This window comes from Serratia proteamaculans, assembly GCF_004684015.1.
Taxonomy (GTDB): domain Bacteria; phylum Pseudomonadota; class Gammaproteobacteria; order Enterobacterales; family Enterobacteriaceae; genus Serratia; species Serratia proteamaculans_F.
Genome location: NZ_SRIA01000021.1, coordinates 1 through 57,671, shown reverse-complemented (window position 1 = coordinate 57,671; position 57,671 = coordinate 1). Strand labels below are relative to the sequence as shown.

The 57,671-nt window shown below is 49.4% G+C and carries 52 protein-coding genes and 1 pseudogene (1 of these 53 running past the window's edge); 39 read left to right on the top strand and 14 right to left on the bottom strand.

The features are described 5' to 3' along the window. The 5 genes in view from E5C26_RS20425 to E5C26_RS20405 are tightly spaced (at most 50 nt apart) and all read left to right on the top strand, a layout consistent with a single transcriptional unit that may run on beyond the window. A protein-coding gene (locus E5C26_RS20425; RefSeq protein ID WP_135317935.1) for an alpha/beta fold hydrolase crosses the window boundary here: on the top strand, positions 1 to 58 show its final stretch. It extends 761 nt beyond the left edge of the window; only the last 58 of its 819 coding nucleotides appear in the window; the start codon falls outside the window, past its left edge; it ends in the stop codon at positions 56 to 58. Beyond that, positions 55 to 849 carry an SDR family oxidoreductase gene (locus tag E5C26_RS20420; RefSeq protein ID WP_135317934.1) on the top strand — a complete coding sequence of 265 codons (795 nt, stop codon included), beginning with the start codon at positions 55 to 57 and terminating at the stop codon, positions 847 to 849. Before E5C26_RS20425 ends, E5C26_RS20420 begins: the two co-directional genes overlap by 4 nt. A gap of 15 nt (positions 850 to 864) precedes the next feature. Further along, complete coding sequence (locus tag E5C26_RS20415) at positions 865 to 1,659, top strand: aspartate dehydrogenase (RefSeq protein WP_135317933.1); 795 nt, start codon at positions 865 to 867, stop codon at positions 1,657 to 1,659. Between the two features lie 15 nt (positions 1,660 to 1,674). Further along, complete coding sequence (locus tag E5C26_RS20410) at positions 1,675 to 3,144, top strand: aldehyde dehydrogenase (protein ID WP_135317932.1); 1,470 nt, start codon at positions 1,675 to 1,677, stop codon at positions 3,142 to 3,144. A 50-nt stretch (positions 3,145 to 3,194) separates the two neighbouring features. Continuing rightward, positions 3,195 to 4,835 (top strand): thiamine pyrophosphate-binding protein, encoded by a 1,641-nt coding sequence (locus E5C26_RS20405; protein WP_135317931.1) that lies wholly within the window; start codon positions 3,195 to 3,197, stop codon positions 4,833 to 4,835. Positions 4,836 to 5,514: 679 nt separating this feature from the next. Here the strand turns inward: E5C26_RS20405 and E5C26_RS20400 are convergent. Then, positions 5,515 to 6,267 carry a M48 family metallopeptidase gene (locus tag E5C26_RS20400; protein WP_135317930.1) on the bottom strand — a complete coding sequence of 251 codons (753 nt, stop codon included), beginning with the start codon at positions 6,265 to 6,267 and terminating at the stop codon, positions 5,515 to 5,517. 238 nt (positions 6,268 to 6,505) lie between these two features. Between E5C26_RS20400 and tkt the strand changes: the two genes are divergently transcribed. From tkt to E5C26_RS20380, 4 genes are all read left to right on the top strand, one after another. Continuing rightward, positions 6,506 to 8,500: a transketolase gene (gene tkt / locus E5C26_RS20395; RefSeq protein ID WP_135317929.1), complete on the top strand. Its 1,995-nt coding sequence runs from the start codon at positions 6,506 to 6,508 to the stop codon at positions 8,498 to 8,500. A gap of 168 nt (positions 8,501 to 8,668) precedes the next feature. Continuing rightward, positions 8,669 to 9,757 (top strand): ABC transporter substrate-binding protein, encoded by a 1,089-nt coding sequence (locus tag E5C26_RS20390; RefSeq protein ID WP_135317928.1) that lies wholly within the window; start codon positions 8,669 to 8,671, stop codon positions 9,755 to 9,757. A 78-nt stretch (positions 9,758 to 9,835) separates the two neighbouring features. Next, positions 9,836 to 11,605 (top strand): ABC transporter permease, encoded by a 1,770-nt coding sequence (locus E5C26_RS20385; RefSeq protein ID WP_135317927.1) that lies wholly within the window; start codon positions 9,836 to 9,838, stop codon positions 11,603 to 11,605. After that, positions 11,598 to 12,668, top strand: a complete 1,071-nt coding sequence (locus E5C26_RS20380) for an ABC transporter ATP-binding protein (RefSeq protein ID WP_135317926.1) — start codon at positions 11,598 to 11,600, stop codon at positions 12,666 to 12,668. Before E5C26_RS20385 ends, E5C26_RS20380 begins: the two co-directional genes overlap by 8 nt. 134 nt (positions 12,669 to 12,802) lie before the next feature. Here the strand turns inward: E5C26_RS20380 and E5C26_RS20375 are convergent, their stop codons facing one another. Together E5C26_RS20375 and E5C26_RS20370 are read right to left on the bottom strand one after the other, a co-directional pair. Beyond that, complete coding sequence (locus E5C26_RS20375; RefSeq protein ID WP_135317925.1) at positions 12,803 to 13,198, bottom strand: hypothetical protein; 396 nt, start codon at positions 13,196 to 13,198, stop codon at positions 12,803 to 12,805. A 9-nt stretch (positions 13,199 to 13,207) separates the two neighbouring features. After that, positions 13,208 to 14,998, bottom strand: a complete 1,791-nt coding sequence (locus E5C26_RS20370; RefSeq protein ID WP_135317924.1) for an inositol phosphate phosphatase SopB — start codon at positions 14,996 to 14,998, stop codon at positions 13,208 to 13,210. A gap of 496 nt (positions 14,999 to 15,494) precedes the next feature. On the opposite strand from E5C26_RS20370, the gene E5C26_RS20365 reads away from it, so the two are divergent. Both E5C26_RS20365 and E5C26_RS20360 read left to right on the top strand, forming a co-directional pair. Then, on the top strand, positions 15,495 to 16,442 hold the full coding sequence (locus tag E5C26_RS20365; protein WP_135317923.1) for a hypothetical protein: 948 nt from the start codon (positions 15,495 to 15,497) through the stop codon (positions 16,440 to 16,442). Positions 16,443 to 16,759: 317 nt separating this feature from the next. Next, positions 16,760 to 17,772: pseudogene (locus E5C26_RS20360) on the top strand (IS3 family transposase). 181 nt (positions 17,773 to 17,953) lie between these two features. Here E5C26_RS20360 and E5C26_RS20355 read toward each other — a convergent pair. The 3 genes from E5C26_RS20355 to E5C26_RS20345 form a co-directional block, all read right to left on the bottom strand. After that, complete coding sequence (locus E5C26_RS20355; RefSeq protein WP_135317922.1) at positions 17,954 to 18,601, bottom strand: T3SS effector cysteine hydrolase SpvD family protein; 648 nt, start codon at positions 18,599 to 18,601, stop codon at positions 17,954 to 17,956. Between the two features lie 344 nt (positions 18,602 to 18,945). Further along, positions 18,946 to 19,854 (bottom strand): hypothetical protein, encoded by a 909-nt coding sequence (locus E5C26_RS20350; RefSeq protein ID WP_135317921.1) that lies wholly within the window; start codon positions 19,852 to 19,854, stop codon positions 18,946 to 18,948. Between the two features lie 270 nt (positions 19,855 to 20,124). Further along, positions 20,125 to 21,003: a DUF4765 family protein gene (locus E5C26_RS20345; RefSeq protein ID WP_135317920.1), complete on the bottom strand. Its 879-nt coding sequence runs from the start codon at positions 21,001 to 21,003 to the stop codon at positions 20,125 to 20,127. 433 nt (positions 21,004 to 21,436) lie between these two features. Here E5C26_RS20345 and invF point away from each other — a divergent pair, with 433 nt between their 5' ends. The 18 genes from invF (at position 21,437) to E5C26_RS20255 (ending at position 39,524) form a co-directional block, all read left to right on the top strand. Next, positions 21,437 to 22,201: an AraC family transcriptional regulator InvF gene (invF, locus tag E5C26_RS20340; RefSeq protein ID WP_206194298.1), complete on the top strand. Its 765-nt coding sequence runs from the start codon at positions 21,437 to 21,439 to the stop codon at positions 22,199 to 22,201. Continuing rightward, positions 22,202 to 23,932 (top strand): type III secretion system outer membrane ring subunit SctC, encoded by a 1,731-nt coding sequence (gene sctC, locus E5C26_RS20335; RefSeq protein WP_135317919.1) that lies wholly within the window; start codon positions 22,202 to 22,204, stop codon positions 23,930 to 23,932. It begins immediately after the preceding gene. Continuing rightward, positions 23,922 to 25,067 (top strand): type III secretion system gatekeeper subunit SctW, encoded by a 1,146-nt coding sequence (gene sctW / locus E5C26_RS20330; protein WP_135317918.1) that lies wholly within the window; start codon positions 23,922 to 23,924, stop codon positions 25,065 to 25,067. The genes sctC and sctW overlap by 11 nt, the downstream gene beginning before the upstream one ends. Positions 25,068 to 25,069: 2 nt before the next feature. Continuing rightward, positions 25,070 to 27,142 (top strand): EscV/YscV/HrcV family type III secretion system export apparatus protein, encoded by a 2,073-nt coding sequence (locus E5C26_RS20325; RefSeq protein WP_135317917.1) that lies wholly within the window; start codon positions 25,070 to 25,072, stop codon positions 27,140 to 27,142. Positions 27,143 to 27,171: 29 nt separating this feature from the next. After that, positions 27,172 to 27,582, top strand: coding sequence for an SPI-1 type III secretion system chaperone SpaK (gene spaK, locus E5C26_RS20320; RefSeq protein WP_135317916.1), 411 nt, complete (start codon positions 27,172 to 27,174; stop codon positions 27,580 to 27,582). Then, a complete protein-coding gene (gene sctN / locus E5C26_RS20315) occupies positions 27,579 to 28,868 on the top strand; it encodes a type III secretion system ATPase SctN (protein WP_135317915.1) in 1,290 nt (429 codons plus the stop codon). Before spaK ends, sctN begins: the two co-directional genes overlap by 4 nt. Beyond that, complete coding sequence (locus E5C26_RS20310) at positions 28,852 to 29,307, top strand: hypothetical protein (protein ID WP_167796686.1); 456 nt, start codon at positions 28,852 to 28,854, stop codon at positions 29,305 to 29,307. The genes sctN and E5C26_RS20310 overlap by 17 nt, the downstream gene beginning before the upstream one ends. Further along, positions 29,295 to 30,254 (top strand): SpaN/EivJ family type III secretion system needle length determinant, encoded by a 960-nt coding sequence (locus E5C26_RS20305; RefSeq protein ID WP_135317913.1) that lies wholly within the window; start codon positions 29,295 to 29,297, stop codon positions 30,252 to 30,254. The genes E5C26_RS20310 and E5C26_RS20305 overlap by 13 nt, the downstream gene beginning before the upstream one ends. Continuing rightward, positions 30,254 to 31,162: a YscQ/HrcQ family type III secretion apparatus protein gene (locus tag E5C26_RS20300; protein WP_240776129.1), complete on the top strand. Its 909-nt coding sequence runs from the start codon at positions 30,254 to 30,256 to the stop codon at positions 31,160 to 31,162. Before E5C26_RS20305 ends, E5C26_RS20300 begins: the two co-directional genes overlap by 1 nt. After that, positions 31,152 to 31,826 (top strand): EscR/YscR/HrcR family type III secretion system export apparatus protein, encoded by a 675-nt coding sequence (locus E5C26_RS20295; protein WP_135317911.1) that lies wholly within the window; start codon positions 31,152 to 31,154, stop codon positions 31,824 to 31,826. Before E5C26_RS20300 ends, E5C26_RS20295 begins: the two co-directional genes overlap by 11 nt. 24 nt (positions 31,827 to 31,850) lie before the next feature. After that, on the top strand, positions 31,851 to 32,111 hold the full coding sequence (locus E5C26_RS20290; protein ID WP_135317910.1) for an EscS/YscS/HrcS family type III secretion system export apparatus protein: 261 nt from the start codon (positions 31,851 to 31,853) through the stop codon (positions 32,109 to 32,111). 3 nt (positions 32,112 to 32,114) lie between these two features. Continuing rightward, a complete protein-coding gene (gene sctT, locus E5C26_RS20285; RefSeq protein WP_135317909.1) occupies positions 32,115 to 32,891 on the top strand; it encodes a type III secretion system export apparatus subunit SctT in 777 nt (258 codons plus the stop codon). Between the two features lies 1 nt (position 32,892). Next, positions 32,893 to 33,966 carry an EscU/YscU/HrcU family type III secretion system export apparatus switch protein gene (locus E5C26_RS20280; protein ID WP_135317908.1) on the top strand — a complete coding sequence of 358 codons (1,074 nt, stop codon included), beginning with the start codon at positions 32,893 to 32,895 and terminating at the stop codon, positions 33,964 to 33,966. Between the two features lie 148 nt (positions 33,967 to 34,114). Beyond that, on the top strand, positions 34,115 to 34,612 hold the full coding sequence (gene sicA / locus E5C26_RS20275) for a type III secretion system translocator chaperone SicA (RefSeq protein WP_135317907.1): 498 nt from the start codon (positions 34,115 to 34,117) through the stop codon (positions 34,610 to 34,612). Positions 34,613 to 34,614: 2 nt separating this feature from the next. Continuing rightward, positions 34,615 to 36,378: a type III secretion system translocon subunit SctE gene (gene sctE / locus E5C26_RS20270; RefSeq protein WP_135317906.1), complete on the top strand. Its 1,764-nt coding sequence runs from the start codon at positions 34,615 to 34,617 to the stop codon at positions 36,376 to 36,378. 15 nt (positions 36,379 to 36,393) lie between these two features. Then, positions 36,394 to 37,545, top strand: a complete 1,152-nt coding sequence (locus E5C26_RS20265; protein ID WP_135317905.1) for an IpaC/SipC family type III secretion system effector — start codon at positions 36,394 to 36,396, stop codon at positions 37,543 to 37,545. Between the two features lie 127 nt (positions 37,546 to 37,672). After that, complete coding sequence (gene sctA / locus E5C26_RS20260) at positions 37,673 to 38,701, top strand: type III secretion system needle tip protein SctA (RefSeq protein ID WP_135317904.1); 1,029 nt, start codon at positions 37,673 to 37,675, stop codon at positions 38,699 to 38,701. Positions 38,702 to 38,867: 166 nt separating this feature from the next. Further along, complete coding sequence (locus E5C26_RS20255; protein ID WP_135317903.1) at positions 38,868 to 39,524, top strand: hypothetical protein; 657 nt, start codon at positions 38,868 to 38,870, stop codon at positions 39,522 to 39,524. A gap of 133 nt (positions 39,525 to 39,657) precedes the next feature. On the opposite strand, the gene E5C26_RS25005 is transcribed toward E5C26_RS20255, so the two are convergent. From E5C26_RS25005 to E5C26_RS20225, 6 genes are all read right to left on the bottom strand, one after another. Beyond that, positions 39,658 to 39,882, bottom strand: coding sequence for a helix-turn-helix domain-containing protein (locus E5C26_RS25005; protein WP_409513916.1), 225 nt, complete (start codon positions 39,880 to 39,882; stop codon positions 39,658 to 39,660). An 878-nt stretch (positions 39,883 to 40,760) separates the two neighbouring features. After that, the gene (locus tag E5C26_RS20245) at positions 40,761 to 41,105 is read right to left on the bottom strand and encodes a hypothetical protein (RefSeq protein WP_135317901.1); all 345 of its coding nucleotides are present in this window, start codon (positions 41,103 to 41,105) and stop codon (positions 40,761 to 40,763) included. 168 nt (positions 41,106 to 41,273) lie between these two features. After that, entirely contained in the window at positions 41,274 to 41,690 is a 417-nt protein-coding gene (locus E5C26_RS20240) for a hypothetical protein (protein ID WP_135317900.1), read from the bottom strand. A 326-nt stretch (positions 41,691 to 42,016) separates the two neighbouring features. Then, positions 42,017 to 42,502 carry a hypothetical protein gene (locus E5C26_RS20235; protein ID WP_135317899.1) on the bottom strand — a complete coding sequence of 162 codons (486 nt, stop codon included), beginning with the start codon at positions 42,500 to 42,502 and terminating at the stop codon, positions 42,017 to 42,019. Between the two features lie 182 nt (positions 42,503 to 42,684). Further along, a complete protein-coding gene (gene iagB, locus E5C26_RS20230) occupies positions 42,685 to 43,113 on the bottom strand; it encodes a type III secretion system invasion protein IagB (protein ID WP_135317898.1) in 429 nt (142 codons plus the stop codon). After that, on the bottom strand, positions 43,110 to 44,813 hold the full coding sequence (locus tag E5C26_RS20225; protein WP_206194297.1) for a HilA/EilA family virulence transcriptional regulator: 1,704 nt from the start codon (positions 44,811 to 44,813) through the stop codon (positions 43,110 to 43,112). The genes iagB and E5C26_RS20225 overlap by 4 nt, the downstream gene beginning before the upstream one ends. 653 nt (positions 44,814 to 45,466) lie before the next feature. Between E5C26_RS20225 and E5C26_RS20220 the strand changes: the two genes are divergently transcribed. Both E5C26_RS20220 and E5C26_RS20215 read left to right on the top strand, forming a co-directional pair. Continuing rightward, positions 45,467 to 46,069: a helix-turn-helix domain-containing protein gene (locus E5C26_RS20220; RefSeq protein ID WP_135317897.1), complete on the top strand. Its 603-nt coding sequence runs from the start codon at positions 45,467 to 45,469 to the stop codon at positions 46,067 to 46,069. Positions 46,070 to 46,245: 176 nt separating this feature from the next. Then, a complete protein-coding gene (locus E5C26_RS20215; protein WP_135317896.1) occupies positions 46,246 to 46,935 on the top strand; it encodes a hypothetical protein in 690 nt (229 codons plus the stop codon). Positions 46,936 to 47,059: 124 nt separating this feature from the next. Here the strand turns inward: E5C26_RS20215 and E5C26_RS20210 are convergent, their stop codons facing one another. Together E5C26_RS20210 and E5C26_RS20205 are read right to left on the bottom strand one after the other, a co-directional pair. Next, the gene (locus E5C26_RS20210; protein ID WP_135317895.1) at positions 47,060 to 49,423 is read right to left on the bottom strand and encodes a hypothetical protein; all 2,364 of its coding nucleotides are present in this window, start codon (positions 49,421 to 49,423) and stop codon (positions 47,060 to 47,062) included. A 299-nt stretch (positions 49,424 to 49,722) separates the two neighbouring features. Further along, positions 49,723 to 50,361, bottom strand: a complete 639-nt coding sequence (locus E5C26_RS20205; protein ID WP_135317894.1) for a hypothetical protein — start codon at positions 50,359 to 50,361, stop codon at positions 49,723 to 49,725. Between the two features lie 945 nt (positions 50,362 to 51,306). On the opposite strand from E5C26_RS20205, the gene E5C26_RS20200 reads away from it, so the two are divergent. The 8 genes from E5C26_RS20200 to E5C26_RS20165 form a co-directional block, all read left to right on the top strand. Beyond that, positions 51,307 to 52,473 (top strand): PrgH/EprH family type III secretion apparatus protein, encoded by a 1,167-nt coding sequence (locus tag E5C26_RS20200; protein ID WP_135317893.1) that lies wholly within the window; start codon positions 51,307 to 51,309, stop codon positions 52,471 to 52,473. Between the two features lie 20 nt (positions 52,474 to 52,493). After that, entirely contained in the window at positions 52,494 to 52,730 is a 237-nt protein-coding gene (locus E5C26_RS20195) for a type III secretion system needle complex protein (RefSeq protein ID WP_135317892.1), read from the top strand. 47 nt (positions 52,731 to 52,777) lie between these two features. Beyond that, positions 52,778 to 53,080, top strand: a complete 303-nt coding sequence (sctI, locus tag E5C26_RS20190; protein ID WP_135317891.1) for a type III secretion system inner rod subunit SctI — start codon at positions 52,778 to 52,780, stop codon at positions 53,078 to 53,080. Further along, a complete protein-coding gene (locus E5C26_RS20185; protein ID WP_135317890.1) occupies positions 53,077 to 53,805 on the top strand; it encodes an EscJ/YscJ/HrcJ family type III secretion inner membrane ring protein in 729 nt (242 codons plus the stop codon). Before sctI ends, E5C26_RS20185 begins: the two co-directional genes overlap by 4 nt. Further along, complete coding sequence (locus E5C26_RS20180; protein ID WP_135317889.1) at positions 53,798 to 54,373, top strand: type III secretion apparatus protein OrgA/MxiK; 576 nt, start codon at positions 53,798 to 53,800, stop codon at positions 54,371 to 54,373. The genes E5C26_RS20185 and E5C26_RS20180 overlap by 8 nt, the downstream gene beginning before the upstream one ends. Positions 54,374 to 54,422: 49 nt before the next feature. Beyond that, complete coding sequence (locus E5C26_RS20175; protein WP_167796685.1) at positions 54,423 to 55,034, top strand: oxygen-regulated invasion protein OrgB; 612 nt, start codon at positions 54,423 to 54,425, stop codon at positions 55,032 to 55,034. Then, complete coding sequence (locus tag E5C26_RS20170; protein ID WP_135317887.1) at positions 55,031 to 55,507, top strand: hypothetical protein; 477 nt, start codon at positions 55,031 to 55,033, stop codon at positions 55,505 to 55,507. The genes E5C26_RS20175 and E5C26_RS20170 overlap by 4 nt, the downstream gene beginning before the upstream one ends. Before the next feature lie 259 nt (positions 55,508 to 55,766). Beyond that, positions 55,767 to 57,671: inverse autotransporter beta domain-containing protein (locus E5C26_RS20165; RefSeq protein WP_135317886.1), on the top strand; the 1,905-nt coding region annotated here is incomplete at its 3' end.

Below are 57,671 nucleotides of genomic sequence, written 5' to 3'. Positions count from 1 at the left end.
TGCGCCGGTGCAATTCAACCGTTATTTGCAGGACTTTACGGGAGCAATCCAACCATGAATTTTCAGCTTGAGCAACGGGTCGCAGTGGTCACCGGCGGTTCGTCGGGCATCGGTTTTGAGACTCTGCGCCTGCTGTTGGCGGAAGGGGCGAAAGTGGCCTTTTGCGGACGCAACCCGGACAAACTGGCCGGAGCCGAAGCCAGCCTGCGTAATGAGTTCCCACAGGCGGAAATATTGGCGCAGTGCTGCGACGTGCTGGACGAGGCGCAGGTGACGCAGTTTGCCGCTCAGGTGACGGCGCACTTCGGCGGGGTAGATCTGTTGATCAACAACGCCGGTCAGGGATTTGTGGCGCATTTTGAACACACCCCGCGTGCGGCCTGGCTGCATGAGGCGGAGCTAAAACTGTTCGGCGTGATCAACCCGGTGCAGGCGTTCTTGCCGGCGCTGGAGCGCTCGGATATCGCTTCAATTACCTGCGTGAACTCACTGCTGGCTTTGCAGCCGGAAGAACACATGATCGCCACCTCGGCGGCGCGTGCCGCACTGCTCAACCTGACGCTGACGCTGTCGAAAGAGCTGGTGGACAAGGGCATTCGCGTCAACTCGATCCTGCTGGGCATGGTGGAGTCTGGCCAGTGGCGACGCCGTTTCGACGAGCGCAGCGATAAGGATCAAAGCTGGGAGCAGTGGACGGCGGCGATTGCCGAACGTCGCGGCATCCCAATGAAACGTCTAGGTAAGCCACAGGAGCCGGCGCGGGCGCTGTTGTTCCTGGCTTCCCCTCTGGCGTCCTTTACTACCGGTGCGGCGCTCGACGTCTCCGGTGGCTTTAACCGCCATCTTTAACGCAGGGGCTGAAAGATGAAGAAGATCATGATGATTGGCTACGGCGCAATGGCCAGAGAAGTGCTTTCCCGCCTGCCGGATGGGGTGAGCGTGGGCTGGATTGTGGCGCGTGCGGCTCATCATGCGGCGATTGCCAGCGCCTTTGGCGGCGATGTGCAGGCGTTAACCCACCCGGACCAATGCGCCGAACGGCCGGATCTGGTGCTGGAATGTGCCAGCCAGCAGGCGGTGGCGGAATTTGGTGAAGCGGTGGTGACGCGTGGCTGGCCGTTGGCGGTGATCTCCACCGGCGCTTTGGCGGATGCATCGTTGCAGCAACGGTTGCAGCAAGCCTGTCGCCAGCATCAGGGGCAATTGATTGTGCTGTCCGGTGCGGTAGCGGGCATGGACGGGCTGGCGTCGGCACGCGAGGGCGGGCTGGACAGCGTCACCTATCAGGCCTGTAAAAGCCCGGCGAGCTGGCGTGGCAGCATGGCAGAGCAATTGATTGATCTGGATGCGGTGAGCGAGGCGCAGGTGTTTTTTGAAGGCTCGGCGCGTGAGGCGGCGAGGCTGTTCCCGGCCAATGCCAACGTGGCTGCGACCATCGCGCTCAACGGCTTGGGGATGGACGCCACCCGGGTACGACTGCTGGTCGATCCCGCGACCCGGCGCAATACCCACCGGCTGCAGGTGTGCGGCAATTTCGGTGAGTTTCAGATTGAGCTGAGCGGTAACCCGCTGGCGAGTAATCCCAAAACATCAACCCTGGCGGCGCTGAGCGCGGTACAAGCCTGCCGCCGTCTGGTTGACGGTGGCTTTATTGCCTGAACGGCAGGAGCGAGCATGGAAAAGTTAAAGATTTTTGTAGCTGGGCGCTGGTGCGAAGGGCGTGGCGATGAGATGACCTCGGTGTTTCCGGCCGACGGCAGCGTCAATGCGCAGTTGCGTGCCGCCAGCGTTGAAGACGTCAATGATGCGGTTGTCGCGGCGGAACGCGCCTGGCGTGCTCCCGAGTGGCGTGGGCTGGTGCCGCATCAGCGTGCCAACATTCTGTACCGCGTCAGTAATCTGATTATGGCGCAGCAGGAAGAGTTGGCGCAGTTGCAGACCCGCGACAACGGTAAACCGCTGGCGGAGACCCGTGGGCTGGTGGCCAGTGCGGCGGCAACGGCTCGCTACTTTGCTGCCGCCTGCGAGGTGCTGGAGGGCGAACTGCCGACCCAGCGCAGCGCCGAGGTGATGACGCTAAGCCAGTATCAACCGCTGGGGGTGATCGCGGCGATTACGCCGTGGAACTCGCCGATTGCCAGTGAAATGCAAAAGGTGGCCCCGGCGCTGGCGGCGGGCAACGCGGTGATCCTCAAACCGGCCGAAGCCACGCCGCTGATGGCGCTAAAACTGGCGGAGCTGTTTGAACAGGCGGGACTGCCTGCCGGACTGCTCAGCGTACTGCCGGGCAAAGGCTCGGTGATTGGCGAAGCGCTGGCCCGCCATCCGTTAGTGAAAAAGATTTCCTTTACCGGCGGCACCAATACCGGTCGCCATTTGGCGCATATCGCCGCCGAGAAGCTGATCCCCACTTCGCTGGAACTGGGCGGCAAGTCACCGACCATCGTGCTGGAAGATGCGGATTTGGAACAGGCGGCGCGCGGCATCTGTTATGGCATTTTCAGCTCCGCCGGCCAGGCTTGCATCGCCGGTTCGCGGCTGTTTGTGCACCGTTCTTTGTACCAGCCCCTGCTGGTGCGCCTGAGTGAACTGGCGGCCGGATTGCGGGTGGGTAATCCCCTGACGCCGGGGGTGCATCTCGGCCCGCTGATTAACCAAAAACATCGCCAAAGCGTGGCGGATTACGTGGCGCTGGCGCAGCAGGAAGGCGGGCGGATAGTGATTGGCGGTGAAGCCCCGGCCGATCCGCAATTGGCCGTTGGCAGCTATTACCTGCCGACGATTATCGAAGGGCTGAGCAATAGCGCCCGCGCCTGTCAGGAGGAGATTTTTGGCCCGGTGCTGGTGGTGCTGCCGTTCGACGACGAGCAGCAGTTGATTGAACAGGCCAATGATTCGGTGTACGGGCTGGCGGCCGGCATCTGGAGCCGTGATTTCCCGCGGGCGATGGCGCTGGCGGAGCAATTGGAAACCGGCACGGTGTGGATCAACACCTACAAGACATTCTCCATTTCTACGCCTTTCGGCGGTTTTAAAGAAAGCGGTCTGGGCCGCGAAAAGGGCCTGCACGGCATCAAAGCCTACATGCAGCAAAAAAGCCTGTATCTGGCGCTTAGCCATCAGGCGAATCGCTGGAGCGATTAGTTTTGAGCGACGGTGCGTACCCCTACAACGAACATATAAGAAGGCTGATGATGAGCGAGAAAATAACGGTTGGCGAGGCGATAGCCCGGACTCTGGAACAGTACGAGGTGTCGGCGATGTACGGCATCATTTCGATTCATAATCTGCCAATTGCCGATGCGGTGGGGCAACGTGGCAACATTCGCTTTGTGCCGGCACGTGGTGAAGCCGGTGCCGTGACCATGGCTGATGCCCACGGCCGTTTCTCCGGTCTGGGCGTGGCCTTGACCAGCACAGGTGCCGGTGCCGGCAATGCGGTCGGCGCAATGATCGAGGCGATGAACGCCAACACGCCGCTGCTGCACATTACCGGTCAGGTGGAAAAAGCTTATCTGGATGCCGACGCCGGGTTTATTCATGAAACCCGCGATCAATTGGGTTTCCTGCGCGCCTGCTCCAAACGCGCGTATCGGGTTAACTCTGCGGACCAGGCGGTGGCCGTGATCCAGCGGGCCATTCTCGACGCGCAGACGGTGCCTTGCGGCCCGGTGGCGGTAGAGATCCCGATCGATATTCAAAGCAGCCTGGTCTCCAGTGCGGTGCTGAGCCAGCCGGTGATGCCTGCGCCGTTGCCGCCAGCCAGTGATGACGCGGTTGAACGGCTGTATCAGCGGCTGAAACAGGCCAAACGCCCACTATTATGGTTGGGCGGCGGTGCGCTGGCCTGCGGCGAGGCGGTGCGCAAACTGGCGGATGCCGGTGTGGCGGTGATCTCCAGCACCCACGGGCGCGGCATTCTGCCTGATAGCCATCCACGCAGCCTGCGTGCGTTCCATAATTCACCGAGCATTGAGGCGATCCTGACGCAGTGCGATCTGACGCTGGTGGCCGGTTCACGCCTGCGCAGCAATGAAACCCGCACCTGGACGCTGCCGCTGCCACGCCCATTGGTGCAGATTGATATTGATCCTGCGGCGGCCAACCGTAACTATCTGGCCGACGAACAAATTAATGGCGACTGTGCAGCTTTGCTTAACGCACTGGCTGCCCGGGTTAACCCAGGTGAGAAGGTCAATGCCGAGTGGGATAGCGAAATCGCCCGCGCGGTGCAGCAGGCGGAAAGCGCGCTGCGCCAACAGTCGGGGGAATATGCCAAATTAAACGACGCCATTGCCGCCGCGCTGCCGCAGGATGGGCTGCTGGTCCGTGATATCACCGTCTCTGGCAGCGTTTGGGGCAGCCGTTTGTTCCGCGCGATTTCGCCGCTGTGTAACATTCACTCGCTGGCCGGGGCGATTGGCATGGGATTGCCGATGGCGATTGGTACCGCGATCGCTAACCCGCAGCGCAAGGTGGTCGGGCTGGTGGGCGACGGCGGGTTGGCGTTAGGCTTGGGCGAGCTGGCGACCATGGCGCAGGAGCAGGCCAATATCACTTTGCTGATTATGAACGATGGTGGCTACGGCGTGATGCGCGGCATTCAGGATAAATACTTTGCCGGTCGTCAGTACTATAACGAACTGCACACCCCGTCCTTTACGCTGGTGGCCGAAGCTATGGGGCTGAAAGCCTGGAAGGTCGACAGCGCGGCGCAGTTCAGCGGCGTATTGGCGGAGGCGATTAACTATCCGGGACCGTCGGTGGTGGAAGTGGACATGAACAGCATCGGGCCGCTAACCTTCGCCGGGCCACCGCAAAAGACCCTGTACTGAGCCGTGACAGATTGAACGGCACCTTAATCTGTCGAGGTGTCGTTCAAAGGTTATCAATTTTTATTAAATATTCCCAGGGCGTCGACTATCACTGAAATGAATACTCGTAGCCCAATAATAGCAAGAACCAGTGTGAGCAAGTCTACATAGCTGGTCGCCGGTTGGAATATTTTTAATGATGATTTAATACCAATAAAGTAACAGCCTGGCATCCAGATAATGGAAATTAACGAGTATCTTGCTTTATTCATGCGTTGACGCCTTAATCACTGCCATTACTGAGTGAAAGCGATTTCTGTATGTATAAAATGCGACAGGTGGCGGCCTGGCTACTCACCACACACGACCACCAGAGATTTGATCGAGTAAAGATGTATCAATAGGTTTCATAAATAACTCCATTCCATAGTGTTGTTTTATGTCCGTAAGGGAGCTTAGTATTATATTTTTTCCAGAAAGACATCAATGCTGTATCGATGAGTTTTCGCTAAAGATCACAAAAAATCAATAGTTATTATGTGTTGTTGTAAGTTTTTTTATTTATATGATTCTATAAGTGGAGTTGAGTGGTTTTTTAATAATGGATTTAACAGGAATGCGTTTTTTATTTTCTGAAAACGGCACCTTAATCAGTGGGAAAGCCACTTTGGGGTGCCGTTGTTCTATAGAGCAATAAGGGTTACTTGCCTGCCGCGATGCGGTCGCGAATATGCTGCGCACGCGCTTCGGAGGCCGGGTGGTCGTCGAACATGCTGCTCTGACGGCCGGCTTCCATTTTAGCCAGTTTTTCAAAGCTGGTGACCAGGCCGTTCGGATCGATACCGCGTTTTTTCATCAGATCAAACGAGTAGTCATCCGCTTCGCTTTCCTGCTTCTGGGAGAACTGGGCATTCACCAGTTTTTCGCCCATGTCCGCCAACTGCGACTGCGACAGCGAACCTATGATGCCGCCGGTCGAGGCTGCGGCGGTGCGCAACGCCACGGTACCGTAGGCCACCTGCATGGCTTTACGCGTATGGCCCAGCGCGACGTGGCCCATTTCATGCCCCAGCACGCCTTCCACTTCATTGTCGGTCATCATGTCCATCAGACCGCTGTAAACGCGGATACAGCCGTTGGCCATCGCCCAGGCGTTTACGTCTTTAGTGACGTAAACCTTGTAGTTGGCCGGCGTGCCGTTGATATTATCACCCAGTGCCGCCGCGATTTTGTTCAGGCGTTTGGCATAGGTGCTGTCAGCCGGCGCGATTTGTGCCTTGCTGTCCATCTCTGCGCAGGATTTATCACTCAGGGTTTTTACGTCGTCATTACTCAACGTTGCCGCCTGAAACGCCTGTGCGCCAGACTGCATCAGGGTATCGGTGTTCAGGTTTTGACAGCCGCTTACCAAAGTGGCAATGCTTAATGCAATCAAAGAGGTACGGATTTTCATAAAGCTATCTTCCTGTGATAGTAACAAGGGGGTAGGGCCATTTTAATCTAAAGAAATCTTGCCGCCTGAGACTAGTGTACGCTGGCAATCAGGAAAATAGTGTTATTCCGAAAAACCGACCAATTGTGCTAATAAGTTGTGAACTCGCTCTCATTTGGCATTAGGGATTGCCGTTTTAATGCTGAGTCTGAGAAAATAGAAAACTTGACTGATTTTTTAATCCGACCTGGAGTAAAACATGTCCTCTCGTAAAGAGCTTGCCAACGCCATCCGCGCACTCAGCATGGACGCCGTACAAAAAGCAAATTCCGGCCACCCGGGTGCACCTATGGGCATGGCGGACATCGCCGAAGTCCTGTGGCGTGACTACCTGAACCACAACCCGACCAACCCGCACTGGGCTGACCGTGACCGCTTCGTCCTCTCCAACGGCCATGGCTCCATGCTGATTTACAGCCTGTTGCACCTCACCGGCTACGACCTGCCGATGAGCGAGCTGGAAAACTTCCGCCAGCTGCACTCCAAAACCCCGGGCCACCCGGAATACGGCTACACCCCAGGCGTCGAAACCACCACCGGCCCACTGGGTCAGGGCATCGCCAACGCCGTCGGTTTCGCCATTGCCGAACGCACCCTGGGCGCGCAGTTCAACCGCCCGGGTCATGACATCGTCGACCACCACACCTACGCCTTTATGGGCGACGGCTGCATGATGGAAGGTATCTCCCACGAAGTCTGCTCGCTGGCCGGTACCCTCAAGCTCGGCAAGCTGACCGCGTTCTACGATGACAACGGCATCTCCATCGACGGTCACGTCGAAGGCTGGTTCACCGACAACACCGCCGAGCGCTTTGAAGCCTATGGCTGGCACGTGGTGCGTCACGTTGATGGCCACAACCCGGACGCCATCAAGGCCGCCATTGAAGAAGCCCGCAAGGTCACCGACAAGCCGTCGCTGCTGATGTGCAAAACCGTGATTGGTTTCGGCTCCCCGAACAAGGCCGGGACCCACGACGTGCACGGTGCTGCGCTGGGCGCCGCCGAAGTGGCCGCCACCCGCGAAGCCCTGGGCTGGAAATACGCCGCCTTCGAAATCCCGCAGGACATCTATGCCCAGTGGGACGCCAAAGAAGCCGGCAAAGCCAAGGAAGCGGCCTGGAACGACAAGTTCGCTGCCTATGCCAAGGCCTTCCCGGAGCTGGCTGCCGAGTTCAAACGCCGTGTGAACGGTGAACTGCCGGCCAACTGGAAAGCCGAAGCCAAAGCCTTCGTGGAAAAACTGCAGGCCAACCCGGCCAACATCGCCAGCCGCAAGGCCTCACAGAACGCGCTGGAAACCTTCGGCAAGGTACTGCCGGAATTCCTCGGCGGCTCCGCTGACCTGGCACCGAGCAACCTGACCATGTGGTCCGGCTCCAAGCCGCTCAACGAAGACCTGGCGGGTAACTACATCCACTACGGCGTGCGCGAGTTCGGCATGACCGCCATCACCAACGGCATCGCGCTGCACGGCGGCTTCCTGCCGTACTCGGCGACCTTCCTGATGTTCGTGGAATACGCCCGTAATGCAGTGCGTATGGCAGCGCTGATGAAAATCCGCAACGTGTTTGTCTACACCCACGACTCCATCGGTCTGGGCGAAGACGGCCCGACGCACCAGCCGGTTGAGCAAATGGCCAGCCTGCGCGTGACCCCGAACATGAGCACCTGGCGCCCGTGTGACCAGGTGGAATCGGCGGTAGCCTGGCAGTACGGCATTGAGCGCAACGACGGCCCGACCACGCTGATTTTCTCGCGTCAGAACCTGACCCAGCAGCCGCGTACCGCAGAGCAGCTGGCCAACGTCTACCGTGGCGGTTATGTGCTGAAGGACTGCGCCGGTACGCCGGACGTCATTCTGATTGCCACCGGGTCGGAAGTGGGCATCACCGTGGAAGCGGCAGACCAGCTGACTGCGGCTGGCCGTAAGGTGCGCGTGGTCTCCATGCCGTCCACCGACGCGTTCGACAAGCAGGATGCGGCGTACCGTGAATCCGTGCTGCCGGCGGCCGTGACGGCGCGAGTGGCGGTGGAAGCAGGTATCGCGGACTACTGGTACAAGTACGTGGGCCTGAACGGCGCCATCGTCGGCATGACCACCTTTGGTGAATCTGCCCCGGCAGAGCAGCTGTTCAAAGAGTTTGGCTTCACCGTGGACAACGTGGTGGCCAAGGCGCAGGCACTGCTGAAATAAGCTGTATTGTGTTGCTTTACTCAAGCCCGGCAAATTGCCGGGCTTTTTACTGGACAAAAATCGCCCAACCTCACAAAACACGAAGATAAAAAATCAACGGCGTTGCTTAAGAACACTTATTAACTATATGTTAATTTTTAGTTTCTTAAATGTAACCAGGAGTTGATCATGTTGACAAAAATCGGCGCGTCGGTGGTGGCGATGGCGGTACTGGGTACAGTGCCTGCTTACGCTGAATTTCCAGCAGGTTATCCAGCCGACTATCAAAAAATTGTGGATGGCGCCAAGAAAGAGGGCAAGGTCGTGGTGTACTCCACCACCGATACCAAGGCGGCCGGCCCGTTGATCCAGGGGTTCGAAGCCATGTATCCGGGCGTAAAGGTCGAATACAACGACATGAACAGCACCGAGTTGTATAACCGCTATATCAGCGAGCAGGCGGCGGGAGGCACCAGCGGCGACGTAGTATGGAGCTCGTCGATGGATACCGCACTGAAGCTGGCAACCGACTATGCACAGGAATACGCTTCGCCGGAGCAGGGCCAGTTGCCCAAGTGGGCAGTATGGAAAGAGAAGGCCTACGGCACCACCTATGAACCGGTGGTGTTCATCTACAACAAACGCCTGATCCCGCAGGGCGATGTGCCGGACTCCCATGCCGCGCTGGCCAAACTGATTGCCAGCCAGACCGATAAATTCAAAAAGAAAGTCACCACCTATGACATTGAAAAGTCAGGCTTGGGCTTCATGTTGTCGGTGCAGGACTTCAAGGCCGATCCGAACTATTTCGCCACCCTGGCTGACGTCGCCAAAGGGGGACTGGCGGTGCAATCCTCAACCGGTACCATGATGGAAAGGGTGTCATCCGGGGAGAACCTGATTGGTTTCAACATTCTGGGTTCCTACGCCGAAGCTCGTGCCAAAACCGACCCTTCGCTGGGCATCTCTTATCCGAAGGATTACACCCTGGTACTGTCGCGGGTGTCCTTTATCAGCAAAGAAGCGGCTAACGCCAACGCGGCAAAACTGTGGCTTAACTATGTGTTGTCGGAAAAGGGTCAGAGCATTCTTGCCAATCAGGCCGACATTCCTTCGATTCGCAATGATATTGAAGGTAAAAACGACATTGACGGCCTGACCAAAATGCTTGGCAAAGCGCTCAAACCGATCCCGGTCGATGAAAGCCTGCTGGAGTATCTGCAGCCGGCCAAACGGCTGGATTACATCAAGCAATGGCGTACCGCCGCCGCGAAATAACCAAGGTTCCGGACGCGCGTCTGCCATTGTGGCGCGCGCCCTTTGGTCGTCGTCGTTTACAACCATCGGGATATCTTTATGAAAGCATGGCGCAGAAAGTGGCAGAGCCTGCCGCGCGGCTTGGTGGTGTTGATAACCGCACTGGTTATCTATGTGCCGCTGTCGTTTATCGTGATCCAAAGTTTCCTCTCCGCTCCCTTTTTCTCCCCCTCCAAGGTGTTCAGCCTGGAGGCGTTCCAGTTTATTTTCACCGATCCGGATTTTTACAAGGCGCTGAAAAGCGGGTTTATTCTGGCTTTCGGCCTGGTGGTGATCGCCATTCCACTGGGGGGCATTCTGGCCTTTTTGATGGTCAGAACCGACTTGCCCGGCCGGCGCTTTATTGAACCGCTGATCCTGGTGCCGATCTTTGTCTCGCCGATGGTCCTGGGTTTTGGCTACGTGGTGGCCGCCGGGCCGGTCGGCTTCTTCTCGCTGTGGGCGGAATCGCTGTTGGGCTTTGTGCCGTGGAATATCTATTCGATGGCCAGCATCGTGGTGATCGCCGGGCTGACGCATGTGCCGCACGCCTATCTTTATATTTCTTCGGCCTTGCGCAGCGTCGGTTCCGACGTGGAGGAAGCTGCGCGAACGGCGGGGGCCTCGCCTTTGCAGGTGATGACGGCCGTTAGCTTGCCGATGGTGCGGCCCTCGATTCTGTACGCCGGGGTGTTGCTGTTCTTCCTCGGGCTGGAAGTGTTCGGCCTGATGCTGGTGCTGGGCGATCCGGAAGGTAACCTGGTGCTGGCGACCTACCTGTATCAACTGACCAATAAGCTGGGTACGCCATCTTACCATTTGATGGCGGCGGTGGCGGTGGTGCTGATCTGCATCACCATTCCGTTGGTAATGTTGCAGCGTCGCCTGATGCGCACCGCTAACCGCTTCGTCACCGTCAAGGGCAAGGCGTCGCAGGCGCGGGCATTGCCGCTGGGTAAATGGCGCTGGGTCGCCGGTGCGGTGGTGGTGTTTTGGCTGACGGTGACCATCGGCGTACCGCTGGTGGGGGTGGTGCTGCGTGCCTTTATCTCCAACTGGGGCGTGGGCGTTTCAATCTGGGACGAACTGTCGCTCAATACCTTCCGCACCATCTGGCAGCAACCCAACCTGCTGCGGGCGATCGTCAACTCGATGGCGATTGGGGTGTTCGGCGGCGCGCTGGCGGTGGTTTGCTACCTGTTTATTGGCATCGCCATGCACCGCAAACCCGACGGGGCTACCCGTTTCCTCGATTACAGTGTGCTGGTGCCGCGAGCGGTGCCGGGTCTGCTGGCGGGGCTGGCGTTCCTGTGGGTGTTCCTGTTCCTGCCGATGTGGCTGGACAAGTCTTTAAAAGAGGGCTGGCTGTCGGCGCTGCCGGTGGCCGAGTGGCTGCGGGAAAACCTGATCGTCTGGCTGCGCTCCTTGCGCAGCACCATCTTCAGCGTCTGGCTGGCATACACCGTGGTGTGGATGGCCTATGGCCTGCGACTGATCTCTTCGACGCTGCTGCAAGTGGGGCCAGAGCTGGAAGAGGCAGCGCGTAGCGCTGGCGCGAGCCGGGGGCAAATTACCCGTCACGTCACCATTCCGCTGTCGCGTTATGGCCTGATTGGTTCCTGGCTGCTGATGTTCCTGATTTTCGAGCGCGAGTATTCCACCGGGGTCTATCTGTTGTCTCCGGGGACCGAAACCATAGGTTCGATGTTGGTTTCCCTGTGGGCGGCGGGCGCGATTGATATCGTAGCGGCCCTCTCGTTCATTAATATCCTGCTGGTGGTGTTGGGGCTGGGTATTGCCCTGCGCTTTGGAGTGAAATTACATGATTGAACTTTCGGTAGAGAACCTGCATTTAACCTACGGCGACAACCCGGTGTTGAAGGGCGTCTCGATGGATTTAAAGCGTGGCGAGGTGGTTTCGCTGTTGGGGCCGTCGGGCAGTGGTAAAACCACGCTGCTGCGGGCGGTGGCCGGGCTGGAAAAACCGACCCAGGGCCGTATTATCATCGGCAGCAATACGGTTTATGACGGCAGCGCGCGCAGCGAAATTCCGGCGGAGGAGCGCAACCTGGGGCTGGTGTTCCAGTCCTATGCCCTGTGGCCGCATAAAACCGTGTTTGAAAACGTCGCCTATCCGCTGAAGTTGCGCAAAGTCGCCTCGGCGGAAATCAACCAGCGGGTGCAGGGCGTGCTCGACCAGCTTGGGCTGGGGCATTTGGGCCAGCGTCATCCGCATCAATTGTCCGGTGGCCAGCAACAGCGCGTGGCGATTGGCCGGGCGCTGGTGTACAACCCGCCGGTGATCCTGCTCGATGAGCCGTTATCAAACCTCGATGCCAAGCTGCGCGAAGAGGCGCGGGTGTTCCTGCGTGAGTTGATCATCAAGCTGGGGCTTTCGGCGCTGATGGTGACTCACGATCAGAACGAGGCAATGGCCATCTCCGATCGCATCTTGTTGCTCAACAACGGAAAAATCGAGCAGCAGGGCACGCCGCAGGAAATGTACGGTTCGCCGTCGACCCTGTTTACCGCCGAGTTTATGGGCAGCAATAACCGGCTGCACGGCAAGGTTACCGAGCTGAGTGAGGGTAAAGCACGCATTGAAGGCAAAGACTGGGCGCTGTGGGGCATGGCGGGCGCGGGGGTAAAAGCCGGTGAAGAGGCCACTGCGGTGATCCGTGTGGAACGCGTGCGCCTGGTGGATGACCCACAGGGCAATCAGCTTGAGCTGCCGCTGCTGACCAGCATGTACCTCGGCGATCGTTGGGAGTATCTGTTCCGCACCGTTGCCGAAGATTTCGTGGTGCGCGCTTATGGCACCGAAGTTCGCGAGCAGACGTTGTGCCGTCTTTCACTGCTGGCCGAGCACCTGTGGATTTTTCCTAAGGCTTAACTGAAAAAACCGCGTCCCATAATGGGGCGCGGTGTACGCAACTACAAATCCAGTACCAGCCGTTTTTCAGGGAAAAACAATAAGTTAAAGATATTTTGGGTTGTGTGTTTATATGGCGTTACTGAGTGTCTCTATTACATCACTGCAAATGAACAAAACCATTCCTGATAGCTAATGAGTCTCTTTAGTTGTTCCAATACGGCAGATGCGTGACTATCCTCTACGCTCAATGTGACGGTGCAATTTACCTTTTCACTCGCTGCATTTATAGAGAACACTGCTTTATTATCTTCAGGTTGATATTTGTTGGCCATGAGCAATGCAATAAGACACTGTGTATCCTTGGGAATATCACCCAGTTCTGCATTGATTTCCATTATCTCCATATCGCCGTTTATTTCATGGCTTATAGTAACAATCAGGCCATCTTGAAACTCCATAACTAACTCATGGTCTTTTTCAAGATAAATATGTGTGTCATCAGCGTCAAGCTGTTCTAATAACTCTGTTATTAACGTTTCAAATGTCACGGTTTCCCCTTAAGCTTTCACTGCACCAGACAAACCTTCGAGTAATGCTGCTGCATGTGGCAGCAAGTTATTGCGGTTTGATTGCACAGAAAGGTCTTTCTTTATACCCATGAATTTATGTCTTCCTTCATTGACCTTGTAACCGGCCACACCAGTACAAGCTTTCTGAATCTCTAAGCTCCCTGACTCAAATATAATTTTTTCTAATACCTGGGAGCGTTCATCTGTCATTTTGGCAAATTGGTCAACAATTTCATTGTTACCACGTTGATGTTGCAACACCAACGTTTCTTTGATTTTTACATCAAGATAGCCCGTTCTATCTTTACCACTCATGCAGTTCCAGGCAGGGACGGCTCCCAATTCGTTACTGAGCAAACTCACAAGTACAGGTAGTGCGTAAGCGTTACCCTCGTCCTTATGATGCATGCCGAGATCAATGACTTTTTGAATTTGAGCGATATATGACTGCACCCGTGCGTATTTTCCTTCCTGACCTTGCTCTTTTATTTCTTTTGCTTTATTTAGTAGTTGGGTAAATAAGGGCGCATTATGTTTATCGGCCCATTTCCAGCCACTTACGTCAACTTTTGGAAGCTTATTCAAAATCTTTAATGCTATAGGTGCGCTAGACTTCAGCTTTGCTAAACCGTTTACACCAAAGCTAAATGGCAGCACGTCAAGTTTTAACGTAACCTCCTGGAGCTGGCCATTTTTATCTGGCACATTAATCTTATACTCTCCTTTATTTGATTTTTGTGTGGCTCTTTGCCAGGCCTCTTGCTGACCAATTTCATATTTTTTGTATTTGAGGCCCTTGGTTGGCGTTAGCAAGGAACTGGATACGATTGTTAAGGGGAAAGGCTTCTCTGTACCGTACGTTGCAATATGTTCCAGTATCGCTTCATGCTTGACATCGGCTGCCGCAGTGATCACCTCATAGGTTCGCCGATCGGCACCCTGGATTTGTTTCGTTGGGTCCTTTTCGCCAAACGGCATATTGACACCGTGACGAACGCCCTGGAATTCAACATCTGCACCCTTGAACTCGGTTGTCCATAGGTTCACGGCATGCCTTGTCTCCTGTGTAGCCATGCTGCTGACGCCGCATAAGCCATTTTGTCTATAATTATCGCTCAAAGCTGCCAGGCGGGATGCTGGTAGCATAGTACTTTCATAAGAGTTGGATTTACCAGCTTGCGATGGTAGCTCGATTTTTTTTTGGAGAGGTTCCCAAAGGGATTTTTTTTTACCAAGTTCAGCAGCAAAACCAATTCGTAATTCATTCTTAATAAGCGTTTCAATTTTATTGTTTTTGAACGCTTTGGCGCCGACGTTTTCCCGAATGGTATGGATGATGGTATTTGTTAGATGTTTTGAAAATTCCTTACAGTGTTTAATATCGAGTTTTGTAGCAATCCCGCCGTCACCTAATTTGCTGCCTAAGTTTTTAAATTCCGTTAATAACTTATCCTTAAGCGGGTCCAGGATTTTGGCAGAATAAGGCAGTTTTCCGATCATATTGATTGTATTTTCAAATACAGTGAATGACAGGTCCCTCAAGTTTTCTTTAGAGGCCTGTAGATGCTCTGGTTGCGTTAGCATAAGTGCTAATGACTGTTTTTCTATTGAGTCAGGGAGTGATGTACCCCTTTGCCCGCTATGGTCAATGGCCCGGGCGAATAGTCTTACCGGCCCCAGGCCGTGCTCCCCTTTGGCAATATTTTGTAGAGCGTTTATGCTTGACGCTGAGCCATAATGCGAACGAGTTGTGGTAAGAATGTTTTTAATTGGAGCCATTTTTTTATTTCCCTGTTGGTTGAAAACATCATATTTTACATCAACCAGAGAAAACAAACTTTCAGTAAACGCTTTTTTTCATAACGAGTGACATACTGAAGATCGGAATGAACTTCCCCTGGAAATATCAACAAATATGTGGAGCTAAAACGGGTGTGTTGAAACTTTTTGTAAAAAAACCATTAAAAAGTCGTTTTATTATATTCTTAGATAACATGACTAGTAGACAGTGTTTATCAGGGGCTCATTCAATTTTTACAGAGATCACCCCGCTAAATAGCTGCGCCTGATAGTGCTGCAGGTGAGGAGCATGCAGCACCCCGACGCGCGGTGAATCCGTCCATGGAGGCTCGTATCACGCGTCCATACGCTCAACGGTCGGCTACCTGCATGCTTCCCACCTGCCTCAAACTTAGGGTGTAGCGGTATTAAACGCAGTTATTTAGGACGTGTACCATATTGAAAACCAAAAAATGACGATTATAGGAAGGTGATAATGACTATTTTAAGAGGGCCAATTGGAGCAGCTGTCGTAAAAACCTCATCTCCGGTAACACCGAAAGACTCTGATTCTAATAATGGAAAAAACCTTAGAAAGTTATTTAATAATCTAACGCAAGTACAAAATAATAGTCAGTCACTTAAATCAAAAGCAAATGTGGACTGTTCAAAAAATAATGGTTTATTAGATGAGCTGGCTACCAAACTGGCCAAGCGAGCTGGTGATGCTGATATTGCAGAAAAAAAAACAATAGGGGGGGAGTTAAAACCGTGGCAGAAGGAACTTGTTGAGCAGAAGGAAACATATGCCCGTTCAGTGTATGACCGGCAGGCTGCTGAAACGAAAGAAGAGGCCAGAGTGACCGCTGCACTCAACGCAGAAGCAGCGGAGAAAGCGAAAAAAAAGGCTAACGAAGCAGAGAGGGCTAATAGAGCACCAGTTACCCTGAAGATGGATGCAAACGGCATTCCATTGCCACCTCCACCTCCCGGGATTCATGTGTCGCAAAAACTATTCGCCTCAATCAATGAATTTAAAAAAATAGCTGTCTGTGATCCGAGGAAAAGAGGAGCCGATGGAACAGATGGAACAACAAATAAACCCTTGATGGCTAATCTATTAGATGAACTTGCAATCAAACTGGCCAAGCGAGCTGATGTTGCAGGTATAGAGGGGGAAAAACCATTCGAGGGGGAGTTAAAACCATGGCAGAAGGAGCTTGCCGAACAGAAGGAAACATATGTCCGTTCAGCGTATGATCGGGAGGCTGCTGAAGCGAAAGAAGAGGCCAGAGTGACCGCTGCACTCAACGCAGAAGCAGCGGAGAAAACGAAAAAAAAGGCTAACGAAGCAGAGAGGGCTAATAGAGCACCAGTTATCCTTAAGATGGATGAAAACGGTATTCCTCTACCACCGCCGCCGCCAATGAGTCGGTTTAAGTAAAATACGACGGAGTCTGCCCGCAATTCTGCGTAACTATTCACTTGTCAAAGACGGTCGCTGGGAGTATTTGTTCCGTGCCCTTGCCGGGGATTTTTTGGTGCGGGCTTATGGCAGTGAGGTATGCGGACAGGAGCTGCCGGTAGAGTATCTGTGGTTTTTCCCTGGATTAAATCTCCCCAGGGGCGAATATATTAGCCCCGTTTAACCAAGCCGCGGCATTGAACTGCACCCCAAATGTTGGATAGTCATCTGACATTTTGGAGTGCCCCCGTACCCGTAGACAAATCTGCCATATAGTTTGAGCATAGGAGGAGTTTATGGGCACACCACGATTTACCCCCGAGTTTAAACAGGAGGCCGTGCGTCAAATTACTGAACGCGGCTACTCTGTTGCCGAAGTTGCTGAGAGGCTGGGTGTTTCCGTGCACAGTCTGTATAAGTGACTCCGCAGTATCAAACCCGATAACAACGAACGCCAGGTCAGCGATCTGCTCGAAGCCAGAACGGAGATCCTTAAACTGAAGGCCCAGTTGAAACGAGCTGAAGAGGAAAGGGATATTTTGAAAAAGGCAGAGCGGTACTTTGCAAGGGAGCCTGACTGAAGTACCGCTTCATTAACGATCACCGGGATACCTGGTCGATCGTAACTATGTGTCGGGTTCTCAAGGTTGCCCGTGCGGGATTTTATGTCTGGCTTCATTACCCTGTTTCTGCAGGAGAAAAGGATAACCATCGGCTGCTGGGATTAATCCGCGACTCTTACGCATTGAGCGGCGGAGTTTACGGTTACCGCAGGATCCACGGTGATCTGCGCGAAGTCGGTGAAGTGTGCAGCAAAAACCGTGTTGCCAAAATAATGAAGCAAAACAAGATACAAGCCGTGCATGGCTATAAGATCCCCTGTGGCCCCAGGGGGCGACCGTCATTGATCGCGCTTAACCGCGTGCAACGGGAGTTTACGGTCGTGAAGTTTATACATTACTGCGAAATCAAAACAGGCAGGTCAACAGCATCCCGATAACGACTTGACTCTTAGAAGGGCGTCCAGTGCTGGCAATACCAGATGGCAGCTTATCAGCATGAGTTACGGAGTCATGGGATAGAACAGAGCATGTCCCGCAAGGGAAACTGTCTGGACAATACAGTAATGGAAAACTTCTTCGGTCATCTGAAAGCGGAACTGTATTACTTACAACACTTTGATAATGTGGAGCAACTATCACAAGAGATAGTAAGCTACATTGATTATTACAATAATCGTCATATCAAGCAGAAACTAAAAGGCCTGAGTCCCGTGGAATACAGAACGCAGGCCTTGAGTGCGACATAAATTTAAACCGTCCAACTTTTTGGGGTGCAGTTCACATGCAACGCCCTTATAAATCTACGCGCGGAAAATACCCAATCACAAATTCAGCTCCAGACGTTTCAGACGCACTTCCCCGTGAGAATGACCATAATATCAATGGGCTGCCTGACCTTTTCGCAAAGCACTCATTGTTTCTATTTAGTTATTCATTATTTTCATGATAGGCCCTGATGTAAAATTGTGCTGGTAAAGGAAAGTGAGTATTTAATTGTTCAAAAGTAGGAAGCGTATTGGATGTTTTCCATGAGTCTATGAATTGCACATAGGGCCTATCCTCTTCACATATAATGACAGCATTAAAATCATGTCCGCACTCACCAATTAACGGGATGGTGTAGTTTGTTGCTGTAATTATAAAAGAGCTTTCCCTGTTAATATCATAGCGTCTTGAAATTTCATTTCTCACTTCATCAAGTGAGTTAAAGCAATGTGATAATTCAATTCCTTGACCGAAAATCACTCGATCAACAATGGTGGTTTCGAATCCAATAGTAGGTGACATTGTATTTTTTGAACTTAAGATATCCTGCCGGTGATGGATGTTGTAATGTAAGCAAGCTGATAATAACACACAATTCCCAGAATAATGAAGGTATGTGTTATTGACATGCGCTGCCATTTTTTTTAAATTTTTTTTGCTCAGGTTTTGTGGGTAAACTATATTCTCTTTATTTTCAATACAAAGAGCATCTTTAATCCTTATAACGTCGTTTAAATCATCATCTTTGACATTCCTTGAGTTTATAAGCGAAATTATATTTTGTGGTTGGGTGTGGCCAGTTGCTTTCATTATATTCCTATTTAAAAATTTCATTGTAAATGTTGAAGGGTGATTTTTCTTTCAGAAATCGACCTTTAGCCATGAATGGGTATTTAAACTGAATGTTTTTTGTTAGTTAAAACCAATAAATTAACAGGGTTTTAGGCTCCGTTATTCCTCAAGCCCCATATGCTGCGCCTCCAGCTAAAACAGTGAGTGATAGCTTACCACCCTCGCTGTTTGTAACAATGCCACTACAACTACACATTAAAACCGACAGGAAGATAGCGACATTTAAGCTGGAGTTTAGCCGTGACCCACAAAGAAAGCTTTTTCTGTGAATTTGATTAATTTTCCTGTCGTGTTAGTCGCTTCTAGGCTCTACCACGAGTCAAACCGAAGCCATGCTTCCCTATCTGGCCAAAATGAATTGACTTCTCCCCTGGCTGCCAGGTCACCTTGATACGGGCACCTTGCTTTTCATAAAAGGCGGCCAGCTGCTCTTGGCTGCTGACAATGCTCCATTCGCCGCGGTTGCAAATGGCCAATGAGGGCGGTGTCTCTCCCTTGGCCACCATGGCTCTGCATTCTTTTTCCGGTAGCACTGACGGTAAAGCGACAGCTGGCGCGAGTTTTTGACGAAGATCCGGCTCACGGGTGCTTACAAAAGCTGGGTAATTCGCCTGCGGGCCATGCTGCACCATTCTGTGCTCGGTATGGCTGCCTGCCTCCGAGCGGTGCGGTTGCACCGTAGCCACTGCCTCATTGATGGCTTTGCGGATAAAATTCTCCTCGGAAGATTCAACGCTTACTGCATGGCGCTGTCCGGTAAAGGAAATCATATCGTGCAAGTCATAATCACCGGTTACGACTGTCCTTTCCCAATTTGGCAGAGACTTCAAAGCGGCAAGGTTAGCATCTTGCGGGTTGGCAAAGTCAATCGGCGCATAGAAATTCCCCTTCCCATCCGATCGTGCCTGCGGCATGGTCGACTGCTGCCATTGCGCTGCGGCCGCCCTGGTGACAAACACGCCAATAGGTGTTGCGCCCTCCCAGTGTGCCGCTAAACCCTGCAAGCCGCTGTCCTTGACAGCTTGTAGCATGCCCGGCTGCACACGGCTGGATTTCAGTGTTTTTTCCAAGATGGAGTGGGGTTTGGTGGCCGCACCCTTGTCCAGCCACTCCAGCGCATCCGTCCCGGTGTCACGAAAGCTGACTGAGAAATTACCCTTACGGGCAGCTTCGGAGATTACGATCAGGTGTGACTTGGTGATAAAACCCATGTCAACAACCCGCTGTTCCCCCTCGCTCAATAACCTGGATTGACCCGCCTGACGGGCTGATTCCCGTACAGTTTCGAGTCTGTTCGTGTCGGCTGCCCCCCCCCTTGCCAGCTTGTATGCCGGTGCGGGGCTTGCCCTCTGCAAGACCCCCAGCCTTTGCTTGGTTGTGGTCGTCGGCAACGCCACTGGTGTTTGGCTCAGGTTTGGCAAAGAGATTGTGCTTAACATGGCTTTTCCTTTAAAGGCCGCGATGTGCTTTGCCAAATTGGTTTATGAAGCATTAGGAAGTGAAAGTTCTGGCTTGCCATATGTCCTGTCATAGACCTCCAAAATTTTTATCGGGGCACTCCTGTTAACCACCAAACCTGATTCACTATGGCTTCCTGGAGCAAGATAGCGTTGTTTTATTTTGACAACAACACCATAGCGACCTCTTGAGAAACCATCAAAAGTAGAAATATCAGTACTAAACTCCGGTATGAATCCGCCTTTGCTTACTTGTTTCTTTCTCTCGCTTTCAAGTGGTGATGGTGTATTGATGTCTGCTTTATCGCCTGCAGACTGATTGCTAAGCATGTTAACAACAGCTGCGCTACTGGTACCCCTATATAAGATATATTCTTTATCTGGAGTAAGCCCCTTAGATACTTCATCCAGGATAAGGCTATAATCAAGTGCTTTATATTGGCCTTCCAGTTTTTTTGGAAGAGGTCCGTCATCATCTATATCATTCATATAATCGTCATCGGTTACATCTAGCTGACTATAAGCTGGAAGCTTGTTAATTGTTTTATTTATTGATGAAGTAGGATGCGTGCTATGTTCCTTGAGTTTCCGGGGTGAGTTCAAAAATGTATGAGGTTTTTCTGGTGAGGTTTCTTTATTATTTCTCAAGTGATTTTTAGTAATGTTTAATACGTATGTCGGTTTTTTAATGACAGGGTTGGCTTTATTTTCCTGAGCAGCCTTGATGTTATTTGTTTTAGTTGCATCTCCAGGTCTTTTTATGAGGGTTACAGATGTATTTGTCACTCCGGAAAGTTTTTGTAGCAGTTTAATGTTTCGTGTGGACGGGTTTGTTTCGACTAATTTAATGGCTGCTTTCGTGTTGCGGAATACGTGAGCTTTTAAATGAGTGATTATAAACATAATGTATCTTCTCCTGTGTCAATTAGCATGAAGTGTTAAAATCACATAATTCTGGATTGTTTGATATAAAAAATCGCTGCGACCTAAATTTTTAATTCAAAGTTTAATATAGTGACTTAATACAATATTTCTAACCATGACCCGAACTTGTCCACGTGCATTCACCCACAACCGAAGATCAGTTCGACCTGCATTTATCCAGCCTTCGTTCAAATCCGAAAATTATCAACTTACAATAACTGCAATAGAACTCTGTGCATCAAACTGTTTCAATTAGTGTTTTTTTGCGGATTTATCTCGCATTTAACTAGCGAGTTTTAATCCAAATTCTCATCCCGGATGAAGTATTTACCATTTGATTAGATTTGCATCAGGATCTGCGAAGCCATAGCGAATTAAATGATGATCTATGGACATGGAACGGTGTTAGCAAATGGCAGATCACATTGTTTTGAAGGAAGAGGAGATCTTGAGTGAGAGCTGTAAGCGTACAGTACAAACTCAGGAAGTCTGGTTTTTGGATATAAGTGACGGTCATTCAGTTCATATGAACTTATCCTGGCGTGGCGGCAATGCCTCTTGGGAAGCCTCGGGTTGCTGCTTGCTACTCCTGGACCGTGTCGATGTTGAGGTAATAAAAGGTGAGCTTTCTTTTTGCGCATTGCGTCTGGAAGTGCTAAGTCAATTATTGGGCTTCCTCGATGAAGCCAGAGAACTGGAGACTTTTGACGCTAATGCATCTCCCTGGATGCCGCTGTCGTTGTTGGATAAAACCGTGCTGGAGAGTCGAAAGCGTTGCGAATACTGGTTTTTGCAGGAAATGCTTAACCCCTCATCAAATTTTAAAAATTTCTTTAACTTCTTACGCCAGCGTGAAAGTTACTGGCTGGTTCGTTTTTTGCTGGCCGAGACAAGTGCCTCCCGCACTCTACAAGAATTAGGTCTGCAATATGGCGTTTCATACTCTCATTTCAGGCGCTTGTGTTGTAATGCCTTGGGAGGGGGGGGGAAAGCTAAATTACGTGACTGGCGGATGGCTCGTTCATTACTGGATGCCATCGAAGGCCAGGAGAATTTGACTCAGGTCGCGATTAAACATGGTTATGCTTCATCATCTCATTTTTCTTATGAAATTAAAGAACTGCTCGGTGTATCGCCGAGAGGATTAATAAACACTATTCGAATGGCTAAAAACTAAATGAAAAGGAATATTTTATGCGCATGGCTGCTAACGCAGACTATGCTATTGGCTGGTTTTCCTGCCTGGGCGGCAGAGCCCATTATTAAAACTGGGAACGGCTACGTTGCTAAAAATGAGAGCCTGAGTAGTTTCTTTGTTGCCATGTCTGCTCAATTACAGAAACCCATTATTATTAGCAAACAGGTCACCCGTAAACAGATCAGTGGTGATTTTGACTTCTCTAATCCGCAGGAATTATTGGAACATATTTCTCAGCAATTAGGGCTTATTTGGTATCACGACGGTCAGGCGATTTACGTTTATGACGCCAGCGAAACCCGAAATGCGGTGATATCGCTGCGCACGATGTCGCTTAAGGAATTTAATGAGTTTCTGCAGCGCTCTGGCCTGTATGATAAACGCTATCCATTACGTGGTGATACCGGTCATGGTACGTTTTATATCTCTGGCCCACCTGTATTTGTCGATCTTGTCGTGAACACGGCTAACTTAATCGATAAGCCAAAAAACGGCATCGAACTGGGCCGACAAAAAATAGGTGTTTTACGCCTCAATAATACTTTTGTTAATGACCGTGTTTATGCGTTGCGGGAGCAGAAAATTATCATTCCTGGCGTGGCAACAGTCATTGAAAAGCTATTACAGAATGAGACTAAGCCTGTGCAACCGATGCCGGAAAGTATATCGTCTCGCCTTCCTGTTGCCAGTGAAGAGATCCCTTCGATGCCTGATTTTTCCAGTAATACCGGGGGTATTGCACCTAAATATACTCCAACGATGGATTTAGCGAATGCATTGCAGCAACAGGCCCCGGCCGGGGATATCAAGGTTATAGCTTACCCGGATACCAACAGTCTGTTGATCAAAGGAACGGCTGAGCAGGTTCGCTTCATTGAACAACTTGCTACTGCACTGGATATCGCAAAACGTCATGTCGAACTCTCTTTGTGGATCATTGACTTAAACAAAGAGGACCTGGGACAGCTAGGGGTAAGCTGGAGCGGAAGCGCCACTTTTGGCGCTTCACTCGGTACAACACTGAATCAGGTTGGGGGGGCCATCAGTATGCTGGATGGCAATAGCTTCATTGCGCATATCAAAGCATTGGAGCAGAAACGTCAGGCCACTGTGGTATCGCGTCCCGTGCTGCTGACACAGGAAAACGTGCCGGCAATTTTCGACAATAACCGCACGTTTTACGCAAAATTGATCGGTGAACGTAACGCCAGCTTAGAGCATGTTACCTACGGCACCATGGTGAGCGTGCTACCGCGTTTTTCAGCAGATGGTCAAATAGAGATGTCGCTGAACATTGAAGACGGTCGTGAGGACAAGGCTGCGAAATCTGGAACGGAATCGTCAGGGGCATTGCCTGAAGTTGGGCGTACTCATATCAGTACGGTTGCGCGTGTACCGCAGAACAAGAGTCTGCTGATTGGCGGATATACCCGTGATGTGAGTTCCGAGGACACGACGAAGATCCCGCTTCTCGGGAATATACCTATAATCGGGGGATTATTCCGCTATAGCAGCCAGAACAAGAGCAATATGGTGCGCGTGTTCTTGATCCAGCCTCGTGAGATTACCGAGCCGCTGGCTCAGGATGCTATCGATTTCACGTCAAGCCTGGCAAAAAAGGGGGGAATTGATCTAGACAGTGCACCATTACAGAAATGGGTTCGCAGTTATTTAGATCGTGACGTGCGCGAGTTTAACCATGGAAATTAGTTATCGTCCAAAGCCGTTGGGTGTGCTCTCGCCGAAGCAATTGGCTAAAGAGGATACGCGGCGTGCCGAAGGTCAAAGGAATACAAGTCAGCCTGAGGTGCAGGCAGAAGAGACTGATTTCCGTCCGAATCAACAACTGGAGTTCGCTAACAAGTCTGATGACTTTGCGTCTGTGTTGGCACAATTCAGGAATCGTCGCGATCTCGAAAAAAAGAGTGCCCAGCTTGCCGACAGTTTTGAACGCGTGCTGGACGAAGAAGTTTCACCGAAGGCTAAGCAGATCCTGCAAGTTGCCAGGTTGCAGAAAATCAGTCTGGCGGAATTATTGAATCAAGCGCGTAAACTATTCCCTGATGACAGCGATCTGATTTTGGTATTGCGTGAGTTGTTGCGGCGTAAGAAGTTGCCGGAGGTGGTTGCTAAGCGCCTGCAAGAGTTGATGCAACAGGTAGAGGAGCAAGCGGATCCTAAAACGCTTAAGGCAGGCATCAATTGTGCTCTCAAGGCCCGCTTGTTTGGCAAGGCACTGGCGCTGCGCCCTGGTTTATTACGGGCGAGCTATCGTCAGTTTTTGCAGAGTGAAGCATCAGAGATTGATATCTATGCCGACTGGATAGGCAGTTACGGTTTTCAACGTCGTGTTCTGGTACTGGATTTTATTGAAAATGCGCTGGTCACGGATTGCAACTCGCTGGATGCGAGCTGTTCTAGCCTGGAGTTTGGCTATTTACTTGCTCGGCTTGGCCAACTCAAGTTGCTGCGTTCAGCGGATGCGCTGTTTGTAAACCGGCTGCTGGCAAACACGGTAGTACAAACCTTCAATCCCCATGAGGAAGTTTGGTTACTGCTTATGCTGTCGCTACTACAGCAGCCTGATGAGCTGGATGCGTTATTGGCCGAAACTGTGGGAGGCAGTGCGTTGTTCCGTCGCCACTATGAACATTCATCGTTACTGCATGTGCTCTATCTAGCTTGTAAAGCGTTACCCACGGCCCTGTTTTTGGACGAAAGTGGACGAGACGTCGTGTTAGAAACGTTGCGTCATATGGCAACGATTGCTTATCAACACGAACAGGTCGAATTACGCCGGGAAGCTGAGAATGCCTCCTTTGACCGAATTTATCTGGATGAATAATAGTGTTAAATTCACTGCTTAATAATGTTCGCTCTCGCCCGGAACTTTTAATTCTGTTGTTAATGGTAATGATCATCACGATGCTGATCATTCCTTTGCCTACCTATTTGGTGGATTTTTTGATTGCCGTCAACATTGTGCTGGCGATGTTGGTGTTTCTGGGGTCTTTTTATATTGATCGTATTCTCAGTTTTTCTACATTCCCCGCGGTACTATTAATTACCACGTTGTTTCGTCTTGCTTTGTCGATCAGTACCAGTCGTCTTATTTTAATCGACGCAGATGCTGGTGAAATTATCGAGACTTTTGGTCAGTTTGTTATTGGCGACAGTCTGGCGGTGGGATTTGTTGTGTTTGCCATCGTCACTGTGGTTCAGTTTATTGTTATTACCAAAGGTTCAGAACGTGTTGCTGAGGTCGCGGCACGCTTTTCTCTTGATGGTATGCCTGGCAAACAGATGAGTATTGATGCCGATCTCAAAGCCGGCATTATTGACGCCGATAACGCTCGTGAGCGCCGAAGTATTTTAGAACGCGAGAGTCAACTCTACGGCTCGTTCGATGGGGCAATGAAATTTATTAAAGGTGACGCAATTGCCGGCATCATCGTTATTTTCGTTAACTTCATAGGTGGCATAGCCGTTGGTATGTCGCAGCATGGCATGGACCTGTCGACTGCACTCAGTACCTACACCATGCTCACCATCGGCGATGGCCTGGTCGCGCAAATTCCCGCATTGCTGATCGCCATCAGCGCCGGCTTTATTGTCACCCGGGTTAATGGGGATGGCGACAATATGGGCCGCAGCATTATGCAACAGCTACTGGGCAACCCATTTGTCTTAGTCGTGACCGCCGTGCTGGCCTTGTCTGTCGGTCTGCTGCCAGGATTTCCATTGCCCGTATTTCTGATCTTATCTGCGGCGTTAGGTGCACTGTTTTATGTCAAGCATCGGGCTGCTAAAGGTGCAAAAGCGGGTAGTGCAACGGCGGAGGGGACGAGTAATAAAACGAGCAATTTGCTGCAAGAGGAGGGGAGTAAAGAGTGTTCACTGGGGCTGATTAGCGATCTGGATAAAGTCACTCCGGAAACGCTGCCTCTGATTTTACTGGTGCCTAAATCACGACGAGCCTCACTCGAAAAGATAAAGTTGATTGAACGATTACGTAGTCAATTTTTTATCGACTACGGCGTGCGTTTACCCAACATGGTATTGCACGATAACGAAGAGCTTGCTGATAACAATGTCGTTTTTCTCATTAATGAGGTTCGTGCCGAGCAATTCGAACTGCATTTCGATCTGATGCGCGTGATCAATTATTCCGAAGAGATCATTGCTTTTGGTATAGAGCCGGTATTTTCTGAGCAGGGTTCTGGTCAATGTGCCTGGGTCCAGTCTGCCGATGCAGACAAGCTTGCGAAGCTGGGGCATCAATTACGTCCGGCGATGGATGAGCTTTACCACTGTATGACCGCGCTACTGGCACGCAACGTCAATGAGTACTTTGGCGTCCAGGAAACCAAACACATGTTGGATCAACTGGAGACGAAGTACCCAGACCTTCTTAAAGAGGTGCTACGACATGCCACGGTTCAACGTATTGCCGAAGTAATACAACGCTTGCTATCCGAACGTATTTCGGTGCGCAACATGAAATTACTGATGGAGTCCTTGGCACTGTGGGCACCACGAGAAAAAGACGTGATTAGCCTGGTCGAACATGTACGAACAGCAATGGCTCGCTATATCTGTCACAAATTTGCCAATGCAGGTGAACTGCGTGCGGTGCTGATTTCTGCCGAAGTCGAAGACCTTGTGCGCAAAGGGATACGGCAAACGTCAAGTGGTGCTTTTCTTAACCTTGAACCTGCCGTCTCTGACGAGTTGATGGATCTTTTCGCTCTCGGGCTTGGCGGTTTGGGTACGACAAACAAGGACATCGTACTGTTGACATCGATCGATGTGCGCCGTTTTGTCAAAAAATTGGTTGAAGCTCGTTTCCGTGACCTAGACGTTTTGTCATTCGGCGAAATTGCCGATGGCGTTTCAGTGAATGTTATTAAAACAATCTAATTAAACTATTTATATAAAGGATGACGATTATGTACACATTAGATATTTCGCAGCTGACCCACTCTGCTCTGGAAGAGAGCGGTTGTGATCCATCGGTCATTGCTAAACTGGATAATCATTCAACGATTGCTCTCGATTTAAATAACCTGCCTGCCATCCATATTAGCGTTGAGGATGATGACGATGTTTGGCTTTGGTCATTGCTTGGCGAAAACAGTGAAGAATTAGTAAAAGTACGAAGCACTGAATTATTACAAGAATTAATGCAGGGGTGCCATTTTGCCCGCAGTACCCAGTTCCAATTGGCAACGCAGGATAGCGAATTGGTGCTCAAAGTCCTGATTCACCCCAAATATTTAACTGACGGTGTGGTTTTTTCTGAAGCACTGAATGGCTTTTTTGAGCAACTGGAACGTTTCTGCGAGTCGCTGCTGAAATGAAAGCACCACGTTTACTGCGCCAGCTGGCTCACCTGCAGCGTATTTCAGGTCCAATTATCGAGGCCGCACTCCCCGATGTCGCTATTGGAGAGCTTTGCGATGTTCGCCGAAACTGGCGGGATCAGGAGGTGGTAGCACGTGCCCAGGTTGTTAGTTTACAGCGTGACCATGCCGTTCTGAGCCTGATCGGCAGCACTCGCGGTTTGACGCGAGAAGCGGTGTTGCAACCCACCGGGCACGCATTGTCTGCCTGGGTCGGCGAGTCTGTGCTGGGCGCAGTGCTGGATCCTACTGGCGTGGTTGTCGAACGTTTTTCGCCTGAGCCCGGAGTGCGTGGCGAGATGCGCGGGGTTGATGCATCGCCTCCTGCCTACACGTCCCGTATCGGCGTGCGTGAACCCCTCATTACCGGGGTTCGCGTTATTGATGGTTTGCTGACCTGCGGGGTTGGCCAACGCGTGGGGATCTTCGCCTCTGCCGGGTGCGGGAAAACCATGCTGATGCATATGTTGATCGAGCAGACGGAAGCGGACGTATTCGTCATCGGCCTGATTGGCGAGCGTGGTCGCGAGGTGACTGAGTTTGCCGAAACCTTGCGTACCTCGGACAAGCGTGAGCGATGTGTACTCGTGTTTGCAACCTCTGACTTTTCGTCTGTTGACCGCTGCAATGCAGCGTTGCTGGCGACCACGGTAGCGGAATATTTTCGCGATCGGGGTAAGCGCGTTGTGCTATTCGTCGATTCAATGACCCGCTACGCTCGCGCTTTGCGTGATGTGGCGCTGGCTTCCGGCGAAACACCCGCGCGGCGCGGTTATCCTGCATCGGTGTTTGACAACCTGCCACGCCTTCTTGAACGCCCCGGCGCCATTAATGGCGGGAGTATCACGGCTTTCTACACCGTGCTGCTGGAGAGCGACGATGAACCGGACCCGATGGCTGACGAGATGCGCTCTATTTTGGACGGCCATATCTACCTGAGCCGAAAACTTGCCGGGCAAGGGCACTATCCGGCCGTCGATGTACTGAAGAGCACCAGTCGCGTTTCCGGACAAGTGACTCATCCTGAACATCAACAACAGGCTGCCGCGGTACGTACATTGATAGGGCGTCTGGAGGAGTTGCAGGTCTTCGTCGATCTGGGGGAGTTCCGCCCGGGAGAGAGCGCAGACAACGATCGTGTCATGCATGCGCGAAATCCGCTACAGCAATGGCTGCGCCAGTCTCTACACGAATATTCTCCTGTCGACCAGACATTGCGAGGTATGTATGCGCTTGTTGACTAAAATTCGCGCCCTGCAACGACGCAGTGAAATATCGCAACGCCATTGTGAGGCTCAGTTGCTCCAGCTGGCGAGGAAAGATGAGGAGTTGTGCAGCGATAAGGATGCACTCAGTGCCAAAAAAGAGGGGCTATGTGCATTGCTGGAAACACAGCGTCTTAACGATGCCGTGCTGAACCGCGAACAGTTGCACATGGCGTTACGTAAGCAAGCGATTTTGCGGCACCAGTTGCACAACCTCGAATTGCAGTCCACGCAACTTGACGAACAACGGAAGGAGCTTGCTGAGTCGAGGATCCTCCGGCAGGGAGAGCGTTGCGTATGGCTGCGCAAAGATGACAAATATCAACGTTGGGCGGCGCGCGTGCGTAAACAGGACCAACTGTTGTATTTGCGTGAGGACGAGGCTGAACAAGAAGAGAGGACTTCATGGAATCAATAACTGCTACTGGCGGTAAGGCTGTGGCAACAAATCAGAGCAAGCCCACGACCCTGCTCGATGAGCGGATTCTTGAACTGGCGAATAATAAACCAGGGCCGCATAGCGAGGAAAAATCGCCACTGGACGCCAGCGATGTATTGCCATTAATGCCGATGCTGCCGCATCCATTACTCAAAGCCTTAGCCGTGTTGCGTTCGGGTGGGCGTGAGCAAATAAATGCCGCGGAGGAACAGCGTACGATGAAGCATGAAGCTGCCACCGATCCGCTGCACAAAACGTCAAAGCGTTCCGCCGGCGGGGATAAAACTCACGCTGAAATGCCCTTACCTTTGACCGGTAAGGCGGGCGTGGAAGCTCCTGTTATAAAGAGTAAAACCGGGGCAGAAGCGCCTGTTGCGGTGAGTAAGACAGGGGCAGAAGCGTCCTTGCTAAACCAGCTCTCTCCGCAGCAGAGGGTGATGCCGGATGTAGTGCAGGTAAACAATCCGCAACCTTCACTTGTCCGGGGCAGCAATCTGGAAAAAGCCTATGCTGAGCAGGTTGTTGTGAGAAAAACGGAGGTTTCCGAGCGAAAATGGCGTGAAGAGCTTGTAATGCCACCTCTGGCTGGATTGCAACCGGTATCGCATGCTCCGGTACAGCAGGCAGGTGATGTACCGGCGGTAATGTCCCCCCGTACTCCGGTACTCCCACAACCTGCAGAAGTCGTCAACCCGTTGCAGAGCGGTTTGACGTACCAGTTTTCTCGCTGGGGAGAGGGACATACGGTAACAGTGGTAAAGAATGAGGGACAAATTTTTACGTTCCGCCCATCTGATACCTTGGTTACTCAGCAGCTCAGCCAACAATGGCCTTCAGGTAACCCGGAAAAATGGCAGTTGTCGGACGATGGCCGTGAGAAGCATCAACAGCGGGATCGGCAGCAACATGAGGAAGATGAGACTTGATGCTGGCACTAAAACGAATCGATGAGTCAGCCCGAATGCTGGCCAGTGCTGGCGCAGCCTGGAGACATCAGGGCTGGGATGCAGCGCTGGAAACCCCTCCTCCAGGTGGTGTTTGGTTGCCGCTGGCGGATGCCGATCGCCATTGGCAGGGATGGCTGAGACTCCAGGACTGGCTGGAAAATGTGTCCCCGGATTTGGCAGGCTTGGCTATTTCTGCAGGGGTTGATGCCCAGGTTGTGCAGTGGCTTGCTGCTGTTGAGCAACCGGTGAAATTACCGATGCCGGAGTTGGCCTATCAAAGGTTATGGTTGGGCGAACCAGTAACGCGTAACGCTTTGCCACCGCGGCCGCTGTTGAGAGTGATGGGCGAGAGTGGTCCGCTGTGGCTTGAGCAGGTGCCAGAGGTTGATGCCGGTGAGTTGATCGCTCCGGCAGGTTTGAGCTGGCCACTGCGTTTCGTCATCGGTGAAAGCAGGATTGGACTTGCATTACTGAATCGGGTTAGTCGTGGCGATCTACTGCTGATTGGCGCCCGGGTATCAGAGGTGCGGTGCTATAGAAAAACGTTAGGCCCATTCCAACAATTAGATGAAGGAATTCACATGGAATATCAGTGTATTGACGAGTCTCAGGACTTGAGTGATGTGCAAGAGGTGGTTGAAGTTGTTCGGGATATGGGGCGTTTACCCGTTCAGCTTGAGTTTGTTCTCCACAACTATCGGCTGACACTTGCCGAATTGCAAAGCATGTGTCGCGGGCAATTATTGAGCTTACCGGCGGGAGCCGAACTTAATGTAGAGATCCGTGGTAATGGTGCCATTCTGGGTTATGGCGAGTTGGTACAGCTGGATGAGCAATTGGGCGTCGAAGTCAATCAGTGGTTAGGTGAGTGCCGGAATGACGAATGATATTTCGTTGATTGCACTGCTGGCCTTTTCTACGCTGCTGCCTTTCTTGATCGCGTCTGGTACCTGTTTTATCAAGTTTTCGATTGTTTTTGTGATGGTACGAAATGCGCTTGGGCTGCAGCAGGTGCCATCGAATATGACGCTCAATGGCATCGCGCTCCTGCTGTCGGTATTTGTCATGATACCGGTGGTACAGCAGGGGTATGACTACGTTGAGGAACAGCAGATCAGTTTTACCAGCGTGTCAGCAGTCACGCATTTTGTCGATAACGGTCTGGACGGTTACCGGGATTATTTACGCAAGTATTCCGATCCTGAGCTGGTGAGATTCTTCGAGAAAGCACAGCGTACCCAGGCCGAGGAGGGAGCGGGTAGCGAAAATATCCCGAAAGCTGATGAGGAAAATCGCCCCTCGATGCTGGCGTTGCTGCCTGCTTATGCGCTGAGCGAGATCAAAAGTGCATTCAAGATTGGCTTTTATCTCTATCTGCCTTTTGTGGTCGTTGATTTAGTGATTTCCAGCGTGTTATTGGCACTGGGCATGATGATGATGAGCCCGGTGACGCTCTCCGCTCCCATCAAACTCGTGTTGTTTGTCGCGTTGGATGGCTGGACGCTGTTATCCAAAGGGTTGGTATTGCAGTACCTGGATTTGGCGCAGTAATGTATGTGCAGGTAGGAGTTTGCTATGAATGACGTGGTTTTTGCGGGCAATAAGGCTCTGTATTTAGTGTTGTTAATGGTGTCATGGCCGATCATTGTTGCTACCGTCATCGGCCTGCTGGTGGGGTTGTTTCAGACAGTGACACAGCTACAGGAACAAACTCTGCCCTTTGGCATCAAGTTGCTTGGCGTCAGCCTGTGCCTTTTTTTGCTCTCTGGCTGGTATGGTGAAACTCTGCTCGGCTTCAGTCGGGAAGTGATGCGTCTGGCGTTGAGTGAGGGGTGAGCAATGTTGTCCGGGCTGTTCTTTGAAGTTCACGGCTGGCTGGCGGCGGCGGCTATAGGGTTTGCCAGGGTAGCACCGGTCTTTTTCATTCTGCCGTTTTTAAATAACAGCGTGCTGACTGGCGTGGTGCGCATACCCGTAATCATGTTCGTTGCTCTGGGATTGTGGCCACATCCTGTTGAGGCGTTGCCTGCTTTCCAATCTTTACCTTTTATGGCGTTGATGGCCCGCGAGACGATCACCGGTCTGTTGTTGGGTTGTTTGATGGCATGGCCATTTTGGGTTATGCATGCGGTGGGAAGCATCTTTGATAACCAGCGTGGCGCAACCCTCAGCAGCACTATCGATCCTGCCAACGGCATTGATACGTCAGAAATGGCGAATTTCCTTAACTTGTTTGCCGCCGCCGTTTATTTGCAAGGAGGGGGAATGGTTTTGATGCTGGATACGCTGCGTCAAAGCTACATGCTGTGTGACCCGCTTGGCACATGCATGCCCGCTTTACTTACGCTACTGAGCCTTATCAATAACGTCGTGAGTAAGGCGCTGGTGGTAGCCAGCCCGATTGTGGGGGCGCTGCTGCTGTCTGAAGTTGTGTTGGGATTGTTATCCCGTTTTGCGCCACAGATGAATGCCTTTGCGGTATCCCTGACGGTGAAGAGCGCGATCGCCTTTTTCATCATGCTGCTCTATTTCAGCCCGGTGCTGCCAGAGCGAGTGATGCAGCTGGCTTTTCCTGCCTCAGCATTACCTGAATGGTTACACGAGGTTATACGCTGATATGGCGAACAAAACCGAAAAACCCACACAAAAACGCCTGAAGGATTCGGCCAAGAAAGGACAGTTGTTTAAGAGCCAGGATCTGATTATCTCCTGCCTGATATTGTGCGGGATAGCTTACCTCGCATCTTATGTTTCCCTGGCACCGCTGATGGAGGTGTTCCGCCAGGTTATTAACGGTGGGTTTCAACATAACATGCAAGGTTATGCGCAAGCGGTGTTTTGGCTGGGAATTAAATTTTTCCTGCCAGTTTTCTTGCTCTGTGTGGTCGCTTCTGCATTACCTGCGCTGTTGCAGAGTGGCTTTGTGCTGGCTACCAAGGCTTTCAAACTGAATTTCTCTGCCCTAAACCCGGTGAATGGTTTTAAGAAAATTTTCAGTCTGCGAACGGCAAAAGACACGGTTAAAGCCTTGCTCTACCTGACGGTTTTTGTGGTAGCCATTATGGTGTTATGGCGTAAGCACAAAACCTTGTTGTTCTCGCAGCTCAATGGTGATTTATTTGCCATGGCGGCGGTCTGGCAAGAATTACTGCTGTCGCTGGTGCTTACCTGCCTGGGGTGCATTGTCGTCGTGTTACTCCTGGATGCCATCGCGGAGTACTTTTTGTTTATGAAAGATCAGAAGATGGATAAAGAGGAAGTTAAACGGGAGTACAAGGAGCAGGAAGGCAGCCATGAAATAAAGTCCCGTCGGCGGGAATTGCATATGGAGATCCTGTCCGAGCAGGTGAAATCTGATGTTGAAAACTCCCGACTTATTATTGCGAACCCCACCCATATTACTATTGGTATTTATTTCAAACCTGAATTACTCCCTATACCGCTGATTTCTGTGCGGGAGACTAATCAGCGTGCGCTGGCGATTCGATCTTACGCAGAAAAAGTGGGTGTCCCTGTGGTGACGGATGTGAAATTAGCCCGGCGTATTTTTGCCAGCCATCGCCGCTACGATTTTGTCAGTCTGGAAGAGGTGGATGATGTATTGCGCCTCCTTGTGTGGCTGGAACAAGTCGAAAATGCCGGTATCGCTGATAACGAACTGAATGACAGCCCCTCAGAGACCAGGCGCTAAAAAAACAATACGCTCATAAAAATGTGAGCGATTCCTGAATGTATAACGTCCCCCTTTGCGTTTAAATAGCCTGCATGGTGATGCGTAATTCAAATCACGATACAGGCTAACACTGTCGGGGTGATGACAATAACCTGGAGATATAGATATGGATCATAAAGACAATATTAACGACGAACATCAGGCCGAAATGATATGGGACGCCGTGTGTGACGGGGCAACCTTAAAGGATATACAAGGTATTCCGCAGGAGATGATGGAAGGTTTATATGCCCACGCTTACGACTTTTATAACAAGGGAAGGCTCGATGAAGCAGAAACTTTTTTTCGTTTCCTTGCCATTTATGACTTCTATAACCCGGACTACATCATGGGACTGGCAGCCGTTTGCCAACTCAAAAAACAGTTCCAGAAAGCGTGCGATTTGTATGCAGTGGCTTTTACATTGAGTAAGAACGACTACCGCCCCGTTTTTTTCACCGGCCAGTGTCAGTTATTTATGCGTAAGGTGGCCAATGCCAGACAGTGTTTTGAACTGGTCTGCGAACATAGTAGCGATGAAGCTCTCTGCGCTAAAGCACAAATCTATTTGGAGAGCTTACAGGAAGCAGAGGCCGGAGTATCCCGTCAACAACAAGAGGAATAAATATGGGTAGTGAAGCTGGTGCGATTGGCCGTAATGGATCTTTGCCTAATGTCAGGCTTGCCGAAGTGGTATCTGAGCATGTACGCAAAGATGACTCTTTTCTTAAAGCAGCCAATAAAGCGTTGACCGACGTATTGGCCGTCAAGACGAGCGAAAATAATGGCAAGGTGCCGGTTACCGGGAAAGATCTGGTGATGCCGACATTAAATCAGCCGGTGCAAAAGGCCAAAGATGAGTTGAATGGTGCAGGCAAGCTGACGTTGTTATTAAGCAGCCTGATGGGCTTGTTGGGTGATACCGCAGTTTCACAACTGGAAAGCCGGCTGGCGACCTGGCGCGCGATGATGGATTCGCAAAAGGCGATGGGAGAGAAGCTATCGATTGAACTGCAGGGCGCATTAAACGACGCGGAACAGGCTACGGATGCGTATGCCTCGGCGCTGAGCACGCTGGCCTCCCGTAAAGCCGCTCTCGACAATGCCAACAAGGCGCTGGCGCAAGCGCAAGCCAAACTGGATGGTTTGCCTCAGGACGACACCGGCTACACGCAGGCACTTGCTGTACGCGACCGTGCGGCAAACGAGAGCAAGCTCGCCAAAGATAAATACGGGCAGGCGGAGCTGCAGGCCAAAGAGTGCCACACCGGTGCTACAGAAAAGGCAGAGCGCGTCGACAAATTTCTGACCGAGGTCCAGGGCTTTAACGTCAAGGGAGAAATGGTACAGAAAAGTGAGCAGGATAATCTTTCCAACGTTGCCAAACTGACGCTGTTGATGGCGATGTTCGTCGAACTGATAGGCAAAAACAGTGAAGAAAGCCTGAAAAACGACCTCGAGCTATTTAAATCCATGCAAGAAAGTCGTCAGAAGGAGATGGAAAAAAAAGCGGCCGAGTTCCAGGAAGAAGTTCGTAAGGCGGAACAACTTAATCGCATTATGGGATGTATCGGCAAGATCCTCGGCGCTTTACTGACCATTGTTGGCGTTGTGGGTGCCATTTTCTCAGGCGGAGCCAGTCTGGCGTTGGCCGCAGTGGGTGTCGCATTGATGGTGATTGATCAGGTTGTAGCAGCGGCCACCGGCGTCTCATTTATGGAAAAAGCGCTACAGCCTCTGATGGATAAGATAATTAAGCCTTTGATGGAACTCGTTAGTAAAGCGATTGGCAACGCACTGAAGGCTTTCGGAGTGGATAAAGCAACGGCGGACAAGGTAGGGGCCATTGCCGGGGCTATTCTGGCCGCTGTAGCAATGGTTTATCTGGTGGTATTGGTCGCGATTGTGGGCAAAGGTGCCGCGGCAAAGCTGGGTAATGTAATGAGTAAATTCCTTGACGAGGCAATCAAGAAAATTGTCCCCAATGTGATAAGGGAGTTTGCTAAAGGTAGCAGCAAGGTATTGAGCCAAGGGATCAACCGCCTTACCAGTGCTGTGAGTGACGTTGGCAGCAAAGTCGGTTCGAATAACCCCGCGCTACTGGCCAACAATATTAACGCTGCGGTAACCGTCGGCAATCTGGTGAATACAGTCTCTCAGACGGGCGGCAACCTGGCTCAGGCAGCACTTATGAATCAGGCAAGTGATGCCATGGCTGAATTTACGCTTTCACAAACCGCCATTGAGCGCCTCCAGCAGTGGATGAAACAGGCGGTGGAGTCCTTTGCTGACAGACAGAAAGCTATCAACGAACTCATTGAACTCAGCGCTGCTGCCCACGGGCAAAATGCGGCGGCCGGTCGATTTATACAACAACAGATTCGAGCTTAAGGAAGGAGAGTAATTATGTCTACAGTTGGTACAGCATTTAATACAGCAGCCCTGAATAAAGGTATTTTAACCTCTGAAAAGTTGGAGCCAAAAGCATTAGCCGAAAGCGTGAGTGTCAGTATCGCTGATATCAAGCTGAGTGGCGCTCTACTGTCAGGCGAGTTGGCTGGCCTGGCACCTGCTCTGACCCCCTCGCGTAACGCGGGTAATCCGGCGGTGTCAGCGTTTTGGTCTGAGAAAATTGAAAATCCGGAATCTGTCCGTGAACTTAATGCACTGGCGCAAGAGGTTGAAGCGGGTGTGGATAAAACCTTACGTGGGAAATACGAAGAGCAGTTCGAGCAAGGAAAACCATTCGATATTAGTGGGCTGACACCTTCGTCAATCGGCCTTCTTATTGAATTAAATAAATTGCTTCTGGTACTGAATATCTCCACGACTAAACTCAGCGCTGACCTCAGCGTACGGAGTGCTGAGGCAATGAAAAAGGTTGCCGGGGCGATAACGTCTGAAGGGTTCAATAACTTCATGGCAACTGTGGGTCAATCTGCAATTACGCTCGGCCTCACGGTTGGTGGTGCAGGGTTGCAGTTTAAGTCATTCAATTTACAAAAAGGGGCGTTAAATAATAACCAGGTAAAAATTAACTCGCTGAATGAGAATAAACTCAGTCTTAATAAGGCGCTTAATGGTAGCAAAACGGTCCACATGAACGGGGCCAACGGTGAATTGTCGGCTCTGGGAGCCAGCAGCGGCCGCAATGTGCCAGTTCAGCCCAGCAATGGGCGACTGAGTGCCGAACATAAGAACAGCCTTTCGGAGCATGAGATCGACATCACCACGAAAATCAATGCTCAGGAGATTGCCCGTCAGAATACCTTAATACAAGCGGGTAAATTGAATGCTGCGGGTACGTCAATGACTACCCTGGCATTGACTACAGCAGGTGCTGTTAACGCCGGCATGCTGATTAAGTCAGCGGGAGAACGTGCGGAACAACAGTTGCAGCAGGTGGATAGCCGGGCTGCGGATGAGACATCAAAAGCCGATAGCAAAGTGGCTGGCGATATACTTGAACTCCGACAGATGATGCAGAGGCTTATGGCTGAAATCCAACAGTCCAAGTCCTCCGCTATGGGGGCGATTACCGGCAATATTCGCGCCTGATCAGCTTTTTACTCACCGGCGGGTCTATTGGCCCGCTATTCAACTGTTTTAGGTGACAACCCTTTCTACATTATCCATCATTTGCTGCGATTGAACAGAATTGCGCCGCAATGATTATGGATCAGGCATGACTATGACCAGTGTGCAAAATACGGACAATTTACCCTTTATTGTTTTTAAATCTCATCTGGAGCCACAGGAAAACCGTTCCTGTGAGAAAATCGAGTCCCCCGTTTCACCGGAACAGAGGATATCTGGCCCTGAAATGCAGATATTCAAAAGTGCTCAGGCTAAAGCGGATGCGCTGCGGCAAGCTTTGCAGCAAAATGCTAAGGCGCTAGATCTAGATGAAGTGCTTAGCGATGAACGCGAGCTTGCCACGCGACAATTTTCCAACAGTCTGCGCTCTCTGGAAAACTATCCTGGAATGCTGAAAGCAGAGCAGAAGAAGGAGGTGCAGGATGCGATTGCCCGAGCCTATGATAAGCTATTATTGAAGGGGAAACCAAACGTTATTGAAGACAAAGTGATATGGGAACAAGCTTCCGCGGCTATTGACCAGATCGGTGAAGAGTATCTCGGAGTTTATGAGAATGGAGTCAGTAAATATACTGATTTTTATAAAGCCTACAGTAATATAAATGCTCAAATGGGTACCTGGATCGATTCCAGCTCAGATGGCAAGAAAATTAAGTTTAATATAGAAAAACTTAATGACGCATTGAAGGGGCTAGAGCGTGACTTTTCGCCGCCGAATAAAAATGCGGTGCTATTTCCCAACAAGAAAAGTAATAACGTAACAGGTGCGACACAGAGCGAAGCCCAACAATGGGCTAAGGAGATGGGGTTGCCGGATAGCTGCGTTGAAAAGTCAGTGGATGGAAGTTACATTGTGGTTATCGATTTAACCCCTGTTAAAAATATGCAACGTGATTTAGGTAGCCTGGGGTCTGGCAATAATGTAAAACTGGATAACGCGAAGTTTCAGGCCTGGCAGACGGGTTTTAATGCGCAGGCAGAAGGGATGAAAAACACCATGCAAACGCTGACGCAGAAATACAGCAATGCTAACTCGCTGTATGACAACCTGGTAAAAGTGCTTAGCAGCACCATTAGCAGTTGTATAGAAACTGCAAAAACTTTCCTGCGCGGTTAAATAACAGGCGGCATCAATATTTAACAGGGGGTTGTTAATGACACCCAGAGCAGAAAAGGTGGTGAGGGCGTTATTTGTTTTTTTCAATTGGCCGATTCAAGCAAGATAATGAACGTTATATAAACGTTCATATGTGTTAAATTAAACCAAACTAGGAGATGCGAGCATGACAATTATATTTAATAGATTAACCCCAACCTTATTTGAAACTAAGGCAAGTAATGCCGAAGGAACTACAACGAAAATAAAAAAAATTTCCAAATATATAAAGTTCGTTGGGAATGTTCTTCGTTCTATTTCGAGTGGTTTTCCGAAGAAGAGTGGTGTTAAAGCATCGTCTCCATTTGCTAAAGGCAATAGCAGTATTGAGAAAAAATATATGGAAAAAGAACTGAGTCGGGCGGATATTATGAAAAAATCCGAAAGGGACCCAAAGTACTTTAAAATGACATATGAACAAACAATGGCTTCAGTGTTCGCTTCGCGAAAAGATGAGGTTTTGGAATCATTGCTTTCTAAAGGGAAGGATGTCATTTCCTATCGTAAAGAGATAGGAAATCTAGCAAAAGATTTCGGCCTTGATGTAAAAGAAGATAAAAACGGTGTGCTGATTCCTGCTGGTGAAGGGACTAGCGCACTGGCAAACTTAATTAAAAATAGTGCTTATAAGAAATTTGGAGTAAAACCAGATAAATTGCATAGCGATGCTATGGATGTGATTGAAAATGCGTTGGATCGGTTATGCCTAAAACAGAAAGTCCCGGTGAGGACGCTAAAGGAATTTAATGCTCAACTGAGAATGATTGCAACGAAATATCAGTAAATTTAGGTAATATTAATAACTAATCATAAACCCCTGAGATGAACGTCTGTTTTTTATTTATTACAGGGGTTAAGTTGATAATTCCTGAAGTGCCATGTCTCATGTTGGCCACTAAAAATCAACGTAAGGTTGCTTAAAATCCTCTGGGTATATTAGTCAAATTAAGTAGCTTCCCGCGTTCTGTTTTTATAAAACCTCCTTTGTTTAACTCTTTTATGATCTTGTGTATCGAGCTTCTGGATACTGGCGCTCTTTGCATAATGAAATTAAAGATTGAAATCTTCAACCTCTCCTCTTCCGGTAGTGCCCAGATGTCTTCTAAATGCGAACTGATAATACCATATACGTCATTATGCATAACGAGAAGGTTCTTGGTACAGTATGCCTCAATAATATGGGCAAAATTTGCAGATACGTGATACCACAAATTTTCTTTATTGATTGCATCGAGTGTTGGAGAAATTGACGATATGTGTATTACGCAATCGGTTTCACACCGAAAGTAGTTACGCGTATGATAAAGTGGTTTAAAGGCCCCTATCAATCCAAAAATTTCCGGTGCCTTACATCTGGACATCAGGATACCGTCTTTGCATCGCCTTATGGATAAATCGCCCTCAATTAACATAATGATTTTTGTGCTTGGTTCAATTTTTGTACCTTTTTTTAAATATTGAACCTTTGAGTTAGTTTCGTTGATTATCTTGTTTTGCAGTGTTGTTACAGCGGTGTGATTATTCATTGTGCATGTGTTTTTATTCGGATTAATTGTAAATTTTTGATATTTATCTATTAATTTAGGCGGCCAGGATCAAGGGCTGATAATAATCCAGTATGTAATAAAAAATATCAACAAAATAACTATGTAAAATTACTCAGTTAAACAAGAAAGCCTATAAATGGGTATGAAAAAGTACCTCTAAGTAAGTATATGTCTTGCCCGAAAAAGAGGAGGCTACTTGCCGATTTTCTATAGTAAGACGATGTCATTGATCTCCATAGCTGGCTGGCCGTGTACAACAGGAGGCCGTCTGACATGGTTCTGCTTTATAGTTTGAAGAGGCATATCGAAACGGTATATCTCTTCAAATATTAATCACAACTAATTAGCGCAACCCTGTATGCCATTGAGGCTCGTTGCGCCTGGGTTGCTTATGATTTAACCGGGTTAAAAACCATTCATTCGGAGTGCTATAGTGCTCCGAATGAATGGTTTGGACATTTAAAATGTCTGCTTTAATAAACTAACATTAATTTCTTTGTCAGCACACATTTGAGAGAATGCGTTATGAATTTTTTTACGAAAATGTCCGTCAGTCGACCACCCATTTCTCTGCCATCATCAGGGACTACAACCTTATTTATATTGGGCGCGTTTTGATAATTTGGATAATCACTTTTGAGTTCTGAAATATAGTGGTTAGTGTATGCTTCGGCTTGTTCATGGGTAAAGCCTTGTTTTAAATAACCTGCTATATAATCATGTTTCATATTGCTTATAGAACGATCTAACTCCATCTTTCTGGCTATTTCGAAATCCTTATCCTGCCCCTGCCCACCTCTCCATACTTTAAATTTCATAGCATTCAGAGAGCGCGATCTTGGGGTGAAATAGATGCTTTCTCGGCCTTGCTCTTTCCTTATGCCAAATCCAATCATTTTTATTATATGGAATACCAAGAATATCACTAACTATGGTTGCTGCTTGTACATGTGAGGTAATGCCGTTTTCATTATGTATAATGCTTTTTACTGACTGACCAAGAACCTTCGCAATACTGCTATAGTCAGTTCCCTGCCAAAAGCTCTGGTGTCATCCCTTTTAACAGGGATTAAGAATACCGTAGATTCTTCTCTGTTATATCTCATAATGGCAGCAAGTGCATTTCCTTCTTTCATATTAATGAATGTTTCAAAACTCGAACTATCAATAACTATCTTGTCTGATGGTGGCAAATGACCTAATCGTTCATCATGCGGGATTTCCGTCATTTTCAACTGTGTATTGTTTGAAAGGGCATTTTCTCTGATGTTGGGTAAAGATCTGTTACTAACATTTATAATCGATCTTGTTAAGGGAAGACTAACTCCGGCTTGCTCACTATTGGTGTTTTCTGATGGCGGTGTTTGCTGTGCTTGCGCAGTGGAAATTGTCATGTCTGGCATTAGAAACCCTCCTTAGGTGAAATGATATTTTAAACTATCTGATTAATAACAATGATTCTTTCATTTAATGCTCATTCCGTCACTCGGCGATGAACTCTTGTCGGCCCTCTATTTATGAGAACGTCGTATGCACAGTGCAGTAAAATGGGGGATAGGGGGGCATGGCCTGGGTGCTTTTGCAGGGATACTTACAGGCAAGGGCCAGAGACGGGCCTGTGAAGAGAGCATGCAGGGGACTGCTGAGTTCTGAGGATAGGAATTGCTATCGCTGATGGTCAGACGATAGCATAGAAAATGATCCAAGCAGATCGGGAAAGCGTTTTTTCCTACCGGCCTTCCGTTATTTTTAGGTGGGCTACGAGGAGAATTTGATACAAATCCAGTTCACTGTTTTTGGGATCGTTTAACGCTTTCTGAAAAGCAACCTCAAGCAGTTTTTCTTTTTGCGGTGAGCTCAAATACTCAGGGTATTGTATAAAAAATGCTTGTGCCTGTTTCTCGGTTTCTTTTTTGTATGTCTGTTTATATCTAAAGATATCAGTGCTGCTCCAGCCTTTCGAAAACATGCAAGTATCATAGGCTTCCGCTTGTATTTCCTTCGCTTTATTATTGGTTTTATAAGTTAAATTGGGCTGGGAGCCTGCTATAGGCTGATTACTGACTTCCTGTGAAAAGGCGGACTTTTTGCAATCTGCATCGTCAATTTCGATCCCTTTGTGTGGCTCTGAAAGGGCATGTTTTTGTAGGGGATACATTTTCTGAGAGCACCCACTCATAAGTAATGCTGCTACTAACAAGATAAATTTATTCATAACCTTTCCATTTTAATTATTGATAAAAAATAAATAGATACTTCATGTAATACGAAGAACCTGATGATACCGTCCTCGATGAGGGGAGCTGGATATTTCCTTTATGAATAATCGGTCGTGCAATTGCGGCCGATCTGTTGCCGGTAATACAGACAGACCTAATACTAAAAGAATTATTAAGGCTAATTTTCCTGCTTCAGTTTTCGATAACGATTGTGTATTTTTTTGGCATAACGCAGACGCATGTCACGGCGATCGGGTGCGGTACCTGCATTGTAAGCCCCCACGGCTTCCCAGCTATAGCCATAGCGTTTCATCATATCTGCCAGAATGGATGCACCGACCATAATGGATGTGCAGGGATCGTTAAGTTGCTCTCTGCTGATACCGAGCTTACTCAGACGGGGTAAATGCAGCGTGTTTATCTGCATCAGCCCCAGATCTTCGCTGCCGTTGTGATTACGTCCAACGGCATTCGGGTTTAACGCGGATTCCTGCTGAGCAATGGCATAAAGTAGTTCAGGAGAAATGTTGAACATTTTAGCGGCATAATTCCAGCAATCAGCACGGGCGGTACTGAGGGTAAATAGCAGTATAAAAATGAATTTCATGCCCCCACCGAAGAATTCTTGTCGCTAATGGCATTCACTAGCGCACTTAGCCGTGGATCATGCTGCCATGCGTTGAGCCAGTGATAGCCGTCATCTTGCAATTGGCGCAAAAACGCTAAGGCTGCATCAGGGCCATCAACCACTAAAATTAATGGTGCGAGGCTTGCCCTGACATAGCGGCTATCGACATTAGCTAAAAATGTTTGCAGCATCGGCAGTGCACTATCGCCGTTCAGGCAATACTCGGCATAGCAAATATTAACGGTGATCAACCCACCGTCCTCTCCGGAGGCTTTAACGGTTTGTACTAATTGCTCAGCCTGTTGATATTCTCCCTTAATGGCAAGTAACAGTGCCTGAAAACTTTGCAGTACGGTATTGCCCTGGCCGTATTGACATAATTGTTGCTGGCTCATGGTTATAGCATCGTCAAGGCGTGAGTTGTAATAAGTCAGCCAAATATTTAACAAGCCTGCGGCAATATATGAGGGGTCCCGGGCCAGGCACTCATTCAGGAGTTGTTGAGCCTGAAAAAGATCGCCGTTCAAAAATAAAGCCCATGCCTGGTAATAATAAAGTTCGGTGGAGTCGGGGGCTAATAGCCAGGCCTGTTTAAACAGCGCTTTAGCCACTGCATGCTCTGAGTACATACAGCTCAGCAATGCCAGCATCCCCAACGCCTGCGGATTGTCAGGGGCAAGCTCTATCGCTTTATTCGCCGCCAGGCGTGCCTGGGCAAGGGCCTGTTGTTGATCAAAAATACCAAGCTGGGACATTGCCAGGTAACACTCGGCTAAACTGCAATAGGGCTGAGCATATTCGGCACCACCGGCAATACATTGCTGCAACATAGCGAGCGCTCGTCGGAGGCTTGCGGTGGTGTGAAGTCGCAACTCATGGCGCGCATTTAAGTAACTAATGGCTGTATCCATCGATCCTAATTGATTGGTGTGCCCGGGATCCCATCGCAGCATCGGGATGTATCGGGTTAACATACTGGCAAGTTGATTGTGTAATTTAATGTTAGGTCGCAGTGGGCAAATATCGACACTTTCTTTATTGATCAGGTGATGGCCATCGGCACGAACTAATTCTATGGTTATTTTCCAGCCATCACCACTGGGGAATATTTTTCCGGCCAGGTAATAATCAGGATTTAGATCCTTTACCAGCGTGACGATATCCGCAAGATCTTGGCAATTTTGTGTAAGTGTGGCCGGAAGAACAACCAGGCCAAACGGTGAATACTGCAATAAACTCTGCACTAATGTGTGATGTAAACCTGCTACATTCAACGGTGACTGATTCTGAAACGGCAATACGGCAATTGAACATCTGGGTATATCGACTTTACGCTCGGTTACAACGGCGACCGGGCAGCTAAAACGATAACCCCTACCGTAAACAGTGTCGATATAGCGACAATGTTTACTCTCTAACAATATGCGGCGCAAAGCGTAGATACAGCGGGTAAGTGATTCTTCGTTAACATCACTGGCCCCCCAGACTTTATCCAGTAGCTCGTCTTTGCCGACAAGTTTACCTGCGGCATCCAGCAAAAGAGTCAGCACAGCTAACTCTTTTGGCGGGACGTGAACTTGTTGCTCGTTACTGATCAATGTTCCATCGGCGTGCAAGATGAAGCAACCAAAGACATATTGTTGATTCATTAATCTGGTATTGTGGGGAAAGTTTTCCAAAATCGTATTCCTTACGAATAAACTGAGTGCACGTCTGTTAAATATGTATTTAGTTTTTTAGGTTAATCCTTGATTGGTGCTTTTTTGTGCGTCAATTAAAGTGTGATGATGTTATTGTAAATATTTAATTAAATTAGTTGATGGGTTTAAGATGAAATTCATTAATTTATGTTGTGTGTAAATACAAAATTAAAATCTAATTTTAATAAATATAAGCCTAACGTTTTTGTTAGGAGTGTGTGTTAAGTATCATATTTTAATACTGTGTTTCTTGGGTTTATCGCGACGTTGTACTTTAACGTGATGGGTGTGATTGTATATATAACAATGTTAATTACAAGATTTTTGATTATGAAATAATGTGTAATTTTACGTAAACAAACATTACGCAACGTAATGCGTACATGGCCCTAAGCGAGGTTCTGGTTGTGGATGAGGGGACTGGCTTCTGATTATAGATTTTACTGATGACAATCTTATTGGTCAGCAAAATCAGATTTTTCACCCCTGAAGCTTAACAATGATCAATGTTAAGACATGCCCCAGAGCATACATTATGGCTAGATCGATGCTTATGGTATCCGTGGGAGGCGTGATATCTTAAATGACTCGTTACGTGCAGCTAGTGCAATTTTTGGCTTGGGAGATGAATAATGGGTGAGGAAATTGTCCACGCGGTGGACTCCATTGGAAGAGCAATACGACAGCATCAGGATGCCTCTCTGGTTGAATATACAAAAAATCAGAGGGTTGACTTCAGGAGATTGGGCTGCCTTGGCTTTTTATCTGCGGGGGCGGTATCAGTCTTTCGTCTGTCAGATGACAGTTTGACAATGACCCACCATGCGCCTGCCATTGTAGGTTTACCCTATTTACGTAATGATGTAAAAATGCACTATCACAGATTCAATGAAAACAGCGACATGTGGGTGTTGCCGGTGGAGAAATGTTGTTCCATTCTTACTGAGAAATCGTTATGGCCTTCTGCATTTGATATATCTATTGGATTACTTCGGGAGTATTTTGACCTCTCGATGTTGACTAGTGCGAATAATATAACCGATCTGGTAATAAATCATTTAATACAGATAGGAAGGATGGATGATGTTTTACGCATGAATACGTCTATATACACCTATATACTGTCGAGAAATCAAGTATCACGTAGTGCCGTGCAAAAAATAATCAAAAAATTAATCGATGAGGGAGTCATCGAGGTGAGTTGGGGTCGGCTAGTAAAATCAAAGTTAGCATGATTTTTTTAAAATTACCCGGAAAAGAAAGTTGAGTTAAATGTTTTTTAGCTTCCTGTTTCAGTAACGAATTATCTGGCGTTGGCGCAAGTGAATGACGCTCTGGAAAAAGCTTTTTTTGATATTTTAGGATTGGTTTTTTGCGCAAAATACGCGTTCACAAATGAAGGGGTAAATTTATGCCAATTGATAATAATATTCATGTTAATCGTGCCAGCTATAATTCCATCGATGAAGTCAAAAATCCAGTTCGCACAGATGTGTCATATAAAATAGCGCTTCAGGAAGCTCTTGGAAATAAATATGCTATTGTGTTTGCCGGCCATTCAGGTAATGGTTATTTGAATTCTGAGGCAGTGTACAATCATATGCATCAGCAATTACTTGACGTAATGCAAGATAAAGGCCTGAACCCTACAGACATTGCTATTGTTGCCGGTGGAACCCCACAGGGGATTGGGCTAGTTTATTCCTTGGCAGATGAGCTGCGAATGAATACTGTCGGTATCGTCGCTAGCGCGGGTGAAAATTACTGTTCTGATAGGTGCAATAAAATTATTGTCGTACAGAATCAGGACCCGCATGACTGGGCGACAAAAATGCCTGAGTCTGGTGAGGAAATGGTGGTTGCTGCATTACGCATTGCCTGCGAGGTGGGGTTGGGGGCAGAGATGCAAGTGTATAACGGTGGCCCACAAGCCTACAAAGAAGCAGGCGACGCCGTCAAGGCCGGTTTCCCTCTAACTGTTTTTGGCGAATTCGACCCTGTGGATATTGGTAGACCGCAGCCATTTAAGGATGAAAACAGTCTGCAGGTATTACGCGATGCAGGTGCCAAGGTTGTAGGCAAACCCCCAGAGCAACGTTAATCATCTTTAATCAAAAGGGGCGGGAAATTAGAGCCGTCTCTTGCTGTTGGCCACTACCGCGAGAGGTGGTGCTTATGCAGGGGCAGCATCAGGCATGGCGACGTCATGCCTGAACTTTTGGTCGTTAAACCGACACTGCCTGTTCTACCCATCCATGGAACGCCGCTTTCTCCTTCCGCCACAGAGGAAGCTGACGCAACATCAGCTCATCCAGCAGTATTCTGGCATCATCGAAACTCTTCTTACCGGACGAAAAATCTTGCATCGTGGCGAAAAATTTTTCTTCGAAGCCATCCTGAGCCTGGTGCTTCAAAAAATGCCCTGCCTCCTTCCTTACCGCTGAATCCAGCCTGGCTAACTGGCGGAACAGGCCTTTCAGTGCCGGCTGCTGCATTGCAACCATATCTTGCCAGCGTTCGGGTTCCCCTACCTGTTGTAAGTGAAGATAATGCATCATCGGCGCTGTCAGGCTGTTATCGCCCCAGCGCTCATAGAGCACCGAGTTGACCGTGCCGCCAGCACGGAGCCCCAGCGCCAGCGAAACGCCGGGCTGTAACGGGATGCCCGCGGACAGCGCCCCGGACGCATTGCTATCGGACGTTATCCGAGCCAACTGCAGGTGGAAGCCAGCCGCCGCCTGTGGGAATCCCTCCTGCAACTGATAACGCGGTCGATAGAAGCGCAGTAGGAGCGTTACGCCGCTATCCAGCGTTCCGGCCAACTCAGTTTCCACACTCTGCAGAGCAGAGGGGAGTTGATCCGCTAATCCATGGGGGAGCAACTGGGCCGCCAACGCCTCTTTCAGCTTATCCAGCCCCCCGGCTCCGCCCAGGTTACCGGATAATGTGACACGCACATCTTTGTAATCCCCGTCTCGCATCGGGTTTATGTGTATCCGATGTCTCTCGGTCAGAGAAGCCTCCACCTTCATGCCTAGATTTCCGCCCAGATTTCCGCCAAGTTCCAGCGCATATATGCGGTCACGGATCTGCAGCTCCAGGGTATCGCGGAAGGCCACCCGCGTGGACAACGCCTCTGCATCGTGGCGGATGGGGGGGGAAGCGAGTATCTCCGCTATCTCCTTAAGTACTTGTTCCGCCTCCGGGGCGTTGCCGCACTCTTTGGTCTCAATCAACAAGGTGACATGTGCCAATGCCATATTGGCCAGCACGTCTTCGCGTTTCTTACCCTGCCAGCTGGAGATGATAGACTTCTCAATCTTCTCTGCTCGCAGCCCCTTATCTTTGCTTGCATCCCGTAGCTGCGCCACCGCGCAGAAGTGCTCGAGTTCCGCTTTTAACCGGTTTGCGGCGTGTTGAAGTAAATTCGGAGAACAGTTACGCAATTCGGCTGGAGACCCCGCTTCACTGCCGATCAGACGGCTGAGTGGCCTTGTTCCCACCTTGTCGTTATCACTGTCGAACAGCTGCCCGGCATTTTTTGCAATCGCCCCCAGCCGCTGCGCTGCGATGCTGGAGCTGCGTGCCACCCCTTCCTGCGTGCTTAGCGCCTGCCAAAACGGCGTAAGTACGGGCTGATGGATATTCATGCGCACCAGCGACAGGGTTGCTGCAGCGTGCCCCCCCACTGCGGCAGCTTGTATTTTTGCCTCTCCTTTGACGCGAACCATAACAGATACTGGCACCACCGGTGCGTGACTGCCTCTCAGCGCCGGTGAGGCGTCGCGCAGCCCGATCCACCCCAGCAAAAGGTTCAGCCTCTGTTGTTGGTCTACAGCCTGTTGCAGCAAGCGGCGGTGGCGCTTTAATTCGTTTCTGCGACCGGGCCGGAACCTGCCGGAGCTGGCGCCTGGCGTATTGCTGCGGGAACCTTGCATCAGTTGCTCTGTGTTCGACTGAACAAAATCCATGGCGCTCCTGTATTCCGTAAAGCGTGTTTTCTGCGCTTCCACATTTCCGGATAGCGCAGCGCTAACGATACCGATACCTCCTTTCACTTTGGCGGAAAAGGTGGCTGCAGCGGTCTTGTTCCGGAATACAAAGCCTTCGTCATCGTTATCCATGCGCCAGCCTTTTTCCAGGCCGACGGAAAAGGTGGCCTTACCGCCAGCTTTATCTGCACCAAAGCCAAGGCCTGCACCTACTGACACACCCACTTTCTTTTCGCTGCTGGCACCCGGACGATCAAAGTGCTTGAACTGCGAAAACAGTTTGTTTGTGGCCACTGACTTAGCCAACTGCGCCCAGGCGGCCTGGGCAAGCAGTGCGAGCCGCTGGCTCAGCTCTGCCAGCGTGTTACCCGCAGGGAGCTTGCGGGCTAGTTCTTCCATATCTAATGACAGTTGGGCACATTCTTGAATATTCAGCGAATCTTCGTTCGTTACTGTCAATAGATCGGTCTGTTTTTGCAATATGGAATTTATTTGCTGTTGCACCCTCCCAACGTGCGGCTTGCTCGCTGGCAGTTGCGAAATTCGGTCAGACATCGCCTTCAGGATCTTCAGTGTGTCTGGCCGTGACAGTTGCATGTCGGGGCCTGTCAGCCTGACTGTCGCCGAAGGTGGTGAAAGAGGGGGGATACTGCGCACGGTATGCAGATTATTGCTGATGGTGTTGTCCCTGTTTTGAGCCAACAGATCCGGGGGGGGGGCGTCAAATGGGCGAAATGCATTACTGCGAGAGATGGGGTTTGTCACATTGAATACTCTTTTATGGTTTGGCCGATAGGAGGGGATATTTAGGTACTATAGTTTTATCCTGACGAGAAAGTTACTTCATTAGATTGCGGCCGCAGGACGGCCGCAATTATGTAGCAGGGAGCTACGTTTTAATTAACCAGGCCGAACTTTTTAAAAGCAGCCTGTAACTCAGATGTTGGGACCACTTGGGGTTTGTCTGATGTTGGAACCGTTGGAACTACCATTGGCTTCAGTTCAGCTGTTGGAACCGTTGGAACTACCATTGGCTTCAGTTCAGCAAGCACCGTCTTCCGATTCTTCCGAGAAAAATCCCATGTTTTCCTGCCTGCTAATTGGTCGATGATTTGGGCGTCGCCCAGGAGAATAAGGTTAGTATCCCAGAGTTTGCCATATGATGCAGTGGTATTCGTATTAACTTCCCCCGCTTTTTGGTCAGTTGCAGCCGATGCAGTGGTATTCGTATTAACTTCCCCCGCCTTTTGGTCAGTTGCAGCCGTTTTACTTAGTTGTGACGTATAGTCATACAGTTTTTTGTTGACACTGTTAAACTCTTTTTCTGCAGCACTCATTATATTGTGAGTAGCAATTTTCGTCCTAAGAGTTCTTTGGTTGTAGTTGTTACTTTTCAATTCATGTTGACTTTGTTTAGCGGATGAAAGTTTTCCCGCCAAACCGGTTTTCACCTGCCTAAACACTTCCTTCCCATTTTGGATGGCACTTTTAAAAATGTCTTTAGTCGCTATCGCCACTGAATTTGATACGTTCATGGTAAACCCTTATTTTATATTGGTTTGTTGAATCCATATGTAATATATCAGTGGGAAGTATTTTATGACTATAAAAAAACGACTATTTCCACTGACAAATAAAATGGTATGATGAAAGTTAACATCTATTTTTAATGTAATTTTTACGCTCCATATAATTAATCATGATGCCATCAGGATGCAAGGTGTGCGTTCGTGTTACATCTTGTTGAGGTGCTGGAAGTATATTTGCTATGAGTGAATGTTATTATTCGTCTGGTTTTATGTTTGTCAGTTACAGAATGAGTGTTTGTCAATGCAACGATTTTGGTTGTTAGGTTAAATTAGGCTGTTAAGTTGTCATATATAAAAATGATTCATTACATCTGGCTTAATAGGGGGAATCTATCATGTGCGCGAATATATAATTCTGATTTTATTTGGTTTCTATCACCCTGATGATTTCTGCTAAGGATATTGAAGGGGGAGGGAATGTTCGTGTAACACTTATTGCCTGCTTATTTATATTATTTTCTCATGGTGTTATTATTTATCTCGATATTTACCTGCATTAGATGATTGTTTTTTAATGTTATTCTTACCATTGGTTTTTTCAAGTTAATATTTTTAGTGGTGTAATCCTCTTTGCGATTTTTAATTCCAACTCATCACAAAAAAGTCAGAGCTCTTTGCCATTCTCACCACTATTTTATCGCTTATTAATTTTCCATAGTAAACACTTCCCATTTTTCAATGTTATTAATGAGCACGCTGGAACTTAGTGTATAAAACAAAGAAACTATAAAAAAGCGGATCTCCCATTCACCGGATAGAGCAGTTCCATGATATTAATGTGAATTTTTGTGAATACTTTTAACTTGAGCGATAATTCATCAAGTTTTCATCAGGATATCAGTGGAGCATTTTGTAATAGTTCATGCCATCACGTAATTACTGGCTTTAACTATGGTAATCAATGCACCTAAAAGGATCGTTATTAGGTTACTCAATAGCCCTCTGCGGGGCTGTGAGTTTCTGTTATCACCAGGGCGTACTCTGCTTGTGGTCGGGCAACGTTCCGATATGGTCACTAACGATCAGATCCCCGAACTGCCGGAGGAAGCGTTATTTGTTCCTCTGGAACAGGGAGGCATTAATTTTGAAATATTATTTGAAGATCCTGACTCGGAAAACGTGATACTGCGCGAGCTGGGGGAGGATGGTGTTTCTGTTCATCAGCGCGCGGTTACTTTTAATAACGTTCTGCATGTTGGCGCTTTGATGTTTGCACTGCGCCCTGAACATCAGGCCTGGTTCGCAGCAGTATCAGAGGACAGCAATGCTGAATTGCCGGCTCCTGCACAGCCCGCTAAGCGCAATGCTTTAGTCACTCTGGGGCTGCTGGCGGTGGCTGTATTGTTTGCGGTCGGATTTTTGTTAGCGGACAACCCACAAAAACAGGCCGATCAACTTGGCATGTTGCTGGGAACAGATAATCAGCGCTTCCAGGTGATGCCTGGGCGAAACAACGTGATGTATGTTGCTGCTGCTAATAATCGCGATGCCATCTGGGCGCAGCAGATTATTGCGCGCGGCGACTATGCTGAACCTGCCCAGGTTATTAATCCCGAGCAGGAAAATGCGCGTGTAATGCGTTGGCTGGCTGATAACTATCCCTCCCTCGCATACTTCCGGTTACAGCTGGATAATCCGCGCCAGCCGCAGTTGTGGATCAGTCGTCAACGCACAGCCTTGGAGCATGATGCTGCCCAGATGCTGAATAGCCAGTTGATGGGGCTGTTGCCTTATGCGGATCGCGTGGATATCGTTTCAATGGATGACACTGTTGCAGTGCACCAGGCTGAGTCTGAGCTAAAGCGTCAAGCACTCCCTTACTCGAGAGTTGATTCGTCAGGGAGTGTCACCTTTGTTATTCAGGGCACACTGGATGATGGTGAGTTATTGCGTGCACGGCGCTTGGTCGACGATTACTACCGGCAGTGGGGCGAACGCTATGTACAGGTTGCCATTGAATTAAAGGATGACCGGTTTAAAGGTTATTCGTTTCGGTACGGTGAGCATGGCTATATAAAAATGAGTCCTGGTCACTGGTCTTATACTAACTCTTTGTAATATTGATAAAAGGAAATACTATGGCGTGGACAGGTTATCTTGATGATATATCCCAGAGTTTTAACCAAGGTGTGCAAGATCTGCAGGCGCAGGTCACGGTTTCACTTGATGCATTAACTAAAAAGCCATCCGATCCGATGTTACTTGCTAATTATCAGAGCAAGCTCTCGGAGTACAACTTATATCGAAACGCACAATCTAACACCGTGAAAGTGTTTAAGGATATTGACGCAGCCATTATCCAGAACTTCCGTTAATCAACCGGTGCGTAGCAGCATTGCTGCTGCGCTTTGAGGAATTTGCTATGCAAACATTTGCTATCCAGTCTCTGGATGTTCTCAGCCGCTCCCGTGATATTACACGTCAGGATAATGACATTGTGTCGCTGGATGATCGGCTTCTCCAGGCCTATGCGCAGTCTGCCGTTGGGCGCGGTATGGAGAAGGATTCTATTTTGGCAAGTCTGGCGGATCGGCATACCGTAACCGATCCTGCCAAATTATTCGCATTGCAACAGCGCACGTCGGACTACAACCTGGAGGTTTCCCTCATCAGTACTCTGACACGTAAAGCTGTAGGTGCGGTCGAAAGTTTGCTGCGATCATGAAAAGCCTTTATGCAGTGCTGCTTGCCTTGCTGCTGACGGCTTGCAAGCAGCAAGATTTGCTAGATAAATTGGATCAGCAGCAGGCCAATGAGGTTATTGCGGTTCTACAGCGCCATAACATTAAGGCAGAGAAGCTTGATAAAGGAAAAATGGGTTACAACATTCGCGTTGATCGGTTGAACTTCGCGGCAGCCGTTGACTGGTTGAAAGTCTATGACTTGCCTTCACGCCCGAGAATGGAAATCGCGCAGATGTTTCCTGCCGATTCACTGGTGTCATCGCCGCGAGCTGAAAAGGCAAGGTTGTATTCTGCCATTGAGCAGCGGCTGGAGCAGTCTTTGCGGACGATGGACGGCTTATTTTCGGCCCGTGTCCACATTAGTTACGATGTCGATTCGACGGAAGGAAACCGTTCAGCCACGCCTGTCCATTTGTCTGCATTAGCAGTATATGACCAGGACATCAACCCAGAGCAAAAAATAAACGATATTAAACGATTCCTGAAGAACAGCCTGTCGAATGTGGACTACGACAACATTTCGGTGGTGCTCTCCAGGCGAAGCGAAGCGCAATTGCAGGCTCCGAGCACGCCTTTACGTGAGCGCGAGTTTGGTTTTGTTGGGTGGCTGGTAACTCTATTTTTGTTGCTCCCTCTTGGGGTAGGTTTCTGGTTTTGGCAAAACCGCACTAGCTTAAAGGCGTTGCCGGGAAGCAAAAATGAGTAGGCATTCGCTGTCTTGCTCATTACAACGTGTGTTATTTGACCCGTTGTTATACCTGCACCCACAGAGGGTGCAGATCCCAGAGGATCTAGCTTCTTGCTCAGCGGAACGGGCGGCGGTAAATGAATTATTGCTCGGCGCTTTTCGGCTAGAGGCCGGTCATATCGATCTCTCGCCGCTGGCGAGACAGTGGGTGCGCCACTGGCATCGTCTGCCGCAAGTCGCCTATCTGATAGGTTGTCACTCGTTGCGTGCGGAACTTGCATGGAAAGGGGGGTTACTTAATTTGCCCTCATGGGCAATTACGTTTACTGCTATTGATCTGCCCACGAAGGTCTCTTTGAACCAGTCTGCAAATATTCAGTCAGTGCCTGGTCATGAAGCTCTGATGGCGACAGGGTATGCGCGGCTGCGACTCTGGCGTTCACAATTACCAGAACCGCTGAGACAACGATTTCCGCTGTTATTTGCTCCCTATGTTGACAGTGCAGCACCACAACCTGCTGCTGATTCATTAATCCTGACTTTGGCCCTACAACATGCTGAGAAATATCCCAATTCACCACCTTAAGCCCCCCGTGGACGCTGTACTGATTCGTCGTAAGCATCTGCAGCGGAATATGCGAGCCGTGCGCCTGGAAGAGCAAGCGCAGCAGCATGCTCAGCGGATATTGCGTGATGCCCGCCAGCAAGCTGAATTATTCCATCAGCATGCTTATCAGGATGGATATCAACAGGGGCTGCTTTGTGCCGTACAGCACGTCGCCTCATTCTTGACAGCCAGCCAGTCCATATTCCGCAACGAACGTGAACGTCTGGCTGTTCACGCCCGCACCCTGTTATCTGCTGCCGTAGACAAGCCTGAGGTGCTGCTGCTACTGCTGGAAGAATGGTTGCGTAAGCTACCGGTATCCGACGAAACGCTGTACCTGATCTTGCCCGACAGCGCGAGTGCGCTGGAACCAAAGCTTAACGATTTGCTCGCTTCAGACTGGGGCGGCGCCAGCCAGTTGGACTATCATGCTGAGCCGCGCTTTATCATGCGCTATGCCGATCAGGTTGCCGAATTTTCACCGGAACAGTATGTGGAATCCGCCACGCGTTTATTGCAGCAACAGCTGGATGCACTACCGCAGGAATGTCGTCAGGCCCCGGCAGATGCACTGCATAAATTCATCGAGCAATTGCAGGCTCAAGGTTCAGCGGCGGCTAACGACAGGAGCAAACCATGATCTCATCGCTCGCCGGTATTTCCCCAGCACCGGTATTTTCTGCCCATGCAGGTTCTCTGTTGTCATTAGATGACCGCGTTAAGCAACGTACGGGAATAGCCCCACCCTCTGCGAAAGATAATGTCGCGGCCAGCATTTTGCCTGATTTTGACAATGATCCGCTGGCGATGGCTTTCCTAAATGGTTTATTACGGCTGCCCTCAACAGGAAACCTTCAGGAATATATTGATAGTGTCAATGAGTTAATGGTCTCATTTGTTGAACCGGCGACGGGAAATCTGGCATTTAAAACATTTGAACAACAGAAAGACATTTTGCAGCGTACCCTGGAAAAAGTGGGCGCAGAAACAAATCTTGCCGAACCACTTACGGCAACACTCTATCGTACAGCTAACCTGAATAATCAGATGATAATATGGATGCATGAGATTATGTCGTCCAATGGCGAAATAAAAGAAGCTGAAGAGTGGTGAGCCGAATAAAATAACAGACATTCTCTCTTGATTACATCACTGCAAATAATGAAAATTGTTTATCATTCGTTTGTATGGAAGAATGTTCTCATTAATGAGCGCTCTGTAGTGTTGTTATTTTTTTTTTTTTTTTGGTTTTTCCATCTTTGTTATTAATTTTAACGATCTAACATATTGGCTTTTAGTTTTGGCCGATTACTATGAATGCCAATCTTGCATTGTGATATTTTCCACGTTCTATTCTAGGAATATTAGATAAATGTATATAAATCCTCTCGCGTCAAAAGCGATTTCATGGGTAATCGTTTTTATTCAATTTATTTTCCCGGTAATGCTCAGTGCTTCGCCTGCTATTGCTGCTACGCAGGGGGGGCGGGCCGTTAACCCCACATCACCTGCGCCGCCTATACCCACTACGCGCTATACGCTGATTGGGGACGACTCCCTGGCTACTGTTGCCCGAAAATACGGGCTTTCTCTCGATGAACTGAAAAAGCTCAACAACAAAAATGAAAAAGTTCAGCGTGAGAATGTTCAGGTGGGGGATGCCATTGAGGTGCCTATCCTTTATCAACCCAAAATAAATACCGCAAAACTGCCTGACGAGCTCCCAGGATCAGGCTTGCTTTCTGGCTCGGCGCAGACCCTGGCTTCCCAGTCGGATAATAAAGTCTCTGATTTGGGCCGGGCGTTAGTCCTGCCTCCTCTGCAAAGTTCCACCCAGAACTGGCTTAACCAGTTTGGCAATGCAAAGGTTCAACTGAATGTGGATAACAAATTCAGCCTGAAGGGCAGCGCCATCGATTATCTGCTGCCGCTTTATGACATGCCTTCACATTTGTTCTTCACGCAGTTGGGGTTTCGCAATGCTGAGAGCCGTAACACGCTGAATATGGGGGTGGGCTACCGCACATTTACAGACCAGTGGATGTTGGGTGCCAACTCTTTTTATGATAACGAAATTACCGGTAATAACCGTCGCTATGGCATCGGTGTGGAAGCCGGCATGGATTATCTCACCCTCTCCGCCAACAGCTATATTCGCCTGAGCGACTGGCGGCAGTCGCGCGATGTTACCGACTATAATGAGCGCCCGGCGTCAGGGTTTGACGTGCGTGTTAAATCTTATTTGCCCTCTTATCCTCAGTTAGGCGGCTCAGTGATGTTTGAGCAGTACTACGGTGATGAGGTGGGGCTTTTTGGGCGTGACAGCCGGCAGAAAAATCCGTCGGCCATCACCGTCGGTTTGAACTATACGCCTGTTTCGTTGGTGACCTTTGGGCTTGAACACAAGGTTGGTCAGGAGGGCAAGCAAAATACCCTGGGCAAGGTCGACTTTACGTATCGGCTTGGTGTGCCGTGGAAAGACCAAATATCGTCTTCTGGGGTGGCGGAAAAATACCTGCTTTCACAGATGCGCAACAATCATGTCGACCGAAACAACACCATCGTTCTTGAATACCAAAAACAGGAAATGATCAAACTGGCCTTGCCGGTACGCGTGTCCGGGAAAGGCAGCCTGTCCGGTACTATTACCGGTACCCTGCCTGTGTTGAAGTATTCGCTGAAAAATGTCGTGTGGAATGTGGGTGAGCTTCCTGCGGGCGCAGTGAAAGGCCTCGCCTCGGGGTTGAGCCTCAACTTCACCTTCCCTGCTTTCAACACAACGCCCGGTGCCAAGAATACCTATCGGGTGACGGCCGTGGCTGAGGATGTGAAAGGGAATATATCCAATACCGCAGAGACGCTGATTGTCGTGGACTCCCAGGGTGTTGAGCTAAAAAATCTGGTTATCACGAAGAATAATGCCCTGGCCAATAGCCTGGACGTCAACACGGTTGAAGCCATCATCATAGACAATCAGGGTAATCCTGTAGCAGGACAGAATGTTGCATTCAGTGCGGACAATGGGGTCAAGGTGTCCTCCCCCCGCGTGATCAGCGATAGTCATGGCAAGGCGGTTATAAACCTGTCCCATATTCAGGCAGGGGACAGTACGGTCACGGCGAAGATGGGAGAAACAATCAGCACGGCAAAAATCACTTTCGTCGCGGACAGTAATACGCTGGCGCTGACGCTGGGCGTGGTCACAAATAACCAAGCGACTGACGGCAAGGCGCTCAATAAAGTGAAGGCAATGGCCAAGGATGCAAACGGCAACCTG

Bases quoted from the DNA above. Each gene is read 5' to 3' on its own strand.
- E5C26_RS20215 (WP_135317896.1), top strand. From the start codon at position 46,246: ATGCCAATTGATAATAATATTCATGTTAATCGTGCCAGCTATAATTCC.
- E5C26_RS20295 (WP_135317911.1), top strand. From the start codon at position 31,152: ATGACGAATGATATTTCGTTGATTGCACTGCTGGCCTTTTCTACGCTG.
- E5C26_RS20240 (WP_135317900.1), bottom strand. From the start codon at position 41,690: ATGCCAGACATGACAATTTCCACTGCGCAAGCACAGCAAACACCGCCA.
- E5C26_RS20175 (WP_167796685.1), top strand. From the start codon at position 54,423: ATGCGAGCCGTGCGCCTGGAAGAGCAAGCGCAGCAGCATGCTCAGCGG.
- sicA (WP_135317907.1), top strand. From the start codon at position 34,115: ATGGATCATAAAGACAATATTAACGACGAACATCAGGCCGAAATGATA.
- E5C26_RS20200 (WP_135317893.1), top strand. From the start codon at position 51,307: ATGGTAATCAATGCACCTAAAAGGATCGTTATTAGGTTACTCAATAGC.
- E5C26_RS20255 (WP_135317903.1), top strand. From the start codon at position 38,868: ATGACAATTATATTTAATAGATTAACCCCAACCTTATTTGAAACTAAG.
- sctI (WP_135317891.1), top strand. From the start codon at position 52,778: ATGCAAACATTTGCTATCCAGTCTCTGGATGTTCTCAGCCGCTCCCGT.
- E5C26_RS25005 (WP_409513916.1), bottom strand. From the start codon at position 39,882: ATGCATAATGACGTATATGGTATTATCAGTTCGCATTTAGAAGACATC.
- invF (WP_206194298.1), top strand. From the start codon at position 21,437: ATGGCAGATCACATTGTTTTGAAGGAAGAGGAGATCTTGAGTGAGAGC.
- iagB (WP_135317898.1), bottom strand. From the start codon at position 43,113: ATGAAATTCATTTTTATACTGCTATTTACCCTCAGTACCGCCCGTGCT.
- sctC (WP_135317919.1), top strand. From the start codon at position 22,202: ATGAAAAGGAATATTTTATGCGCATGGCTGCTAACGCAGACTATGCTA.
- E5C26_RS20355 (WP_135317922.1), bottom strand. From the start codon at position 18,601: ATGAAAGCAACTGGCCACACCCAACCACAAAATATAATTTCGCTTATA.
- E5C26_RS20180 (WP_135317889.1), top strand. From the start codon at position 53,798: ATGAGTAGGCATTCGCTGTCTTGCTCATTACAACGTGTGTTATTTGAC.
- E5C26_RS20385 (WP_135317927.1), top strand. From the start codon at position 9,836: ATGAAAGCATGGCGCAGAAAGTGGCAGAGCCTGCCGCGCGGCTTGGTG.
- tkt (WP_135317929.1), top strand. From the start codon at position 6,506: ATGTCCTCTCGTAAAGAGCTTGCCAACGCCATCCGCGCACTCAGCATG.
- E5C26_RS20420 (WP_135317934.1), top strand. From the start codon at position 55: ATGAATTTTCAGCTTGAGCAACGGGTCGCAGTGGTCACCGGCGGTTCG.
- sctN (WP_135317915.1), top strand. From the start codon at position 27,579: ATGAAAGCACCACGTTTACTGCGCCAGCTGGCTCACCTGCAGCGTATT.
- E5C26_RS20380 (WP_135317926.1), top strand. From the start codon at position 11,598: ATGATTGAACTTTCGGTAGAGAACCTGCATTTAACCTACGGCGACAAC.
- sctW (WP_135317918.1), top strand. From the start codon at position 23,922: ATGGAAATTAGTTATCGTCCAAAGCCGTTGGGTGTGCTCTCGCCGAAG.
- sctE (WP_135317906.1), top strand. From the start codon at position 34,615: ATGGGTAGTGAAGCTGGTGCGATTGGCCGTAATGGATCTTTGCCTAAT.
- E5C26_RS20280 (WP_135317908.1), top strand. From the start codon at position 32,893: ATGGCGAACAAAACCGAAAAACCCACACAAAAACGCCTGAAGGATTCG.
- E5C26_RS20400 (WP_135317930.1), bottom strand. From the start codon at position 6,267: ATGAAAATCCGTACCTCTTTGATTGCATTAAGCATTGCCACTTTGGTA.
- E5C26_RS20220 (WP_135317897.1), top strand. From the start codon at position 45,467: ATGGGTGAGGAAATTGTCCACGCGGTGGACTCCATTGGAAGAGCAATA.
- sctT (WP_135317909.1), top strand. From the start codon at position 32,115: ATGTTGTCCGGGCTGTTCTTTGAAGTTCACGGCTGGCTGGCGGCGGCG.
- E5C26_RS20300 (WP_240776129.1), top strand. From the start codon at position 30,254: ATGCTGGCACTAAAACGAATCGATGAGTCAGCCCGAATGCTGGCCAGT.
- E5C26_RS20305 (WP_135317913.1), top strand. From the start codon at position 29,295: ATGGAATCAATAACTGCTACTGGCGGTAAGGCTGTGGCAACAAATCAG.
- E5C26_RS20350 (WP_135317921.1), bottom strand. From the start codon at position 19,854: ATGGGTTTTATCACCAAGTCACACCTGATCGTAATCTCCGAAGCTGCC.
- E5C26_RS20415 (WP_135317933.1), top strand. From the start codon at position 865: ATGAAGAAGATCATGATGATTGGCTACGGCGCAATGGCCAGAGAAGTG.
- E5C26_RS20170 (WP_135317887.1), top strand. From the start codon at position 55,031: ATGATCTCATCGCTCGCCGGTATTTCCCCAGCACCGGTATTTTCTGCC.
- sctA (WP_135317904.1), top strand. From the start codon at position 37,673: ATGACTATGACCAGTGTGCAAAATACGGACAATTTACCCTTTATTGTT.
- E5C26_RS20205 (WP_135317894.1), bottom strand. From the start codon at position 50,361: ATGAACGTATCAAATTCAGTGGCGATAGCGACTAAAGACATTTTTAAA.
- E5C26_RS20365 (WP_135317923.1), top strand. From the start codon at position 15,495: ATGACTATTTTAAGAGGGCCAATTGGAGCAGCTGTCGTAAAAACCTCA.
- E5C26_RS20370 (WP_135317924.1), bottom strand. From the start codon at position 14,998: ATGGCTCCAATTAAAAACATTCTTACCACAACTCGTTCGCATTATGGC.
- E5C26_RS20290 (WP_135317910.1), top strand. From the start codon at position 31,851: ATGAATGACGTGGTTTTTGCGGGCAATAAGGCTCTGTATTTAGTGTTG.
- E5C26_RS20345 (WP_135317920.1), bottom strand. From the start codon at position 21,003: ATGTTTATAATCACTCATTTAAAAGCTCACGTATTCCGCAACACGAAA.
- spaK (WP_135317916.1), top strand. From the start codon at position 27,172: ATGTACACATTAGATATTTCGCAGCTGACCCACTCTGCTCTGGAAGAG.
- E5C26_RS20265 (WP_135317905.1), top strand. From the start codon at position 36,394: ATGTCTACAGTTGGTACAGCATTTAATACAGCAGCCCTGAATAAAGGT.
- E5C26_RS20390 (WP_135317928.1), top strand. From the start codon at position 8,669: ATGTTGACAAAAATCGGCGCGTCGGTGGTGGCGATGGCGGTACTGGGT.
- E5C26_RS20405 (WP_135317931.1), top strand. From the start codon at position 3,195: ATGAGCGAGAAAATAACGGTTGGCGAGGCGATAGCCCGGACTCTGGAA.
- E5C26_RS20195 (WP_135317892.1), top strand. From the start codon at position 52,494: ATGGCGTGGACAGGTTATCTTGATGATATATCCCAGAGTTTTAACCAA.
- E5C26_RS20235 (WP_135317899.1), bottom strand. From the start codon at position 42,502: ATGAATAAATTTATCTTGTTAGTAGCAGCATTACTTATGAGTGGGTGC.
- E5C26_RS20245 (WP_135317901.1), bottom strand. From the start codon at position 41,105: ATGAAATTTAAAGTATGGAGAGGTGGGCAGGGGCAGGATAAGGATTTC.
- E5C26_RS20310 (WP_167796686.1), top strand. From the start codon at position 28,852: ATGCGCTTGTTGACTAAAATTCGCGCCCTGCAACGACGCAGTGAAATA.
- E5C26_RS20185 (WP_135317890.1), top strand. From the start codon at position 53,077: ATGAAAAGCCTTTATGCAGTGCTGCTTGCCTTGCTGCTGACGGCTTGC.
- E5C26_RS20410 (WP_135317932.1), top strand. From the start codon at position 1,675: ATGGAAAAGTTAAAGATTTTTGTAGCTGGGCGCTGGTGCGAAGGGCGT.
- E5C26_RS20210 (WP_135317895.1), bottom strand. From the start codon at position 49,423: ATGCAACTGTCACGGCCAGACACACTGAAGATCCTGAAGGCGATGTCT.